The 57,063-nt window shown below is 70.4% G+C and carries 49 protein-coding genes and 4 tRNA genes (2 of these 53 cut by a window edge); 14 read left to right on the top strand and 39 right to left on the bottom strand.

The genetic code is table 11. The features are described from left to right. The 3 genes in view from ACWCP6_RS03750 to ACWCP6_RS03740 are tightly spaced (at most 29 nt apart) and all read right to left on the bottom strand, a layout consistent with a single transcriptional unit that may run on beyond the window. On the bottom strand, window positions 1-527 hold the beginning of the coding sequence (locus ACWCP6_RS03750; RefSeq protein WP_450930698.1) for a tpaE. The gene continues 1,099 nt to the left of window position 1, outside the view; the window shows 527 of its 1,626 coding nt (coding positions 1-527); its start codon is at window positions 525-527; the stop codon falls past the left edge of the window. 29 nt (window positions 528-556) lie between these two features. Then, the gene (locus ACWCP6_RS03745) at window positions 557-1,165 is read right to left on the bottom strand and encodes a TOMM precursor leader peptide-binding protein (protein ID WP_450930697.1); all 609 of its coding nucleotides are present in this window, start codon (window positions 1,163-1,165) and stop codon (window positions 557-559) included. Between the two features lie 19 nt (window positions 1,166-1,184). Beyond that, on the bottom strand, window positions 1,185-2,474 hold the full coding sequence (locus ACWCP6_RS03740) for a YcaO-like family protein (protein ID WP_450930696.1): 1,290 nt from the start codon (window positions 2,472-2,474) through the stop codon (window positions 1,185-1,187). 643 nt (window positions 2,475-3,117) lie between these two features. On the opposite strand from ACWCP6_RS03740, the gene ACWCP6_RS03735 reads away from it, so the two are divergent. Then, complete coding sequence (locus tag ACWCP6_RS03735) at window positions 3,118-5,094, top strand: PIG-L family deacetylase (protein ID WP_450931094.1); 1,977 nt, start codon at window positions 3,118-3,120, stop codon at window positions 5,092-5,094. A 223-nt stretch (window positions 5,095-5,317) separates the two neighbouring features. Here ACWCP6_RS03735 and tuf read toward each other — a convergent pair whose 3' ends face one another. From tuf to rpsL, 4 genes are all read right to left on the bottom strand, one after another. Beyond that, window positions 5,318-6,511 carry an elongation factor Tu gene (gene tuf / locus ACWCP6_RS03730; protein ID WP_450930695.1) on the bottom strand — a complete coding sequence of 398 codons (1,194 nt, stop codon included), beginning with the start codon at window positions 6,509-6,511 and terminating at the stop codon, window positions 5,318-5,320. Window positions 6,512-6,667: 156 nt separating this feature from the next. Next, window positions 6,668-8,788, bottom strand: a complete 2,121-nt coding sequence (fusA, locus tag ACWCP6_RS03725) for an elongation factor G (protein WP_450930694.1) — start codon at window positions 8,786-8,788, stop codon at window positions 6,668-6,670. A gap of 38 nt (window positions 8,789-8,826) precedes the next feature. Beyond that, complete coding sequence (gene rpsG, locus ACWCP6_RS03720) at window positions 8,827-9,297, bottom strand: 30S ribosomal protein S7 (protein WP_007384059.1); 471 nt, start codon at window positions 9,295-9,297, stop codon at window positions 8,827-8,829. Window positions 9,298-9,299: 2 nt separating this feature from the next. Further along, on the bottom strand, window positions 9,300-9,671 hold the full coding sequence (rpsL, locus tag ACWCP6_RS03715; protein WP_003948652.1) for a 30S ribosomal protein S12: 372 nt from the start codon (window positions 9,669-9,671) through the stop codon (window positions 9,300-9,302). Window positions 9,672-10,065: 394 nt separating this feature from the next. On the opposite strand from rpsL, the gene ACWCP6_RS03710 reads away from it, so the two are divergent. The 5 genes from ACWCP6_RS03710 (at window position 10,066) to ACWCP6_RS03690 (ending at window position 17,094) form a co-directional block, all read left to right on the top strand. Continuing rightward, window positions 10,066-10,866, top strand: a complete 801-nt coding sequence (locus ACWCP6_RS03710; protein WP_450930693.1) for a Crp/Fnr family transcriptional regulator — start codon at window positions 10,066-10,068, stop codon at window positions 10,864-10,866. Window positions 10,867-10,983: 117 nt separating this feature from the next. Then, the gene (locus ACWCP6_RS03705; protein ID WP_450930692.1) at window positions 10,984-11,841 is read left to right on the top strand and encodes a hypothetical protein; all 858 of its coding nucleotides are present in this window, start codon (window positions 10,984-10,986) and stop codon (window positions 11,839-11,841) included. Next, window positions 11,838-14,057, top strand: a complete 2,220-nt coding sequence (locus ACWCP6_RS03700) for a hypothetical protein (RefSeq protein ID WP_450930691.1) — start codon at window positions 11,838-11,840, stop codon at window positions 14,055-14,057. The genes ACWCP6_RS03705 and ACWCP6_RS03700 overlap by 4 nt, the downstream gene beginning before the upstream one ends. A 55-nt stretch (window positions 14,058-14,112) precedes the next feature. Beyond that, window positions 14,113-15,450, top strand: coding sequence for a hypothetical protein (locus ACWCP6_RS03695; RefSeq protein WP_450930690.1), 1,338 nt, complete (start codon window positions 14,113-14,115; stop codon window positions 15,448-15,450). Between the two features lie 27 nt (window positions 15,451-15,477). Beyond that, on the top strand, window positions 15,478-17,094 hold the full coding sequence (locus ACWCP6_RS03690) for a M48 family metalloprotease (RefSeq protein ID WP_450930689.1): 1,617 nt from the start codon (window positions 15,478-15,480) through the stop codon (window positions 17,092-17,094). Window positions 17,095-17,164: 70 nt separating this feature from the next. On the opposite strand, the gene ACWCP6_RS03685 is transcribed toward ACWCP6_RS03690, so the two are convergent. The 11 genes from ACWCP6_RS03685 to ACWCP6_RS03635 form a co-directional block, all read right to left on the bottom strand. Further along, complete coding sequence (locus ACWCP6_RS03685; RefSeq protein ID WP_450930688.1) at window positions 17,165-21,064, bottom strand: DNA-directed RNA polymerase subunit beta'; 3,900 nt, start codon at window positions 21,062-21,064, stop codon at window positions 17,165-17,167. A 132-nt stretch (window positions 21,065-21,196) separates the two neighbouring features. Further along, entirely contained in the window at window positions 21,197-24,682 is a 3,486-nt protein-coding gene (gene rpoB / locus ACWCP6_RS03680) for a DNA-directed RNA polymerase subunit beta (protein WP_450930687.1), read from the bottom strand. A gap of 670 nt (window positions 24,683-25,352) precedes the next feature. Continuing rightward, entirely contained in the window at window positions 25,353-25,736 is a 384-nt protein-coding gene (gene rplL, locus ACWCP6_RS03675) for a 50S ribosomal protein L7/L12 (protein WP_450930686.1), read from the bottom strand. Window positions 25,737-25,860: 124 nt separating this feature from the next. Further along, window positions 25,861-26,391, bottom strand: coding sequence for a 50S ribosomal protein L10 (gene rplJ / locus ACWCP6_RS03670; protein ID WP_450930685.1), 531 nt, complete (start codon window positions 26,389-26,391; stop codon window positions 25,861-25,863). Between the two features lie 406 nt (window positions 26,392-26,797). Continuing rightward, entirely contained in the window at window positions 26,798-27,655 is an 858-nt protein-coding gene (locus ACWCP6_RS03665) for a DUF1396 domain-containing protein (protein WP_450930684.1), read from the bottom strand. 90 nt (window positions 27,656-27,745) lie between these two features. Beyond that, window positions 27,746-28,651 (bottom strand): hypothetical protein, encoded by a 906-nt coding sequence (locus ACWCP6_RS03660; protein ID WP_450930683.1) that lies wholly within the window; start codon window positions 28,649-28,651, stop codon window positions 27,746-27,748. Window positions 28,652-28,859: 208 nt separating this feature from the next. After that, window positions 28,860-29,585, bottom strand: a complete 726-nt coding sequence (rplA, locus tag ACWCP6_RS03655; protein ID WP_450930682.1) for a 50S ribosomal protein L1 — start codon at window positions 29,583-29,585, stop codon at window positions 28,860-28,862. Between the two features lie 100 nt (window positions 29,586-29,685). Next, the gene (rplK, locus tag ACWCP6_RS03650) at window positions 29,686-30,123 is read right to left on the bottom strand and encodes a 50S ribosomal protein L11 (protein ID WP_450930681.1); all 438 of its coding nucleotides are present in this window, start codon (window positions 30,121-30,123) and stop codon (window positions 29,686-29,688) included. A gap of 166 nt (window positions 30,124-30,289) precedes the next feature. Continuing rightward, on the bottom strand, window positions 30,290-31,144 hold the full coding sequence (nusG, locus tag ACWCP6_RS03645) for a transcription termination/antitermination protein NusG (RefSeq protein ID WP_450930680.1): 855 nt from the start codon (window positions 31,142-31,144) through the stop codon (window positions 30,290-30,292). A 77-nt stretch (window positions 31,145-31,221) separates the two neighbouring features. Then, on the bottom strand, window positions 31,222-31,509 hold the full coding sequence (secE, locus tag ACWCP6_RS03640; protein ID WP_450930679.1) for a preprotein translocase subunit SecE: 288 nt from the start codon (window positions 31,507-31,509) through the stop codon (window positions 31,222-31,224). Between the two features lie 108 nt (window positions 31,510-31,617). Further along, a tRNA-Trp gene (locus ACWCP6_RS03635) sits at window positions 31,618-31,690 on the bottom strand. Between the two features lie 234 nt (window positions 31,691-31,924). On the opposite strand from ACWCP6_RS03635, the gene ACWCP6_RS03630 reads away from it, so the two are divergent. Both ACWCP6_RS03630 and ACWCP6_RS03625 read left to right on the top strand, forming a co-directional pair. Then, window positions 31,925-33,151 carry a pyridoxal phosphate-dependent aminotransferase gene (locus ACWCP6_RS03630; RefSeq protein WP_450930678.1) on the top strand — a complete coding sequence of 409 codons (1,227 nt, stop codon included), beginning with the start codon at window positions 31,925-31,927 and terminating at the stop codon, window positions 33,149-33,151. A 161-nt stretch (window positions 33,152-33,312) separates the two neighbouring features. Next, window positions 33,313-34,332, top strand: a complete 1,020-nt coding sequence (locus ACWCP6_RS03625; protein ID WP_450930677.1) for an adenosine deaminase — start codon at window positions 33,313-33,315, stop codon at window positions 34,330-34,332. A gap of 51 nt (window positions 34,333-34,383) precedes the next feature. On the opposite strand, the gene ACWCP6_RS03620 is transcribed toward ACWCP6_RS03625, so the two are convergent. Both ACWCP6_RS03620 and ACWCP6_RS03615 read right to left on the bottom strand, forming a co-directional pair. After that, a complete protein-coding gene (locus ACWCP6_RS03620; RefSeq protein WP_450930676.1) occupies window positions 34,384-35,142 on the bottom strand; it encodes a DsbA family protein in 759 nt (252 codons plus the stop codon). A gap of 30 nt (window positions 35,143-35,172) precedes the next feature. Then, window positions 35,173-35,772 (bottom strand): TetR/AcrR family transcriptional regulator, encoded by a 600-nt coding sequence (locus tag ACWCP6_RS03615; protein ID WP_450930675.1) that lies wholly within the window; start codon window positions 35,770-35,772, stop codon window positions 35,173-35,175. A gap of 201 nt (window positions 35,773-35,973) precedes the next feature. Between ACWCP6_RS03615 and ACWCP6_RS03610 the strand changes: the two genes are divergently transcribed. After that, window positions 35,974-36,606 (top strand): NAD(P)-dependent oxidoreductase, encoded by a 633-nt coding sequence (locus ACWCP6_RS03610; protein ID WP_450930674.1) that lies wholly within the window; start codon window positions 35,974-35,976, stop codon window positions 36,604-36,606. A gap of 96 nt (window positions 36,607-36,702) precedes the next feature. Here the strand turns inward: ACWCP6_RS03610 and ACWCP6_RS03605 are convergent, their stop codons facing one another. The 8 genes from ACWCP6_RS03605 to ACWCP6_RS03570 form a co-directional block, all read right to left on the bottom strand. Further along, window positions 36,703-37,797 (bottom strand): UDP-N-acetylmuramate dehydrogenase, encoded by a 1,095-nt coding sequence (locus ACWCP6_RS03605; protein WP_450931093.1) that lies wholly within the window; start codon window positions 37,795-37,797, stop codon window positions 36,703-36,705. Between the two features lie 275 nt (window positions 37,798-38,072). Beyond that, complete coding sequence (locus ACWCP6_RS03600; protein WP_450930673.1) at window positions 38,073-39,530, bottom strand: DHA2 family efflux MFS transporter permease subunit; 1,458 nt, start codon at window positions 39,528-39,530, stop codon at window positions 38,073-38,075. A gap of 123 nt (window positions 39,531-39,653) precedes the next feature. Then, window positions 39,654-40,223 (bottom strand): TetR/AcrR family transcriptional regulator, encoded by a 570-nt coding sequence (locus ACWCP6_RS03595; protein ID WP_450930672.1) that lies wholly within the window; start codon window positions 40,221-40,223, stop codon window positions 39,654-39,656. Window positions 40,224-40,530: 307 nt separating this feature from the next. Further along, a complete protein-coding gene (locus ACWCP6_RS03590) occupies window positions 40,531-40,959 on the bottom strand; it encodes a MaoC family dehydratase (protein ID WP_450930671.1) in 429 nt (142 codons plus the stop codon). Between the two features lie 2 nt (window positions 40,960-40,961). Continuing rightward, window positions 40,962-41,417, bottom strand: a complete 456-nt coding sequence (locus tag ACWCP6_RS03585) for an FAS1-like dehydratase domain-containing protein (RefSeq protein ID WP_450930670.1) — start codon at window positions 41,415-41,417, stop codon at window positions 40,962-40,964. A gap of 113 nt (window positions 41,418-41,530) precedes the next feature. Then, window positions 41,531-41,695 carry a 50S ribosomal protein L33 gene (rpmG, locus tag ACWCP6_RS03580; RefSeq protein ID WP_003948671.1) on the bottom strand — a complete coding sequence of 55 codons (165 nt, stop codon included), beginning with the start codon at window positions 41,693-41,695 and terminating at the stop codon, window positions 41,531-41,533. An 89-nt stretch (window positions 41,696-41,784) separates the two neighbouring features. Further along, a tRNA-Met gene (locus ACWCP6_RS03575) sits at window positions 41,785-41,857 on the bottom strand. Between the two features lie 49 nt (window positions 41,858-41,906). Further along, window positions 41,907-41,979, bottom strand: a tRNA-Thr gene (locus ACWCP6_RS03570). Window positions 41,980-42,487: 508 nt separating this feature from the next. Here ACWCP6_RS03570 and ACWCP6_RS03565 point away from each other — a divergent pair. Together ACWCP6_RS03565 and ACWCP6_RS03560 are read left to right on the top strand one after the other, a co-directional pair. Then, entirely contained in the window at window positions 42,488-43,783 is a 1,296-nt protein-coding gene (locus ACWCP6_RS03565; RefSeq protein WP_450930669.1) for an amidohydrolase family protein, read from the top strand. Window positions 43,784-44,129: 346 nt separating this feature from the next. Continuing rightward, window positions 44,130-44,786: an SDR family oxidoreductase gene (locus ACWCP6_RS03560; RefSeq protein ID WP_450930668.1), complete on the top strand. Its 657-nt coding sequence runs from the start codon at window positions 44,130-44,132 to the stop codon at window positions 44,784-44,786. A 179-nt stretch (window positions 44,787-44,965) separates the two neighbouring features. Here ACWCP6_RS03560 and ACWCP6_RS03555 read toward each other — a convergent pair whose 3' ends face one another. After that, a complete protein-coding gene (locus ACWCP6_RS03555) occupies window positions 44,966-45,178 on the bottom strand; it encodes a hypothetical protein (protein ID WP_450930667.1) in 213 nt (70 codons plus the stop codon). A gap of 189 nt (window positions 45,179-45,367) precedes the next feature. Between ACWCP6_RS03555 and ACWCP6_RS03550 the strand changes: the two genes are divergently transcribed. After that, window positions 45,368-46,339 carry a DUF817 domain-containing protein gene (locus ACWCP6_RS03550; protein WP_450930666.1) on the top strand — a complete coding sequence of 324 codons (972 nt, stop codon included), beginning with the start codon at window positions 45,368-45,370 and terminating at the stop codon, window positions 46,337-46,339. A 90-nt stretch (window positions 46,340-46,429) separates the two neighbouring features. On the opposite strand, the gene ACWCP6_RS03545 is transcribed toward ACWCP6_RS03550, so the two are convergent. The 3 genes from ACWCP6_RS03545 to ACWCP6_RS03535 form a co-directional block, all read right to left on the bottom strand. Further along, a complete protein-coding gene (locus ACWCP6_RS03545; RefSeq protein ID WP_450930665.1) occupies window positions 46,430-47,341 on the bottom strand; it encodes an NADP-dependent oxidoreductase in 912 nt (303 codons plus the stop codon). 639 nt (window positions 47,342-47,980) lie between these two features. Continuing rightward, window positions 47,981-48,268, bottom strand: coding sequence for a hypothetical protein (locus ACWCP6_RS03540; protein WP_450930664.1), 288 nt, complete (start codon window positions 48,266-48,268; stop codon window positions 47,981-47,983). 465 nt (window positions 48,269-48,733) lie between these two features. Beyond that, window positions 48,734-48,815: transfer RNA gene (locus ACWCP6_RS03535), tRNA-Tyr, on the bottom strand. A 189-nt stretch (window positions 48,816-49,004) separates the two neighbouring features. Between ACWCP6_RS03535 and ACWCP6_RS03530 the strand changes: the two genes are divergently transcribed. Further along, window positions 49,005-49,493: a YajQ family cyclic di-GMP-binding protein gene (locus tag ACWCP6_RS03530; protein WP_030174428.1), complete on the top strand. Its 489-nt coding sequence runs from the start codon at window positions 49,005-49,007 to the stop codon at window positions 49,491-49,493. 116 nt (window positions 49,494-49,609) lie between these two features. Here ACWCP6_RS03530 and ACWCP6_RS03525 read toward each other — a convergent pair whose 3' ends face one another. Continuing rightward, on the bottom strand, window positions 49,610-49,876 hold the full coding sequence (locus tag ACWCP6_RS03525) for a GlsB/YeaQ/YmgE family stress response membrane protein (RefSeq protein WP_450930663.1): 267 nt from the start codon (window positions 49,874-49,876) through the stop codon (window positions 49,610-49,612). Window positions 49,877-50,167: 291 nt separating this feature from the next. On the opposite strand from ACWCP6_RS03525, the gene ACWCP6_RS03520 reads away from it, so the two are divergent. Further along, window positions 50,168-51,412 (top strand): APC family permease, encoded by a 1,245-nt coding sequence (locus ACWCP6_RS03520; protein WP_450930662.1) that lies wholly within the window; start codon window positions 50,168-50,170, stop codon window positions 51,410-51,412. Between the two features lie 258 nt (window positions 51,413-51,670). Here the strand turns inward: ACWCP6_RS03520 and ACWCP6_RS03515 are convergent, their stop codons facing one another. The 6 genes from ACWCP6_RS03515 to ACWCP6_RS03490 form a co-directional block, all read right to left on the bottom strand. Next, window positions 51,671-52,237, bottom strand: coding sequence for an SMI1/KNR4 family protein (locus ACWCP6_RS03515; RefSeq protein WP_450930661.1), 567 nt, complete (start codon window positions 52,235-52,237; stop codon window positions 51,671-51,673). Between the two features lie 85 nt (window positions 52,238-52,322). Then, entirely contained in the window at window positions 52,323-52,715 is a 393-nt protein-coding gene (locus tag ACWCP6_RS03510; protein ID WP_450930660.1) for a YccF domain-containing protein, read from the bottom strand. After that, window positions 52,712-53,575 carry a zinc metalloprotease HtpX gene (gene htpX / locus ACWCP6_RS03505; RefSeq protein WP_450930659.1) on the bottom strand — a complete coding sequence of 288 codons (864 nt, stop codon included), beginning with the start codon at window positions 53,573-53,575 and terminating at the stop codon, window positions 52,712-52,714. Before htpX ends, ACWCP6_RS03510 begins: the two co-directional genes overlap by 4 nt. A 241-nt stretch (window positions 53,576-53,816) precedes the next feature. Next, window positions 53,817-55,418, bottom strand: a complete 1,602-nt coding sequence (locus ACWCP6_RS03500; RefSeq protein WP_450930658.1) for an NADH-quinone oxidoreductase subunit N — start codon at window positions 55,416-55,418, stop codon at window positions 53,817-53,819. Continuing rightward, window positions 55,415-56,998, bottom strand: coding sequence for a complex I subunit 4 family protein (locus tag ACWCP6_RS03495; protein WP_450930657.1), 1,584 nt, complete (start codon window positions 56,996-56,998; stop codon window positions 55,415-55,417). Before ACWCP6_RS03495 ends, ACWCP6_RS03500 begins: the two co-directional genes overlap by 4 nt. 6 nt (window positions 56,999-57,004) lie before the next feature. Then, window positions 57,005-57,063, bottom strand: partial view of an NADH-quinone oxidoreductase subunit 5 family protein gene (locus ACWCP6_RS03490; protein WP_450930656.1) — the 3' portion only. It continues 1,921 nt past the right edge of the window; the window shows 59 of its 1,980 coding nt (coding positions 1,922-1,980); the start codon falls outside the window, past its right edge; its stop codon occupies window positions 57,005-57,007.

Genomic DNA, 57,063 nt, shown 5'->3' with positions numbered 1-57,063 from the left:
CCGTCGTCGGCGTCGACGACGACGACCTCGCACACGTCGCCGAAGGCGCGCTGCGCAGCCTCCGCCAGGGCTCGGTCCCCGGTCAGCCGGACGGCGGCGTCGGCGAGCCTCGCGGCGCTCTGCGTCCAGGACCGGTTGGCTCCGGTGGAGTTGCCCAGACGGGACAGGAAGCAGGCGAACTCCGGCCGGACCGACGGCTCGTCGCCGGCGGGCACGCCCTCCTCCAGGGCCCCCGACGCCCAGAGCAGGGCCACGGACTTGTAGACGACGGACTCGTCGAGCCCCACCTCGGCGGCGAGATCCGCATGCGTCGCGGTGCCGTCGCACGCGGCGACCAGTCGGCCCAGGCTCTCGCGCGCGAACCTCCCCGTGAACACCTGCGGCCGGTCCGAGCCGTCGAGCATGACCGAGTCGCCGACCTGACGCAGCCGGACGCCCCGGCGCACGGCCGGGCGGACGGGAACGGCGATCTGCAGGTCGCTGCGTGCGGCCCGGCCTAACGTCTCCGCCTTCACTTCGGAAACCACCAGTACACCTCCCTACGGTTGGTTGACGCCTACGGAAGCCCTGTCACCGCGCCGGCGCCGCTCGGCGGGCGGTCGCGGAAGCGGTCGCCGCAGCGCGGGCAACGGTCCACGGCCACGGTCGAAGCCGTCGAAAACGTCCCGGCCACCATGTCGAACGTCCGGACCGTGCCCCCGAGTTCCTGAGGACCGGAGCGGAGCTCGTCCAGGGCCAGCGCGAGCAGCCCGTGGGCGATCGCGAGGTGCTGCGGGCCGAAGCCCTCCTCCAGCCCCCGGGTCGCCCGGCCGACGTCGTACGGCTGAGCCGGGTCCCTGTGCTGCTCGATGCGGGCCAGGTAGCACGAGTAGCAGGCCGTCGCGCCCGGGATGACGGCCGGCCCGCAGACGATCCTCGTCGGGAGCAGTTCGACCCCCACCGACGGGATGTTCCGTTCGAAGCCGATCCTGTCGAGCGTGTCGCGCCATGCCTCGTCCCGCCCCGCGTGCAGCGCCACCAGCATGGCGGCGTCGGGCAGTTCGGCTTCGTCGGCCGCCGCGGTCGTCGTCACCCGGCTCGACTCCGGGATTCCGTAGGCCTCGGCGTACTGCTCACCGAACGCGTCACGGACCAGATACAGACACTCCACCGGTGTTTCCCCCATGCGATCCACCCCCTCCACGCTATGCGAACGGCTGCGGATCCGGATTGACGGACTCTTCGTCATGGCTCTCGAACCCCATGGCCTGCGGCGCGGCGTAGAGCCGTGCCGTCGCGAGATAGCGCTCGCTGTGTATGAAGGACAGGGGCACCGCTTCCGGGACCAGCACCTTGACCGCGTGCATGCCCACCTGCCGCGCCTCGTCCGTGGTGACGTCCACCGCCAGGACCTCGGCCCCTCGGGCGGCGAGGCCGGAGACCGCGTGCTCCAGGGGATCCGCACCCGCCGGCAGGCGGGGCAACTCCTCGAGACGGCGTGTCTCCCGCTCCCCCTCCAGCAGGTGCCCGAAGGCCCCGCGCCGCTCGATCGAGGCGTTCCAAGCGGCCCCGCCGACCACGCTGACGGCCCCGTCGTCGGGTCGCCGCACCGGGTGCCGGGTCACGTGGTCGCGCAGCGCGATGCGCAGGGAGGCGAGTTCGCGGTAGATCTTGCCGACCGCCCGGTGCGGATCCAGGTCGCAGGTCGCGCACACGATCTGCGCGAGCGGGTCACCGTGGCCCGCGAGCTGGACGGCGTAGACCACGGGGATCCCGAAGTCCGTCGTGGCGTCGAAGAGCCGGACCTCGAGGTGACGCGACGTCCCGGTCTCCAGACAGGCACGCGCGAGCGGTTCGAGGAGGTCCGGATCGACCTGCAGCTGCGGGAGACGCAGTCTCTGCAGCCACGCCATCGACAGCGCATCCCGCTCGACGACCTCCAGCAGACCGCCGAGGACGGCACTGCGGATGTCGGAGTGGACGGCGGCCCCCGTGGTGACGCCCCGGGTGAAGAGTTCGGACCGCGACTCGGCCCGCATGTGCAGGTACACCGCGATGGCCGGCACCAGGACGGTGCGGCGCCGGGTGAGGGACCAGGCCCGGACCCAGCGGATGGGGACGTCGGGGTCGTACGGCTCCAGACCGCAGTCGCCGCGGCTCAGCTCACGTGCGGAGCACTGCGGCCAGCGGGTGGGCGAAACGAACTCGTCGGTGAGGGAGCTCTCGGCGGCGGTGACGATGTCGTCGTCATTCCACGAGCACGTCGAGTACCGCTCCAGGGCCTCGGCGATCGAAATCAGTCTCGCCCGCTGTCCGGTGAGGGCGCTGCCGACACCGTCGACATTTCCCATGTCGGCGTCGTGATTCCAGCCCCGCAGATTGTCCAGCACTTTCGCGGGATTGCCGAGGCTGGACACATGGACGGCGAAGTCCGGGTCGCCGTCGCCCGTGGGCAGAGGCGCTGTACGGGATACGAGACCGTACGGGGATACCAAGGAGCCAATCCGGCGTAAGTCGGGCGGATTGGACTCGAGTTGCCCCCCCGAAACCATACGATTCTCCCCTCCTCGAATCGGGATCATGGTACCTCACGCCGCACGGGACGAGAGTCTCCGATATTCACCGATGGCGCCGCCCTCATAAGGAGGCGGTGGTTCCCCCTCCGCCGAGCAGAAGGACGGGCGGCGCTTCCCGAGCGCCTATTAACGGGGTATTTCGGGGGCTGCTGTCCGCTCCAATCCGGAACTCGGGGTGCGGGAATCCTCCCTTCCGCGAGAGACCGTGGCGCCCATCACACGTCCGGATGAACAGAACATGTCCGTGCATGGAACCGGTGCCCACAGGCGGCCATCTCATCGGATGAACGACCTGGACAGCAGCGCCGCCCCCCGACCGCTGCAGACGGCGGACGGAGGAGTGCGCGTGCGCGGCATGCGTTCTTGGAGAGCCCGGATATCCGGGCCGATATCGGGTTTCCGGGCGATACCCGGACGGGCGACGGACGACCCGGCGACGAGCGGCCCGACGACCGGGCGACGCGCGGCGGGCGACCGGGCGACCGGCGAAGGCGCGGCGGCCACCGCCCGCCGGGAGACGAGCGCCGGGGCCGAGACGGGCAACGGCGACGCCGGACCCGGGATGCGCCGGCCCCGCCGTCGCGCCGTCGTGCTCGGCGGCGCCGCCGTCGCCGCGGCAGGGGCCGTCGCCGGGTGCTCCCGTACGGCACCGCCTCCCGGCCGCCCCGCCGCCCCCTCGCCCGCCTCGGGCAAGCCCGCCGCACAGGCCGAGCGGGCGCTGCTGCTCCAGGTGCTCGCCCACCCCGACGACGACCTGTACTTCATGAACCCGGACACCCAGCACACCGTGAGTGCGGGGGTCCCGCTGGTCTGCGTGTACGTGACCGCCGGCGAGGCGGACGGGGTCAACAAGATTCCCGGGCGGCCGCATCCGCCCGGGAACAAGGCCGCGTACGCGTCCTCCCGCCACCAGGGGCTGCGGCAGTCCTACGCCGCACAGCTCGGCCTGCCGATCTTCACCCAGTGGGACGTGTCCGTGCTGTCGCTGGGCGCGGGCTACAAGGCCGAGATCAACACCCTCGACCACCAGGGGCGGCGCGTCGAGCTGATCTACCTCGACCTCGCGATGCACACCCCGGCCGGGCACATGGGGGTTCCCGCGCTGTGGCGGCAGCCCAATCTGCTGCTGCGCACCGTCGTCCCGGAGGGGTCGCCGCTGGACACGGTCCAGGCGTACGACTACGACGCGCTCGTCGGTGTACTCGTGCGGCTCTTCGACCGGTACCGGCCCACGCTCGTGCACACCCTCGACCCCGACCCGGACATCCAGCACAGCGACCGGATCACCCAGATACGGGACAGCGAGCAGCCGGGGTACAGCGACCACGCCGACCACACCGCCGTGGCCTGCTTCACCTGGGCGGCGTTGATCCAGTGGGCGGGGGCGGACAGGAGCGGACCGCCCGCATTCGCGACCGCGGCCTACCGCGGCTACTACAACAACCACTGGCCGAAGAACCTCCCGGCGCGCGTCCTGGACGAGAAGGCCGCACACCTCGTGCCGTACGGCGGCGCCCCCGACTGGCAGTGCGGGAACCACGGCGGATGCGGCGACTACAACGTCGGCGGCGACCGGCCGCTCACCAACCGCAAGGGGTGGGTGCGCTCCACGCACTACCGGTACCCGGGGTCCCGGCTGGTGCTGGGGCAGGAGAAGGGCGGCCGGCTCACCGCGTACGGCGTCCTGGGGCTGCGGGCCGTGGCGTACCGGGAGACCGTGAACGGCTCGTTCGGCGAGCCCAGGGACCTGGGCGGCGGCCCGCTGGCTCCCGCCCTCGGTTCGGCCGTGCTGGACGACGGCCGGCAGCTGCTGTTCGGCCTGCGGCTGGCCGCGCTGGCCGGGCGGGGCGCCCAGAACGTACGCGAGATCGTGCTGCTGGAGCAGCAGGAAACCGATGGCGACTTCGCCGCGTGGCGGGGGCTCGGCAACCCCGAGTCCGACCCGGACCGCGGGCGCCGGATCGGGATACCCGTGGCCGTGACCGCGCGCGACGGACAGGTGCATCTGTTCGTGCGCAACGCCGACCAGGGCGTGAGCACCCGGGTGCGCGGCACCGACGGGAACTGGTCGCCGTGGACGTCCCTGGGCGGCGGCCCGGTGCAGGACGGACTGACCGCGGTCGTCGGCGCCGACGGCCAGGTGCATGTCTACGGTCCCGGACGGGACACCGTCCACCACTGGACCGCGAGCGGCCCGGTCCCGGCCACGGGGCTGCCCGCCCCGGCCGACGCCGTCGCCGCGGTCGGCGACCGTCTCCACTACCGGCCCCCGGCCTCGACCGAGCTCATCACGATCCGCGGGCCCGCGCTCGCCTTCCCCGGCTACGGCCCCGTGGTCGCCGCGGGCCCCTATCTCCTCGGCCGGGACGTGCACGGCGAGCTCCAGCTCTTGCACCGCGGACACATCATGCGCCCCTCCGCCACCCAGGTCAGCCTCGACGGGCCGGCCCTGAGCGTCACCGCACGCGGGCCGCTCGCGGGCGGCCTCTCCCCTGACGCCCGGCCCTGGGTGTGGCGGCCGGGGCAGTCGCAGGCCTGACACACACACGCACGAGCCCTGGGACGCGGTGCGGCCCGGGGCTCACGCATGTGCGGCCCCGGCCGCGCGGTGCCTGGCGCGCGGTGCCTGCCGCGCGGTGCCTGCGCAGGACGGGCGCGCGTACGCACGGCACACACGCGCGCACAGCAAAAGGGCCCGTACGACCGAAGTCGTACGGGCCCCTTTCGCAGCTCGTGGAGCTACCAGGTCATGCGGTCAACAATTACTTGTTGATCTTGGTGACCTGGCCGGCGCCGACGGTCCGGCCACCCTCACGGATGGCGAACTTCAGGCCCTCCTCCATGGCGACGGGCTGGATGAGCTCAACCTTCATCTCAGTGTTGTCGCCCGGCATGACCATCTCGGTGCCCTCGGGGAGGGTCACGACGCCGGTCACGTCCGTGGTACGGAAGTAGAACTGCGGGCGGTAGTTGTTGAAGAACGGGGTGTGACGGCCACCCTCGTCCTTCGACAGGATGTACGCCTGCGCCTCGAACTCGGTGTGCGGGGTGACCGAGCCCGGCTTGATGATGACCTGGCCGCGCTCGACGTCCTCGCGCTTGATGCCGCGGAGCAGCAGACCGACGTTCTCACCGGCCTGGCCCTCGTCGAGCAGCTTGCGGAACATCTCGATGCCGGTGACCGTGGTGGTGGTCTTCTCCTGCTTGATGCCCACGATGTCGACGGTCTCGTTGACCTTGAGGACACCACGCTCGATACGGCCGGTGACGACCGTACCGCGACCGGTGATCGTGAAGACGTCCTCGATCGGCATCAGGAACGGCTTGTCGACGTCACGCTCGGGCTGCGGGATGTTCTCGTCGACGGCCTTCATCAGGTCGAGGACGGTCTGGCCCCACTCCTTGTCGCCCTCAAGGGCCTTGAGCGCCGAGACCTTGACGACCGGCAGGTCGTCGCCCGGGAACTCGTACTCGGAGAGCAGCTCACGAACCTCGAGCTCGACGAGCTCCAGGATCTCCTCGTCGTCCACCATGTCGGCCTTGTTCAGGGCGACGACGATGTACGGAACGCCGACCTGGCGGGCCAGGAGCACGTGCTCCTTGGTCTGCGGCATCGGGCCGTCGGTGGCGGCGACCACGAGGATGGCGCCGTCCATCTGCGCGGCACCCGTGATCATGTTCTTGATGTAGTCCGCGTGACCGGGGCAGTCGACGTGGGCGTAGTGACGCGACTCGGTCTGGTACTCGACGTGCGCGATGGAGATGGTGATACCGCGCTGGCGCTCCTCGGGAGCCTTGTCGATCTGGTCGAAGGCCGAGGCCTCGTTCAGGTCCGGGTACGCGTCGTGCAGCACCTTGGTAATGGCGGCCGTGAGGGTCGTCTTACCGTGGTCGATGTGACCGATGGTGCCGATGTTGACGTGGGGCTTAGTCCGCTCGAACTTCGCCTTCGCCACGGGGTCCTCCTGTGGAGTGGTTCTGAACGCCTTGCTTCATCGGCGCCAGGTGATCTTTGCTGGAAAGTCCGGGCCCGGGGGCATTCCTCCGCTGTTGCGGCGGAATGCCCCGGCAGGCTCCGGAGTCAAGCCTAGAGCGTGAACTCGAGGGGTGAGTTACTCGCCCTTGGCCTTGGCGATGATCTCCTCGGCGACGTTCTTCGGAACCTCGGCGTAGGAGTCGAACTGCATCGAGTAGCTCGCGCGACCCGACGTCTTGCTGCGGAGGTCGCCGACATAGCCGAACATCTCCGACAGCGGGACCAGGCCCGTGACGAGCTTGGCACCGTGGCGGTCTTCCATCGACTCGATGAGACCACGACGGGAGTTGATGTCACCGATGACGTCACCCATGTAGTCCTCGGGCGTCGTCACCTCGACCTTCATCATCGGCTCGAGCAGGGCCGGGGAGGCCTTGCGAGCGGCCTCCTTGAAGGCCATCGAACCGGCGACCTTGAAGGCCATTTCGGAGGAGTCGACCTCGTGGTAGGCACCGTCGAGGAGGATGACCCGGACACCCGTGAGCGGGTAGCCGGCGAGCACGCCGAACTCCATGGCCTCCTGGCAGCCCGCGTCCACGGAAGGAATGTATTCCTTCGGGATACGGCCACCGGTGACCTTGTTGACGAACTCGTAGCCGTCGCCCTCGAGCGGCTCCAGCGCGATCTGCACCTTCGCGAACTGACCGGAACCACCGGTCTGCTTCTTGTGGGTGTAGTCGAACCGGTCCACGGTCTTGCGCAGGGTCTCGCGGTACGCGACCTGCGGCTTGCCGACGTTGGCCTCGACCTTGAACTCACGCTTCATACGGTCGACCAGCACGTCGAGGTGCAGCTCGCCCATACCCGCGATGATGGTCTGGCCGGTCTCCTCGTCGGTGTGCACCTTGAAGGAGGGGTCTTCCTCGGCGAGACGCTGGATGGCGACACCCAGCTTCTCCTGGTCGCCCTTCGACTTGGGCTCGATGGCGACCTGGATGACCGGCGCCGGGAAGTCCATCGACTCGAGGATGACGGGCTTCGCCGGGTCGCAGAGGGTCTCACCGGTGGTGGTCTGCTTCAGACCCATGACGGCGACGATGTCGCCGGCGCCCACCGACTCGATCTCCTCACGCTTGTTGGCGTGCATCCGGTAGATCTTGCCGATGCGCTCCTTCTTGCCCTTGACCGAGTTCTGCACCTGAGAACCCGACTCCAGGCGACCGGAGTACACGCGGACGAAGGTGAGCTTACCGAGGTGCGGGTCGCTCATGATCTTGAACGCCAGCGCCGACAGCGGCTCCTCGTCGGACGGCTTGCGCTTGACGGCCTCGTCCGGGTCGTTGACCGCGTGGCCCTCGATCGCCTCGATGTCGAGCGGCGAGGGGAGGTAGCGGACAACGGCGTCGAGCAGCGGCTGGACACCCTTGTTCTTGAACGCGGTACCGCAGAACACGGGAGTGATGGTGGTGCCGCCACCCTTGCCGGAGTTGATGGTGATGCGGCGGATCGCCGTGTACAGCTGCTCCACGGTGGGCTCCTGGCCCTCCAGGTACAGCTCCATCAGCTCTTCGTCGTTCTCGGCGACCGTCTCGAGGAGCTTGCCGCGCCATTCGTCGGCAGCTTCCTTGTGGGTGTCCGGGATGTCGACGGTGTCGTACATCTCGCCCTTGGTGGCCTCGGCGGACCACACGAAGGCCTTCATCGTCACCAGGTCGACGACGCCCTTGAAGTCGGCCTCGGCACCGATCGGCAGCTGCATCACGATCGGGGTCGCACCCAGGCGGTCCGTGATCATGTCGACGCAGCGGTGGAACTCGGCACCCGTACGGTCGAGCTTGTTGACGAAGCAGATGCGCGGCACGCGGTAGCGGTCCGCCTGACGCCACACGGTCTCGGACTGGGGCTCGACGCCGGCAACGCCGTCGAACACCGTCACGGCACCGTCGAGCACGCGCAGGGAGCGCTCCACCTCGACGGTGAAGTCGACGTGACCCGGGGTGTCGATGATGTTGATCGTGTGGTCGACGTTCTCCAGCGGCCAGTGACACGTGGTGGCAGCAGAGGTGATCGTGATGCCACGCTCCTGCTCCTGCTCCATCCAGTCCATGGTGGCAGCGCCGTCGTGGACCTCACCGATCTTGTACGAAACACCGGTGTAGAACAGGATCCGCTCGGTGGTCGTCGTCTTGCCCGCGTCGATGTGGGCCATGATGCCGATATTGCGCACCTTGGCCAGGTCAAGTGAAGTGGTAGCCATAAGGCTCAGTCTTCTCTCGGTTCTCGATGGGGTAGCGACTACCAGCGGTAGTGCGCGAAGGCCTTGTTGGACTCGGCCATCTTGTGGGTGTCCTCGCGCTTCTTCACGGCAGCGCCGAGGCCGTTGGAGGCGTCGAGCAGCTCGTTCAGCAGACGCTCGGTCATGGTCTTCTCGCGACGGGCGCGGGAGTAACCGACCAGCCAGCGCAGCGCCAGCGTGTTGGCGCGGCCCGGCTTGACCTCGACCGGCACCTGGTAGGTCGCGCCACCGACACGGCGGGACTTGACCTCGAGGGTCGGCTTGATGTTCTCGAGAGCGCGCTTCAGCGTGATGACCGGGTCGTTGCTGGTCTTCTCGCGCAGGCCCTCCATGGCGCCGTACACGATGCGCTCGGCGGTGGAGCGCTTGCCGTTCAGCAGCACCTTGTTGATCAGGGAGGTCACCAGAGGAGAACCGTAGACCGGGTCGATGATGACCGGGCGCTTAGGGGCGGGGCCCTTACGAGGCATTCTTACTTCTCCTTCTTGGCGCCGTAACGGCTGCGGGCCTGCTTGCGGTTCTTGACACCCTGGGTGTCGAGGGAGCCGCGGATGATCTTGTAGCGAACACCCGGCAGGTCCTTCACACGGCCGCCGCGCACGAGCACAATGGAGTGCTCCTGCAGGTTGTGTCCCTCACCCGGAATGTAGGCCGTGACCTCGATCCCGGAGGTCAGACGCACACGCGCGACCTTCCGCAGGGCCGAGTTCGGCTTCTTCGGGGTGGTCGTGAACACACGCGTGCAGACGCCACGGCGCTGGGGCGAACCCTCGAGTGCGGGCGTCTTGTTCTTCTCGACCTTGTCCTGCCGGCCCTTACGGACCAGCTGCTGGATCGTAGGCACTACTTCTCCGGTTTCTGTGTGCCGATCAAGTACAGCTAACCTGGAACATCGCCGACCCACGCGGTCGGGTGTGTCGAATACTGCAGACTCCCGCTGCGAGGCGGGAAGGGCGCAGATTGCGGTGTGGCCGGTGACGGCGTCTCCTGCGGTTTGAAGGCACGCACGAGAGCCAGGGCACACCCCAGGCACAAGGTCTGAGCGTACCTACCGCACGGACTTCGGTCAAAACAAATGCCGTGGACCCCCGACACGCCGGAGTTGTCCCCCGCTGTTCCATACGCACGTCCGCCCGCCCCGGGCGAATCCCACCGTTCGCACCGCGCGGGTCCCGCACATTCAGTAGCTTGATCGGTCCGCCCATGAGGTTGGAACGAAATCGGGGGAGTGCATGGCGGTGGCACCCTTACCGGGCCTGCCCGGCGACGTACCGGGGCTGCCGGGTGACGGCGGGCTGGACGACCAGGTGCCGTTCCTCGCCCGGCTGGAGAGCGAGGACCGCTCCGCGCTGCTGGAGCTCGGGCACGAGCTCGGCTTCGCGGCCAGGGTCGTCCTGCTGCACCAGCAGGAGCCCTCGTCGCACGTCCTCTTCATCGTGAGCGGCTGGACCAAGGTGACCGCGTCGGCCGCCAACGGCTACGAGGCGCTGCTCGCCCTGCGCGGCCCCGGCGACATCATCGGCGAGTCCGCCGCCCTCACCCGCCGCCCCCGCTCGGCGACCGTGACCGCACTGGAGCCGGTGCGCGCGGTGGCCGTCGAGCACGAGCGCTTCACGGCCTTCCTGGCCCGCTCCCCCGCCGTCTCCTTCGCCCTCCTCGGCCTCACCTCGGACCGTACGCGCGCCGCGGACCGCCGCCGTCTGGAGTTCGCCTCGATGAGCGTCCGCGAGCGGTTCGCCGCGCTGCTCCTCGACCTCGCCCGTACGCACGGCAGGCGCACCGACGAGGGCATCGAGCTGGCGGTACCGCTGAGCAAACAGGAGCTCGCCGGCTCCGTGGGCGCGTCGCGGGAGATGGTGCAGCGGCTGCTGAAGGAGCTGCGGGACAAGAAGGCGGTCGTCACCGGCCGCCGGGAGCTGCTCATCACCAGGCCCGACCTCCTGCGCCGGATCGCCCGCAGCCCCGGCGGACGGCCGGACACCGGCCCCGGCGGCGGACCGGCCGGCGGCCGGGGCACCGGGACGCCCGCTTCCCCCTGAGCGCTCCCGCCGCTCTGTGCACACGGTCACAGTTCGAGTGCGGCATCCTCCCTCACCGCCCCCGCCCCGGTGGCAGCACGCTGCTGGTGCGCAGGACACCCCCATCGAGAGGCGACCATGACGGACCCCGTGAGCCGGACGATCCTGCTGCTCGACATCGAGCGGTTCAGCGACCGTGACGACGTCGAGCAGCACTATCTGCGGCGGATGCTGTACGGCATCACCGACCGTGCGCTGGAGAGCGCCGGCATCGACGAGACGCTGCGGCTGCGCGAGGACCGCGGTGACGCCGTGATGGAGCTGATCGACGCGAACGCCTCGGTGACCGCGCTGCTGCGGGCCCTGCTCACCGAGGTGCCGGCGCAGCTGCGGGCGGTGAACCGGATGGCGTCCAAGTCGGCACAGATCCGGCTCCGGGGCGTCCTCGCCACCGGATACGTCGCCGTCGACGAGCAGGGCGGCTGGGTGGGCTCCGACCTCAACCACGCGTGCCGGCTGCTCGACGCCGAGGCGCTGCGCGACGCCCTGCGCAGCCGTACGGACGACTTCGCACTGTGCGTGTCCGAGTCGGTGCACCACGGCATCGTGCGCCACGGGCACGTGGGCATCCCGGCGGACGAGTTCCATGCGGTCACCGTCGGGAGCAAGAACGGCCCGCTCACGGCCTGGCTGCACGGCGCCCGGCCGCACGCCGGCCCCGCGGGCCGCGAGGACCACCTGGATACGGGGGAAGGGGGGAGCCCGGCGCCGGGCGGCGGCTCGGGGGACCGTCCGGCGCCGGGCGGCGGGGCCACCGGCCGGGGGGCCGCCGCGAAGCGTGCCGCCCGCGAGGGGGGCGGGGTCGTCTTCAACTTCAACGGCGGCGCGCCGTCCTTCGGCGGCAGCCTCGTCGGCGGCGACCAGCACGGCGTCAGCGGCGGGCAGGTCACCGGGGACGTGCACCTCGGCGGCGAGGAGCGGGGTGAGCGGCCATGAGCACGGAGGCCGGGGAGGACCGGGCACCGGGCCCCGGCGGCGCCGCGCCCGCGGACGCCGAGGACCGGCAGGAGCCGTCGTCCGACGAGAAGAAGGGCAAGGACGACCGGGACGACCAGGACAAGGAACAGCCGGACCGGCCCCAGGACGCCTGGTCGGCCCGGCGGGACCTGCGGGAGAACAGCCCCAGGACCATGAACGTCGGCGCCGACGCCCGCTTCGGCGGGAGCCTCGTCGGAGGCGACCAGCACGGCATCAGCGGCGGCCGGGTGGCCGGCGACGTCATCATGGGCAGCAAGACGGTCTACCACTTCGGGTTCTCCGCAACCTCGCACCATGCGTCCGGCGAGATCCCGCAGGCGACCCTGGAGCGGCTCGCCGCGTACTTCGTCACGGACGAGCAGGTCTTCGACGGTCTCGTACGCAGGCTGCGCACCGACCGCGTCCTCGTCCTCTCCGGACCGCACTTCTCCGGCCGTCGCACCGCCGCCCTGATGCTGCTGCACCGCATCGGCGCGACGCCGGTCCGCGCCCTGGACCGCACCACCACACCCGCGGCGCTGGCCCAGCAGCTCGGCGGCGGCGACGAGGAGGCACCGCCGGCCCGCGGCCATCTGCTCTGCGACCTGGCCACCCGCCGTGACCAGCCGCTCCGCGAGACCCATCTGCTCGCCCTGCGTGACCGTCTCGCGAAGGACGACGCCCACCTGGTGATCACGGTGGGACCGACAGCGGCGCTGGAGGACGTCGTCCCCGCCGAGTGGGCGCCGCCGTCCCCCGCCGACGTCCTCGCGGCACACCTGCGGATGCGCACCGGCGACGAGACCGCGCAGCGGCTCCTGGCGCTCCCGGCGGTGGCCGGGACCCTGGCCCGGGGCCATCAGCTCCGCGAGATCGCCGCCTTCGCCGGGCTCCTGGAGCGGTACGCGGCCGGGCAGGCCGGCGAGACGGAGCTCGCCGACTTCTCGCTGGCCGCCCTGGAGGCCCAGGTGCAGGAGTGGTTCGAAGCGGACGAGGCCACGGTGCACCTGCGGGACAAGGCGTTCCTGGTCGCGCTCGCCGCGTTCGACGGCGGCCCGTACGCACTCACCGCCGAACTGAGCGACACCTTCTACTCCTCCCTCCTCAGGACCGAGAACGCGTCGCTGCCGCCCGCGGTCCCCGTCTTCGGCACGCACATCGGAAAGCGCCTCCAACTGGCTCGCGCCGGGCAGTACTGGGAGGACACGCACACCGAGTGGGGCCCGGTCACCCAGATGAAGGCCGCCTTCCGGGACGACCGGGCCGCGCTGGTACTGCTGCGCGAGGTGTGGACCGGCCACCCCTCGGCCCGCCCGGCGCTCGTGGGCTGGCTGCGCCAACTCGCCGAGGACGGGCGCCCGCTGGTGCGCACCCGCGCCGCCTCGACGGTCGCCGTCCTCGCCTACACCGATCTGCCGTCCGCGATGGCACTGGTCATCGAACCGTGGGCGACCGCGAACCGGTACCGCCAACGCCTGGTCGCCGTCAACGCGCTCGCCCTCGCCCACTTCCTCGGCACCCCCAACATCCCCCGCATCCTGGACGGCTGGTGCGCGGGCCGGGACCAGGGACTGTCCTGGGTCGCCATCCGGGCGTACGCGCTGATCGGGCCCGAACGCCCGGAGCAGACCCTCAAGGCCCTGCGGGGCGCCGCCCGTGAGCAGTACGGCACCACCGACGACCCGCGCGATCCGGATCCACTGATGCTGGAGACCCTCGCCGAGTCGGTGGAGCTGCTGCTGCTCTCCCCCGCCCAGGACCAGGTCCTCGCGGAACTGGTGCGCACCCGGGACGACGACCGGGCCGCGCGCGACCTGGCGCTCGGCGGGTTCATCAGCGCCTGCGTACGCACCGAGGACGACGAGCGGTACGGCATGCCGCTGGTCCTCGGCTGGTACGCGCGGTCGGCCGCCGACGGCGGACAGCCTGCGTGGCACATCGCCGAACTCTGGCGCGGCGCGCTGGGCGACCGCACGCACACGCTGGCCGCCCTGGAGGTCCTGCGTCAGTGGGTGCTCGTCGCGGACCGGTCCGAGACCACCGAGTGGGCGCTCGCCGCGCTGCTCCCCGCCCTGGTCACGACGCCCGCCGAGCACCAGCGGGTGGGCCATCTGCTGCGCACCATGCCCGGTGAGGACGGCGCGCCGCCGCCGTCGGCCGCCGGCCGCCTCCTGACCGTCCTGCCGCCCCCCTGAGCCCCCGTCACCACCCCGCCCGCCGGCCGTTCCAGCCCCGTCGAAGGACAGACCCATGCCCGACTTCCGCCGCCCGCCCGAGTGGCAGCAACCGGTCGACCGGCACAGCCGGTTGACGGACCCCGTGCTCACCGTGCGGCAGCTGTCGCGCTTCGAGTTCTCCCGCAAGGCCCTCACCCGGATCGACCATGCCCTCGTCTTCTCCACTCCCAAGGGCACCTACGAGCCGTATCTGCCGCCGCACCGGCCCTCGCGCGGCGAGGTCGCCGCCCGCGGCTACACCGCGGTGTACGAGGTGGACATGGGCGTCCACCATGTGCCGGCGGAGCTCGGCCTGCCCAGCGACAACGACGCCTTCGAGTTCGGCGCCGACGTCGACCTGACGTGGCAGGTGGCGGACCCCGCGCTGTTCGTCGAGAGCGGCCACCGCGACGTACCGGCGCTGCTGCTGGGCGAACTGCAGCTCGCCGCACGGCCGGTGACCCGTCGCTTCGAGATCGGCCGCAGCGCGGACGCCGAGCGGGAGCTGCTGGCGGCCGCGGCCGCGTTCGGACCGCTCGGCGCGAGCTGCGGGCTCCAGGTGACCTGGACGCTGCGGCTGCGCCGGGACCAGGAGAACATCGACCACCAGCGGCGCCTCCAGGCCATCGACCACTCCACCGTCGAACAGGTCCACGCGGCGCAGCGCGGCATGGAGATCGACGTCGAGCTCGACCGCCGCAACAGACAGCAGGACACGCTGCAGACGGAGCGGGCTCTGGAGTACGGGCGACAGCAGCAACAGCTGGCGCTCCAGCAGCACCAGTGGCAGCACGAGCAGGCCATGCTCCAGAGCCGCCAGCAGCTCGAACTCCAGAAGATCGAGGCGCAGAAGATCGAGTTCTACCAGTACTACCTCCAGCAGGGCGGCGTGCAGGCGTGGGCGCTGCACCTGGCCCAGCACCCGGAGGACTCGCAGCTGGTCATGAACAGCATGCGCGACGACCAACTGAGGCTGATCCAGGCACAGATGGAGCTGGTCAAGGAGCTGCTGAGCGGGGACAACGCCGAGAACTACGAGCTGGAGGGGCCCAAGCAGCTGGCGCTGCGCACGGTGAGCGACATCCTCAACCAGCGTCTCCCCGGTGTCCCGCAGAATCCGCCGGCCCCGCTCGACGCCGCGCAGCCGCCCGCCTCTCCCGGCGCGCCCGCCCCGCTCCCGGGCTGGCAGCCCCCGACGGGCTACGGCTCGCTCCCCACCCCGCCCCCAACCGCACCGCCCCAGTCCGCGCCGCCGGCCGCGCCACCACCGGCCCCGCCGCCCATGCCACCCATGCCGCCCATGCCGCCCGCGCCGGCGTCGTCCGACGCGCCCGTCGACGCGGAACCGCCCGAGCACGGGCCCATCGACTGACGTCCCCACGTCCCTAGGAAGACCGCTATGACACACCCGTCAGGGCCAGCACGCCCGGAACCCGACAAGACCCGGCAGTCCCCCGCGCCGTCCGAGCCGCCGCAGTACCCCACGGCTTCGGTTCCCCCGCAGCACCCGACGGCGTCCGGACCCCCGCAGTACCCGGCGGCGTCCGCACCACCGCAGTACCCGGCGGCGTCCGCACCACCGCAGTACCCGGCGTCCGCACCGCCGCCGTACCCCGCCGGGGCCTTACCCCCGCAGAACCTCCCGGGGACGGCGCCCACGCAGAATCTGCCGGGGGCCGTCCCCGAGCAGGGCTTCTCGGGCACCGGATCGCCGCAGTACCCGCAGTCCTCCGCGCCCGCGGCACCGCCGCAGTACCCCGGAGCGCCCCCTCAGTACCCGGCGCCCGAGCCCCCGCAGTACCCGACGGGATCCACACCCCCGCAGGACGCCAGGGCTGCCGCGCCCCCGCAGTACCCGGGCTCCCCCGCGCCCGCGGCGCAGCCCCCGTCCCCGTCCCGGCCCGCGGCGCCGCAGTACCCCACGGCATCCGCGCCTCCGCAGTACCCCACGGGATCCGTACCCCCGCAGTACCCCACCGCGCCGCCGCCCGCCCCCGTGGAGCCGCAGCCGGGGGCCGGCCCGCGGACCGCGGAGGCACCGGCCGCCGTGGACGATCCGTCCCACCCGCACCACATCGAGACCGACACGGGGCGCGCGTACGTCTCCGCCCGGCAGCGGCACACCGACGCGACCGCGATCGGGAACCTGCTGATCCTCCTGCCGCACTTCCTGTGCAGTCTCTTCGTCGTGGCGCTGGTGTCGTTGCTGTTCGGCGGGATGGGTTTCGTCGTGGTGCTGGCCTGGCTGGCCAGCGGGGCGCTGGTGTTCCACCGGCCGACCGAGAGCGCGATCGCCCGGCATCTGCTCAAGCTCCGCTATCCGACGCCCGAGGAGCGGGCACGGCTGGAGCCGGTGTGGCGGACGGTGTCCTCGCGCGCGGGCGTCGAGGGGCGCACCTACGAGCTGTGGATCGAGGACAGCGACAGCCTCAACGCGGTCGCCGCCGCAGGCCACATCGTCGGCGTCACCCGCTTCGCGCTGGGCGAGCTGCCCAACGGCGAGCTCGCCGCCGTCCTCGCGCACGAGCTCGGCCACCATGTGGGCGGCCACGCCTGGTCGTCGCTGCTCGGCTACTGGTACGCGCTGCCCGGGCGGCTCGCCTGGCGACTGCTGCGGGCCCTCTCACGCGGCGTGTTCGCCGTGTCCCGCGCCTTCTCCTGCTTCGGCTTCGGCCTGGTGCTGCTGGTCTTCGGGACGCTCGCGATGCTCACCATCAGCTCGCTGTACGGGCTGCCGCTGCTGATCCTGGGCGTCCCGTACGCCCTCGCGGCCGTGGGCCGACGGTCCGAGCTCCGTGCCGACCGGCACGCCGCCGAGCTGGGCTTCGCGCCCATGCTGGCCGCCGTGCTCCACAAGCTGCACCAGGCCGACGAGCGGCACAGCGCCGAGGAGACGGCCCGCAACGGCGGCGTGCCCCTCCGGGAGAGCCCGCTGAGCAAGCTCCTCGCCTCGCACCCGGACCACTACACGCGGCTGCACCATCTCCAGCCGTACCTCCAGCAGCGGCAGCGCTGAGTACGCCCACGGGCCCGGAAACGCCGAAGGGCGGCCACCCCTGACCGGGGTGACCGCCCTTCGCGACCACTTACTGGTTGTACGGACCGTAGTCGTAGTCCTCCAGCGGAACGGCCTGGCCGGAGCCGGTGCCGAACGGCGAGTAGTCGATGTCGTCGTAGCCGACGGCCGAGTACATCGCGGCCTTGGCCTCCTCGGTCGGCTCGACCCGGATGTTGCGGTAGCGGGACAGACCCGTACCGGCCGGGATGAGCTTACCGATGATGACGTTCTCCTTGAGGCCGATCAGGGAGTCGGACTTGGCGTTGATCGCCGCGTCCGTGAGGACCCTGGTCGTCTCCTGGAAGGACGCCGCCGACAGCCACGACTCGGTCGCCAGCGAGGCCTTGGTGATACCCATCAGCTGCGGACGGCCGGAGGCGGGGTGGCCGCCCTCCTGGACCACACGACGGTTCTCGTGCTCGAACTTCGAGCGCTCGACCAGCTCACCGGGCAGCAGCTCGGCGTCGCCGGACTCGATGATCGTCACACGGCGCAGCATCTGCCGGATGATGATCTCGATGTGCTTGTCGTGGATCGACACACCCTGCGAGTTGTAGACCTTCTGGACCTCGCCGACCAGGTGGACCTGAACGGCCCGCTGGCCCAGGATGCGCAGCACGTCGTGCGGGTTGGTGGCACCCACGGTGAGCTTCTGGCCCACCTCGACGTGCTCGCCCTCGGACACCAGGAGTCGGGCGCGCTTCGAGATCGGGAACGCCGTCTCGTCGCTGCCGTCGTCCGGGGTGACGACGAGCTTCTTGGTCTTCTCGGTCTCCTCGATCCGCACGCGGCCGGAGGCCTCGGAGATCGGGGCGACACCCTTCGGGGTACGGGCCTCGAAGAGCTCGACGACACGCGGCAGACCCTGGGTGATGTCGTCACCGGCCACACCACCGGTGTGGAAGGTACGCATCGTCAGCTGGGTACCGGGCTCACCGATGGACTGGGCGGCGATGATGCCGACCGCCTCACCGATGTCGACCAGCTTGCCGGTGGCGAGCGAACGGCCGTAGCACATCGCGCAGGTGCCGACGGCGGACTCGCAGGTCAGGACCGAACGGGTCTTGACCTCCTGGACGCCGTGCTTGACCAGCTCGTCGATGAGCACGTCGCCCAGGTCGGTACCGGCCGGGGCCAGCACCTTGCCGTCGACGACGATGTCCTCGGCGAGGCAGCGCGCGTACACGGACGTCTCGACGTCGTCCGCCTTGCGCAGGACGCCGTCCGCGCCGCGCTCCGCGATCTGGAGCTTGAGGCCACGGTCGGTGCCGCAGTCCTCCTCGCGGATGATGACGTCCTGGGAGACGTCGACCAGACGACGGGTCAGGTAACCCGAGTCGGCGGTACGCAGAGCGGTGTCCGCCAGACCCTTACGGGCACCGTGCGTGGAGATGAAGTACTCCAGCACGGACAGACCCTCGCGGAAGGACGCCTTGATCGGACGCGGGATCGTCTCGTTCTTGGCGTTCGACACCAGACCACGCATACCGGCGATCTGCCGCATCTGCATCATGTTTCCTCGGGCACCCGAGTCAACCATCATGAAGATGGGGTTCGTCTTGGGGAAGTTCTCGTTCATCGCCTCGGCGACCTCGTTGGTCGCCTTGGTCCAGATCGCGATGAGCTCCTGAGTGCGCTCTTCCTTGGTGATCAGACCGCGCTCGTACTGCTTCTGGACCTTCTCGTCCTGCGCCTCGTAGCCGCGGACGATCTCCTTCTTCGCCTCGGGAACGACGACGTCGGAGATGGCCACGGTGACACCGGAACGGGTCGCCCAGTAGAAGCCGGCCGCCTTCAGGTTGTCGAGCGTCGCCGCCACGATGACCTTGGGGTAGCGCTCGGCCAGGTCGTTGACGATCTCGGAGAGCTGCTTCTTGCCCACCGAGTAGTCGACGAACGGGTAGTCCTCGGGCAGCAGCTCGTTGAAGAGCGCGCGGCCCAGGGTCGTCCGCAGGCGGAAGGTGTCACCCTGCTGCCACTCCGGCTCGCCCTCCTCCTGCGCCGGCGGGGTCCAGCCGCGCGGCGGGATGGTGCCCACCGGGAAGCGGATGTCGACCGCGGACTGCAGCGCGAGCTCGCCGGCGTCGAACGCCATGATCGCCTCGGCCGTGGAGCCGAAGGACCGGCCCTCGCCCTTGGTGTCACGCAGCTCGCCGTCGGTGGTGAGGAAGAACAGACCAAGGACCATGTCCTGGGTCGGCATCGTCACCGGACGGCCGTCGGCCGGCTTGAGGATGTTGTTCGAGGACAGCATCAGGATGCGGGCCTCGGCCTGCGCCTCCGCGGACAGCGGCAGGTGCACGGCCATCTGGTCACCGTCGAAGTCCGCGTTGAACGCGGTGCAGACGAGCGGGTGGATCTGGATGGCCTTGCCCTCGACCAGCTGCGGCTCGAAGGCCTGGATGCCGAGGCGGTGCAGCGTGGGCGCACGGTTCAGCAGCACCGGGTGCTCGGCGATGACCTCTTCGAGGACGTCGTACACGACGGTGCGGCCGCGCTCCACCATGCGCTTGGCGCTCTTGATGTTCTGCGCGTGGTTCAGGTCGACCAGGCGCTTCATCACGAACGGCTTGAAGAGCTCCAGCGCCATGGCCTTCGGCAGACCGCACTGGTGCAGCTTCAGCTGCGGGCCGACGACGATGACGGAACGCGCCGAGTAGTCGACTCGCTTACCGAGCAGGTTCTGACGGAAGCGACCCTGCTTGCCCTTGAGCATGTCGGACAGCGACTTCAGCGGACGGTTGCCGGGGCCCGTGACCGGGCGACCACGACGGCCGTTGTCGAAGAGCGCGTCGACGGCCTCCTGGAGCATGCGCTTCTCGTTGTTCACGATGATCTCGGGCGCGCCGAGGTCGAGAAGCCGCTTCAGGCGGTTGTTGCGGTTGATGACACGGCGGTACAGGTCGTTCAGGTCGGAGGTCGCGAAGCGGCCACCGTCCAGCTGCACCATCGGGCGGAGGTCCGGCGGGATCACCGGGACGCAGTCGAGCACCATGCCCTTGGGGCTGTTGCTCGTCTGCAGGAAGGCGGAGACGACCTTGAGGCGCTTGAGCGCACGGGTCTTCTTCTGGCCCTTGCCGGTACGGATGATCTCGCGGAGACGCTCGGCCTCCTCCTCGAGGTCGAAGGACTCCAGGCGCTTCTGCAGCGCCGCGGCACCCATCGAGCCGTCGAAGTACGTGCCGAAGCGGTCGCGCAGCTCGCGGTAGAGCAGCTCGTCGCCCTCGAGGTCCTGGACCTTGAGGTTCTTGAAGCGGTTCCACACCTCGTCGAGACGGTCGATCTCGCGCTGGGCACGGTCGCGCAGCTGCTTCATCTCGCGCTCGGCGCCCTCGCGCACCTTGCGGCGCACGTCGGCCTTGGCACCCTCGGCCTCGAGCTCGGCCAGGTCGCCCTCGAGCTTCTTGGCGCGGTTCTCCAGGTCGGAGTCGCGACGGTTCTCGATCTGCTGACGCTCGACCTGGACGTGCGCCTCCAGGGAGGGCAGGTCGCGGGTACGGCGCTCCTCGTCGACGTACGTGATCATGTACGCGGCGAAGTAGATGACCTTCTCGAGGTCCTTCGGGGCGAGGTCGAGCAGGTAGCCCAGACGCGACGGAACGCCCTTGAAGTACCAGATGTGGGTGACGGGGGCGGCGAGTTCGATGTGGCCCATCCGCTCACGGCGCACCTTGGCGCGCGTGACCTCGACGCCACAGCGCTCACAGATGATGCCCTTGAAGCGGACGCGCTTGTACTTGCCGCAGTAGCACTCCCAGTCCCGGGTGGGGCCGAAGATCTTCTCGCAGAAGAGTCCGTCCTTTTCCGGCTTCAGGGTGCGGTAGTTGATGGTCTCCGGCTTCTTGACCTCACCGTGGGACCACTGACGGATGTCGTCAGCAGTGGCGAGGCCGATCCGCAGCTCGTCGAAGAAGTTGACGTCGAGCACTTGTCGTCAATCCCTCTTTCGGGGTCGTGTCTTCGGGGTCTGACTAGGGGGTCCGGATGAGGGTCCTTCCCCAGGCCGTTGAAGGCTCTGGGGGAGGCCCGGGGGCTCGTGCGAGCCCCCGGGCCGGACCCGTCAGACCTCTTCGACGCTGCTCGGCTCGCGCCGGGACAGGTCGATGCCGAGCTCCTCCGCAGCGCGGAAGACGTCCTCGTCGGTGTCGCGCATCTCGATGGACATGCCGTCCGAGGACAGCACCTCCACGTTGAGGCACAGGGACTGCATCTCCTTGATGAGCACCTTGAAGGACTCGGGGATGCCGGGCTCAGGGATGTTCTCGCCCTTGACGATCGCCTCGTAGACCTTCACGCGGCCGGTGACGTCGTCGGACTTGATGGTCAGCAGCTCCTGGAGGGCGTATGCGGCGCCGTAAGCCTCCAGCGCCCACACCTCCATCTCACCGAAGCGCTGGCCACCGAACTGAGCCTTACCACCCAGCGGCTGCTGGGTGATCATCGAGTACGGACCGGTCGAGCGGGCGTGCAGCTTGTCGTCGACCAGGTGGTGCAGCTTGAGGATGTACATGTACCCGACCGAGATCGGGTCCGGGAACGGCTCGCCGGAGCGGCCGTCGAACAGACGCGCCTTACCGGTCGGGAGCACCATGCGCTCGCCGTCGCGGTTCGGGATGGTGTGCTGGAGCAGACCCGCGAGCTCGTCCTCACGCGCACCGTCGAAGACGGGGGTGGCGACGTTGGTGCCCGGGGCGACCTGGTCGGCCTCGATGGCCTGCAGGCGCTGTGCCCACTCCTCGCTGAGCCCGGAGACGTCCCAGCCGCGGCTGGCGAGCCAGCCGAGGTGGATCTCCAGGACCTGTCCCGGGTTCATTCGGGACGGCACACCCAGCGGGTTGAGGATGATGTCGACCGGGGTGCCGTCCTCCAGGAACGGCATGTCCTCGATCGGCAGGATCTTGGAGATGACACCCTTGTTGCCGTGACGGCCGGCGAGCTTGTCACCATCGGTGATCTTGCGCTTCTGCGCCACGTACACGCGAACCAGCTGGTTCACGCCCGGCGGCAGCTCGTCGCCCTCCTCGCGGTCGAAGACGCGCACGCCGATGACCTTGCCGGTCTCGCCGTGCGGCACCTTCAGCGAGGTGTCACGGACCTCACGGGCCTTCTCACCGAAGATCGCGCGCAGCAGGCGCTCCTCCGGGGTCAGCTCGGTCTCACCCTTCGGGGTCACCTTGCCGACGAGGATGTCGCCGGCGATGACCTCGGCACCGATACGGATGATGCCGCGCTCGTCGAGGTCGGCGAGGACCTCCTCGGAGACGTTCGGGATGTCCCGGGTGATCTCCTCGGGGCCGAGCTTGGTGTCACGGGCGTCGACCTCGTGCTCCTCGATGTGGATCGAGGAGAGGACGTCGTCCTGCACGAGGCGCTGCGACAGGATGATCGCGTCCTCGTAGTTGTGACCCTCCCACGGCATGAACGCCACGAGCAGGTTCTTGCCGAGCGCCATCTCGCCGTTCTCGGTCGCCGGACCGTCGGCCAGCACCTGGCCGGCGATGACCCGGGCGCCCTCGTCCACGACGACCTTCTGGTTGACCGAGGTGCCCTGGTTGGAGCGGGCGAACTTGGCCAGGCGGTACGTGATGTACGTGCCGTCGTCGTTGGCGGTGGTGATGTAGTCGGCGGAGACCTCCTGGACCACACCGTCCTTCTCGGCCTTGACGACGTCGCCGGCGTCGGTGGCACAGCGGTACTCCATGCCGGTGCCGACGAGCGGGGCCTCCGCCTTGATCAGCGGAACGGCCTGGCGCATCATGTTCGCGCCCATGAGGGCACGGTTGGCGTCGTCGTGCTCGAGGAACGGGATCATGGCGGTCGCGACCGACACCATCTGGCGCGGCGAGACGTCCATGTAGTCCACGTCGTCGGGCGCGACGTAGTCGACCTCGCCGCCACGGCGGCGGACCAGCACGCGGGCCTCGGCGAACCGGAGCTCGTCGTTCAGCGGCGCGTTGGCCTGGGCGATGACGAAGCGGTCCTCCTCGTCGGCGGTCAGGTAGTCCACCTCGTCGGTGACCTGGCCGTCGACGACCTTGCGGTACGGCGTCTCTACGAAGCCGAACGCGTTGACGCGGCCGTACGAGGCGAGCGAACCGATCAGACCGATGTTCGGGCCTTCGGGGGTCTCGATCGGGCACATGCGTCCGTAGTGGGACGGGTGCACGTCTCGGACCTCGAAGCCGGCCCGCTCACGGGACAGACCACCGGGACCCAGCGCGGACAGACGACGCTTGTGCGTCAGGCCCGACAGCGGGTTGTTCTGGTCCATGAACTGGGACAGCTGGCTGGTGCCGAAGAACTCCTTGATGGAGGCGACGACCGGCCGGATGTTGATCAGGGTCTGCGGCGTGATCGCCTCGACGTCCTGGGTGGTCATGCGCTCGCGCACGACGCGCTCCATACGAGCCAGACCCGTGCGGACCTGGTTCTGGATGAGCTCGCCGACGTTGCGCAGACGACGGTTGCCGAAGTGGTCGATGTCGTCCGTCTCGACGACGATCGACGTGCCGTTGTCACCAACGGTCTCGGTCTCACCGGCGTGCAGCTTCACCAGGTACTTGATCGTCGAGATGATGTCCTCGACGGTCAGGATCCCGGCGTCCAGCGGGGCGTCGGCACCCAGCTTCTTGTTGACCTTGTAGCGGCCGACCTTGGCGAGGTCGTAGCGCTTGGGGTTGAAGTAGAGGTTCTCGAGCAGCGTCTGCGCGGCCTCACGCGTCGGGGGCTCGCCCGGGCGCAGCTTGCGGTAGATGTCGAGCAGCGCGTCGTCCTGCCCCTGGGTGTGGTCCTTCTCCAGGGTGGCGCGCATGGACTCGTACTCGCCGAACTCCTCGAGGATCTGGTCGGTGGTCCAACCGAGGGCCTTGAGGAGGACGGTCACGGACTGCTTGCGCTTGCGGTCGATACGCACACCGACCATGTCGCGCTTGTCGATCTCCATCTCCAGCCAGGCACCCCGGGACGGGATGATCTTGGCGGAGAAGATGTCCTTGTCGGACGTCTTGTCGATGGAGGAGTCGAAGTAGACACCGGGGGAACGGACCAGCTGCGACACCACGACACGCTCGGTGCCGTTGATGACGAAGGTGCCCTTGTTCGTCATGAGCGGGAAGTCGCCCATGAAGACCGTCTGGGACTTGATCTCGCCGGTCTCGTTGTTGGTGAACTCGGCGGTGACGAAGAGCGGCGCGGCGTACGTGAAGTCGCGCTCCTTGCACTCGTCGATGGAGTTCTTCGGAGGCTCGAAGCGGTGGTCGCGGAAGGTCAGCGACATCGACCCGGAGAAGTCCTCGATCGGGGAGATCTCCTCGAAGATCTCTTCCAGACCGGACTTCGTGGGGACGTCCTGTCCGTTTGCCAGAGCCGCCTCGACACGAGCCTTCCATGCGTCGTTGCCGAGCAGCCAGTCAAAGCTCTCGGTCTGCAGAGCAAGGAGGTTCGGAACCTCGAGGGGCTCCTTGATCTTTGCAAAGGAGATGCGCAGCGGGGCGGTGCTTGCGCCGTTGTTCGTATTCGCGGTCGAGGCAGTGCGCGAGGCGGCCAAGAGGGGGTCCTTCCGAGGGCTCGGACTCACTACGCGCGTACCGGTCCCAGTTGGGCACGAGGACAGACTTCCCTGGATCAGCCGAATAAGGCCAGGTCAGGGCCGCTTCAGTCCACTGTGCACAAACAAGGGCGTGCCCCTGGTGACGGGCAGGAGGCAGCTAACAGGCAGCGCAAAGGGTCAGTGTAGCCACTTGGCCCACTGATGTCCAGACCGGGTTTTTTGAGACCCTCGCCGTTCTCATCACCCTCGACAAGCCATGCCCTCAGCGCACATCGATCCTGCCCTCTTCGCCGTCGATCCATGCCTCGGATACGGATCGTTGTGACGACGCGTCCTGAGAATTGCGCGCTGCGTGCGGTTCGTCAAGGCCCCCTCTGCCCAAAGCGGGTGCTGCGAACATCACTGCTGCAGGCCGTCACCTCTCGGCCCGGGGCACAACGAAGATCACCATACTCTCCGCGACCGACAGCGCAAGGCAGCCGTTCGGGAGGCCCCGGGAACGCCGAAGGGCGACCACCCGGATGGATGATCGCCCTTCAGTGCGTCTGCGTTACAGCACTGCTGACTCCTGTGCCTCACAGCACAGCGGAATCAGCCGCTGCCCGCGCTCGCGAGGACTGCGCCACGGTGCGCCGTGCGCTCGTGGCTGCTGATCCGTGGAGAGGTGTTACTTGACCTCGACCGCGGCACCGGCGCCCTTGAGGGCCTCGGCGGCCTTGTCAGCGGCCTCCTTGTTGACCTTCTCCAGGACCGGCTTCGGGGTGCCGTCCACCAGGTCCTTGGCCTCCTTCAGGCCGAGGGAGGTCAGCTCACGCACGACCTTGATGACCTGGATCTTCTTGTCGCCGGCACCGGTGAGGATGACGTCGAACTCGTCCTTCTCCTCCTCGGCCTCGGCGGCGGCGGCCGGACCGGCCGGGCCCGCAACGGCGACCGCGGCGGCGGCGGTGACGTCGAACTTCTCCTCGAAGGCCTTCACGAACTCGGAGAGCTCGATGAGGGTCATCTCCTCGAACTGCGCGAGCAGGTCTTCCTGGCTGAGCTTCGCCATGATGGGCGATCCTTCCACTAATTCGGCTGGTGCCGGATGTACATGTCGGCGGGCGTACGTTGGGCCCGCGTCGACCGTTGCCTCAGGCGCTCGGCCTCAGGCTGCGGTCAATGTGCGAGCCGAATTACTCGGCACCGCCCTGCTCGTCCTGCTTGGCGCGAAGAGCGTCCACGGTGCGGACGAGCTTCGAGGGAAGCGCCTGGAAGAGCTGAGCAGCCTGGGACTGCTTGCCCTTGAAGGCACCCGCCAGCTTGGAGAGCAGAACCTCGCGGGACTCGAGGTCCGCAAGCTTCTTGATCTCGTCGGCGGACAGCACCTTGCCGTCAAGGACACCGCCCTTGATGACGAGGTTGGGGTTTTCCTTGGCGAAGTCACGAAGACCCTTCGCCGACTCCACCGGGTCGCCGGTGATGAAGGCAACCGCCGTCGGACCGTTGAAGTGGTCGTCCAGCGCGGTGATCCCGGCCTGATTGGCCGCAATCTTGGTCAGCGTGTTCTTCACCACGGCGTACTGGGCGTTCTCACCGAGCGAGCGGCGCAGCTGCCTGATCTGCGCGACGGTGAGACCCCGGTACTCGGTCAGCACGGCGGCGTTCGAGCTCTGGAACTTGTCCGTGAGCTCGGCCACCGCGGCAGCCTTGTCGGGCCTTGCCATGAGCGTCGGCCTCCTTCCGGGTGATGAGGACCGCTCGGAAGGGGCTGAACAAAACAAAGCGCCCCGGCGCAGGCGCACGGGGCGTAGCTCGACCGGAGGAGAGATCCACCGGGAGCACTTCCACTGTCACCTGCGCGGGTCGCCCGCTCTTCAGCGGATCCTTCGGCCACCGCACCCTCTTGCGAGCGCACGACGACGACCAGCGGTCTTTGGCTTCTGGGGAAGAGTACGCGACCGCATGGCCGGCGGGCAAATCGGCCCGTACGCGCTCGGCCGAGGCCGTCCCGGGCCCGGGCTCCTGCGCCCGGGCTCCCCCTTACGGGTCCTGCGCCCGCGCCGGGCCCGGCGCCCGCCTCCTCCCGGCAATGCGCCGGTCCCGGCAGGGCGTCGGCACGCGCCGCGGCCCTCAGCCCGCCTGGGCGTCCTGCAGCTTCTTCGCCAGGTCCATGGTCCGCCCGGCCGGGGGCGCCTTGATCGTCACCGGCTTGTTCCAGTCGAGGAAGGTCATGGTCAGGTCGAGCCGGCCCCTGTCGGCGTCTCCACGTACACGGAACTGCTTGACGTGGTCGCCCGGGTCGATCCACATGTCCATCGTGAGCCTGTCCACGCCCAGCTTCTCGTACTGCTGGAGGCTCTTCTCGCGCGCCTCACGGGTGGCCCGGTCCTTGCCCTTGAGTGACGCCCGAAGGGCGTCGACGGTGACCGTCCCCGCGTAGTGCGTGGTGCGGACGCCCTGGACGGTCTCGGCGCCGACCTTCCTCACGTCCTTGGAGCCCGTGAGGAAAGTGGACTCCTGGGCGGGGTTCCGCTGGACGCCGTCCCGCATCTTCGTGGTGTCGAGGCGGAAGCCGCCGTGGGTGCGGGCCTTTCCGGACAGGTCGAACTTGAGCCAGCGCTTGCCGTCCGTCGACTTGGCGGCTTCGTCGCCCCCGCCCACGTACAGCGAGCCGCCGACCAGCCGTATCTCGGTCTCGGCGTGATCGGGTCCGTCCAGCGCCGCCGCCTTCATGCTCATGGCCGGCGGCTTCATGCTGATCGACGCCTCGGCCCTCAGCCGCCCCTGCTCCGGCACCCGGCCGGTCATCCGGTAGCGCAGGGAGGTGATCTCCTCGGTCTTCTTCGCCGCCTTGGCGACGGCCGCAGCCGGCGCCATGTCCTGCGACGGGTCCGCGGCGCCCGCGGAACACCCGACCGCACCCCCGGTGAGCAGCAGGGCGGCGAGCCCCGCGCCCCTCGCCCCAGGCACACGTACAGAAAGCCCCATCGATTCCCCCCGAGGAACACCCGGCCCGTTCACAGAAGGGCCACAGCGTATCCCCGGGGGGATCACATGATCTCGGGAGTTTTCCGGGGCTCAGGAGGTCACGCCGGTCCCGCCGGCCGTGGGCCGCTTCTTGACGAGGTCCTTGAAGTCGACGGTGTCCCCCGCCGACGGCTCCTCGGCGGAGACCTTGGCGCCGTAGTCGCTGTAGTAGGCCGTGGACTCCATCGTGCCGGTGGAGAGCTCGCCGCGCTCGTGCCTCTTGACCAGCAGGTCCTCGGCGTCCACCCAGATGTCGACCTGCTCGGTGGTGACGCCGGCCTGCTGGAGCTGCTTCTTGAGGTCGGCCAGCTGGGACGCGCCCAGGCTGGAGTTCCGCTCGGCGAGCTTCGCGACGTCGACCGTGCCCGAGTAGTGCGTGGTGTCCACGCCGCGGACCTTCTCGCGGCCGACCTTCTTGACGTCACCGGAGGCGAGCAGCAGCTTCACCGACTGGTTGGGCGTGCTGTTCTGCATCTGGTCCTTGAGGTACGCGCCCGAGCCGCCCGTGAGGCTTGCCAGGGCGTCGTACTCGTACTTGATCCAGTGCTTGCCGCCGGACTGGGTGGCGAACCTGTCGCCCATCTTCGCGTAGTACGCCTCGGGCAGATAGCGGGCCTCCATCGAGGAGCTGCCCATCTGCCGCATCATGTCGGCCATCCGGCCACCGGTGTAGGTGATCGTCATATCGCCGGTGAGACCGTGGCCCCAACCGAGGGTGCCATCGGCCTTCATGGACATCATCGTGCCCAGGCTCGTCGTGGCCTCGACCTTGGCGGAGTCCGCCCGGTCCGTCCTGGAGGCGATGGAGCGCAGGGCCGCCACCGGGCTCATCCGCTCGCCGGCCCCGTCCCCCGCGGCCTTGCCGCCACCGCCGGAACCCCCGCAGGCCGTGATCCCCGTCAGCGCGGCCGCCACCGCGATCGCCAGCCCCGCACGCCGGACACTCGTGCCGTTCATGTCGTTCCACCCCCATGATCTCCGATGGCTCTGCACGCTAGCGCAGACCACTGACGGCCGTGCACGAATCCATGGCCGGGGTGGTGTGTGCACGGCCACGCTTCGGTCTCCGGCCGTGTCCGTGTACGAGGACGAGCCCCGCACCTCGAGAGGTTGCGGGGCTCGTCGGAAACGCGTCGCGACGCGGCTGCCGAAGTGACCGGGAGGGTCAGACGGCGGCCGGGTCCTCCTCGACGAGGAGGTTGCGGGTGCGGTTCGGGTCGAGCTGGATGCCGGGGCCCATCGTGGTGGCGATGGCGGCCTTCTTGATGTAGCGACCCTTGGCGGCGGACGGCTTCAGACGGAGGATCTCCTCCAGCGCGGCGCCGTAGTTCTCCACCAGCTTGGTGTCGTCGAAGGACACCTTGCCGATGATGAAGTGCAGGTTCGAGTGCTTGTCGACGCGGAACTCGATCTTGCCGCCCTTGATCTCCGTGACAGCCTTCGCCACGTCGGGGGTGACCGTGCCGGTCTTCGGGTTCGGCATCAGACCACGGGGGCCGAGGACGCGGCCGAGGCGGCCGACCTTGCCCATGAGGTCCGGGGTGGCGACGACGGCGTCGAAGTCCAGGCGGCCCTTCGAAACCTCGTCGATCAGCTCGTCGGAGCCGACGATGTCGGCGCCCGCGGCACGCGCGGCCTCGGCACGGTCGCCGGTCGCGAAGACCAGGACCCGGGCGGTCTTACCGGTGCCGTGCGGAAGGTTCACGGTGCCACGGACCATCTGGTCGGCCTTGCGCGGGTCGACACCCAGACGGAAGGCGACCTCGACGGTGCCGTCGAACTTGGTCGTGGAGGTCTCCTTGGCGAGACGGACGGCCTCGAGCGGGGCGTAGAGCTTCTCCCGGTCGATCTTGGCGTCCGCAGCGCGGAGAGACTTGCTGCGCTTGCTCACTTCAGCTCCTGTGTGTTTCGGAGTCGTGGTACGGGCCGAGCAGGCCCTTCCACGTCATGTCGGTCACGCGGCTGATCCGCGTAGGCCTACGGGGGCTCGGTCAGCCCTCGACCGTGATGCCCATGGAACGGGCGGTGCCGGCGATGATCTTCTCGGCGGCGTCCAGGTCGTTGGCGTTGAGGTCGGGCATCTTGGTGGTGGCGATCTCGCGGACCTGGTCACGCGTCAGCTTCGCGACCTTGGTCTTGTGCGGCTCGCCGGAGCCCTTCTGCACGCCCGCAGCCTTCAGGATCATCTTGGAGGCCGGCGGGGTCTTCGTGATGAAGGTGAAGGAACGGTCCTCGTAGACCGTGATCTCCACCGGGATGACCCAACCGCGCTGCGACTCGGTCGCGGCGTTGTAGGCCTTGCAGAACTCCATGATGTTGACGCCGTGCTGACCGAGCGCGGGGCCGACCGGCGGAGCCGGGTTGGCGGCACCGGCCTGGATCTGGAGCTTGATAAGCCCCGTGACCTTCTTCTTCTTCTTGGGAGGCATTGCTCTCTCCGGGTCCTAGTGAGAGTTTCCAGCCGTCCGTCCGGATCATCCGGATGGAGGCATACCGCACAACGATAACGGGTATCACCGCGCGGCCAAAAACCGAGCAGGTCAGACCGGCTCGAGGAGCCCGTCTGACCTGGTCGGAAGCGTGTCTTCCAGAAAGTCAGTTCTTCTGGATCTGGTCGAAGCTCAGCTCGACCGGGGTCTCGCGGCCGAAGATCTCGACGAGGCCCTTGACCTTCTTCGAGTCGGCGTTGATCTCGTTGATGGTCGCCTGGAGCGTCGCGAACGGACCGTCCGTGACGGTGACCGAGTCGCCGACCTCGAAGTCGAGCACCTGGACCTCGACCTTGCGGGCGGGCGCAGGCTTGCCCTCGGCCTCGGCGGCCTCGCGGGCGGCCTTCTCCTCGGCCTCCGGGGCGAGCATCTTGACGATCTCGTCCAGGGTCAGCGGGTACGGGTCGTAGGCGTTGCCCACGAATCCGGTGACGCCGGGCGTGTTGCGGACGACACCCCAGGACTCGTTCGTCAGGTCCATGCGCACCAGCACATAGCCGGGGAGCTTGTTCTGGCGGATGGTCTTGCGCTCGCCGTTCTTGATCTGCGCGACCTCTTCCTGGGGCACCTCGGCCTGGAAGATGAAGTCCTCGACGTTCAGCGAGACGGCGCGCTGCTCGAGGTTGGTCTTCACGCGGTTCTCGTAACCGGCGTAGGTGTGGATGACGTACCACTCGCCGGGGAGGGTTCGCAGCTCTTCGCGCAGGGCCTGGACCGGGTCGACCGGCGCGGCCTCCTCCTCGGACTCCTCACCCGCGGTCTCCGCCTCAGCGGCGGCAGCCTCGTCGTCGCCGGACTCCTCGACGTGCGCGGCGGCCTCGTCGGCCGGCTCGCCCGCGGCGGAGTCGACAGCCTCGTCCTGGTCCTCGATGTCCGCGGCCTCGATCGTGTCGGGCGCGTCGTCATCGGACTCGAAGCTGCCGCTCGACTCGACGGCGCCGTTCAGGTTCGGGTCAGACACTGTGGCTGCTTCTTCCTGGATACATAGGGGTGGAACATGGCGAAAGGGGCGCCGGGTGGGCGCCCTTCGCTTGCGGCTCAGCCGAAGACGTACTTGGCGGCGTGGTCGAGCCCATAGTCAATCACGGTCACCAGAGCGATCATGATGACGACGAAGACAATCACCACTGTGGTGTACGTGGTGAGCTGATTGCGAGTCGGCCAGACGACCTTGCGGAGCTCCGCAACGACCTGGCGATAGAAGACGGCGAGACGACCGAGCGGGCCCTTCTTGCCACGCTTGCCGCCCTTGCGGTTCTTCTTCTTGGACTCCAGCGCTTCGTCCTGGGCATCAGGCATGTCGATGGAGCCCACGGCGTCCGTCACTCGTCCTCACCTGATTCCCGGGTCGTGGCCGTGCCGCGCCCGGTCGAGCCGCACGGCGGTGCAATGCTGTACGTACATGCGCACACATCCTGGCGAAGGTGTGTGGAGCAGGGCCGGAGGGACTTGAACCCCCAACCGCTGGTTTTGGAGACCAGTGCTCTACCAATTGAGCTACGACCCTTTGTTTCCCCCAACGTACCGCATCCGACCGGGTGCACGGAGTGTGCCCGTTCGTCGCGGCGCTGAAGGCCAACGAGGTGAGAGTGTACGTGTTCTGCGGGGCCACGTCGAACAGAAAGCAACCGGAGCGACATCGTCCGGTGATCCGACCGGGCGGTGGCAGCCCGCAATCCCGGGTGTTCGGAGTGTGAAACCCGTGTGCCGCGGGGGTTTCGTGTCTGGGACGATGGGCCGCATGAGCGCTGCAACTCCTCCCACCGAGCGCCGGGTCTCCGCCCGAGTCGGCGCGATCTCCGAGTCCGCGACCCTTGCCGTCGATGCCAAGGCCAAGGCCCTCAAGGCCGCTGGCCGCCCGGTGATCGGCTTCGGCGCGGGTGAGCCCGACTTCCCGACGCCCGACTACATCGTCGAGGCGGCCATCGAGGCCTGCAAGAACCCGAAGTACCACCGCTACACGCCGGCCGGAGGTCTGCCCGAGCTGAAGGCGGCGATCGCCGCGAAGACGCTGCGCGACTCCGGCTACGAGGTCGACCCCGCGCAGATCCTGGTGACCAACGGCGGCAAGCAGGCGATCTACGAGGCGTTCGCCGCGATCCTGGACCCGGGCGACGAGGTCATCGTCCCGGCGCCGTACTGGACGACGTACCCGGAGTCGATCCGTCTCGCGGGCGGCGTGCCCGTCGAGGTCGTCGCGGACGAGACCACCGGCTACCGGGTCTCCGTCGAGCAGCTGGAGGCGGCGCGCACGGAGCGTACGAAGGTCGTGCTCTTCGTCTCCCCGTCGAACCCGACCGGCGCGGTGTACAGCGCGGAGGACGCCGAGGCGATCGGCCGCTGGGCCGTCGAGCACGGCCTGTGGGTGCTGACCGACGAGATCTACGAGCACCTGGTCTACGGCGACGCGCGGTTCACCTCGCTGCCGGCGATCCTGCCCGAGCTGCGCGACAAGTGCATCGTCGTCAACGGCGTGGCGAAGACGTACGCCATGACGGGCTGGCGCGTGGGCTGGATCATCGGCCCGAAGGACGTCGTGAAGGCCGCGACGAACCTCCAGTCGCACGCCACCTCCAACGTCTCCAACGTCGCCCAGGCCGCCGCGATCGCGGCCGTGTCCGGCGATCTGACGGCCGTGGAGAAGATGCGCGAGGCCTTCGACCGCCGCCGCCGCACGATCGTGCGGATGCTCAACGAGATCGACGGCGTCGTCTGCCCGGAGCCCGAGGGCGCCTTCTACGCCTACCCGTCGGTCAAGGGCCTGATGGGCAAGGAGATCCGCGGCAAGCGCCCGCAGAACTCGGTCGAGCTCGCCGCGCTGATCCTGGAGGAGGTCGAGGTCGCGGTCGTCCCGGGCGAGGCCTTCGGCACCCCGGGCTATCTGCGCCTGTCCTACGCGCTCGGCGACGAGGACCTGGTCGAGGGCGTGTCGCGCATCCAGAAGCTGCTGGCCGAAGCTCGCGACTGAGCGTCGCGCGCCACGGGCGCGCGGCGCTCCCGACGGGTCCCCGCGCGCGGGCGGGCCGTCTTCCTCGTCCCGGGGGAGGCGGCCCGTTTCTGTGTTCGGGCAAGGACTCGAAAGCGGAAAGCCGCTTCCGGGAGGCCGCACGGGTACGGCAAGATCCTGGGATGGAGCACCTGCGCGACGTACGAGATCTGCCGAAGGCCCATCTGCACCTGCACTTCACCGGGTCGATGCGGACCACGACCCTGCTGGAGCTCGCCGACAAGTACGGCGTCCACCTGCCGGACGCGCTGACCTCCGGTGAGCCGCCGAAGCTGCGTGCCACGGACGAGCGGGGCTGGTTCCGCTTCCAGCGGCTGTACGACATGGCCCGGTCCTGTCTGCGCGAGCCCGAGGACATCCAGCGGCTCGTGCGGGAGGCCGCGGAGGAGGATCTCGCGGACGGCTCGGGCTGGCTGGAGATCCAGGTGGACCCGACGTCGTACGCACCCCGCCTGGGCGGTCTGATCCCGGCGCTGGAGATCATCCTGGACGCCGTGGACACGGCCTCGCGGGACACCGGCCTCGGCATCCGCGTCCTGGTCGCCGCCAACCGTATGAAGCACCCGCTGGACGCCCGCACGCTGGCCCGGCTCGCGGTGCGGTACGCGGACCGGGGCGTCATCGGCTTCGGGCTCTCCAACGACGAGCGGCGCGGCATGGCGCGCGACTTCGACCGCGCCTTCGCGATCGCCCGTGAGGGTGGTCTGCTGGCGGCGCCGCACGGCGGGGAGCTGACCGGCCCGTCGTCCGTGCGGGACTGCCTGGACGACCTGCACGCGGGCCGGATCGGCCACGGGGTGCGGGCCGCCGAGGACCCCCGGCTGCTGCGGCAGCTCGCGGAGCGCGGCGTGACCTGCGAGGTGTGCCCGGCCTCCAACGTGGCCCTCGGCGTCTACGAGAAGCACGAGGACGTACCGCTGCGGACGCTCTACGAGGCGGGCGTTCCGCTGGCGCTCGGCGCGGACGACCCGCTGCTGTTCGGTGCCCGGCTGGCGGCGCAGTACGAGATCGCGCGCAGGCACCACTCCTTCACGGACGCGGAGCTCGCGGACCTGGCCCGGCAGTCGATCCGGGGGTCCATGGCGCCCGAGGAGGTCCGGCGGAAACTGCTGGCGGGCGTGGACGACTGGCTGGCGGGCTGACGGGCCGATGGGCCGGGGGCTTCCGGATCGAAGCCGCCGGGGGTGGTCCGCCTAGCTCTTGGCGCCGCCCTTGGCCAGCGAGGCGATCGTGAGCGGCAGCAGCGACTTGTCGAAGAGGGCGCTGCTGCCCTGCCCTCGGACCAGGGTGCCGTCGACGGCCATGGCCGGCGTGCCGGGCGCCCCGGAGCCGTCGAACGCCTTCTGGGACGCGGTCACGAAGGAGCCGTACTTCATTCCGGTGACTGCCGCGTCGAACTCGGGTCCGCGCAGTCCGGGCACCTTGGAGGCCATCCGCAGCAGGAACGCGGTGGTGAAGCCGTCGACGGACTCCTCGGGCTGGTGGGCGTAGAGCACCTCGTGGTACTCGGCGAACCGGCCCCGGTCGAGGGCGGCGCGCAGCGCGTTGACGGCCCTGCGGGATCCGCCGCCGCCCAGCCGCCGGTCCAGGAACGACGCCAGCGTGTACTCGGTCCTGACCTCGCGCCGCTGGGTCATCGCGCGCAGTTCGGGGCCGCTTCCCTCGGTCTCGAAGTCCTTGCAGACGGGGCACCGCGGGTCTTCGTAGAGGTGCACCACGGTGGGTGCGTGCGGGTCGCCCACGACGACTGTGGTGCCGTCGGCCGCCAGCTTCTCGGGGAGGTCGCGGACGTGCGCGTACGGCGTGGCGTGCGGCTCCGCGGAGGCGGCTCCGTGGGCGCCGCCCGCGTCGTCCCGGCACGACGTCGCGCCGAGGGCCACGACCGTCGCACCCACCAGCGCGATGACCGTCCTGCGCACCCGTCGTCCCCGTCGCACCCGCTCGACCTGCATGTTCGTCCCCTCCCGTGACTCGGGGAAACCCTATGCGATGCCGCCGAGCAGGGTGCGCGCGAGGGAGTCGGCGAAGACGTCGAGGGACTGCGGCGGCCGTCCGGTCTGCGTCATGTCGTACGCGAACGCGCGCTGGGCGCAGGCCCCGAGGAGGAGCGAAGCAGCGGCGTAGGTGTCGGCGTCGGCGCGGATCCGGCCCGCCTGCTGTTCGGCCCGCAGATAGGCGTCCAGGTCCTCGATGGGCCTGTGCGGGCCCGCGCCCATCTCGCGCAGCGCCTCGTCGTGGCGGCGTTTGAGCTGGGTCTCGGCGTACAGGGACGCGGCGATCGGGAAGCTCTGTTCGTAGAACAGGGCGGCCTGACGGGCTATCTCGGTGAGGTTCTCCAGCAGACCCCGGCCGCCCCCCGGTTCGCGGGTGAGGCCGACGATCAGCGGGCTCAGCTGCGGGAGCTTCTCCTTGAGGACCGTCACGAACAGCTCTTCCTTGCTCGCGAAGTACTTGTAGAGGGCCGCTTCGGAGCAGCCGGCCGCGCGGGCGATCTCCTTGGTGGTGGCCCGGGCGAGGCCCATGGTGAGCATGAGTTCATGGGCGGCGTCCAGGACGCGGAGCCGGGTGGGCTTGTCGGGCATACGGCCTCCTTCCGGCGGGACGCCGGGTGGGTCGCGGTCCGGGCGGACGGCCGGGACGGTGAGCGGGACGCGGTGCGGGTTCCCCGGGGCCGGGCCGGTGAGCGGTCCGGCGGACACCGGGGCTTGACGAGTGAGTGAGTGCTTACCCACTCTAGGGGTGAGTGAATACTCACCCACTTCATCCACCCAGGAGGGTGCGCCATGAATCTCACGGTGTTCGGCGCGACCGGCGGTATCGGCCAGGAGATCGTCCGGCAGGCTCTGACGGCCGGCCACCGGGTGACGGCGGTGGTGCGCGATCCCGCGCGGCTGACCGTCACCGGGCAGGGACTGGAGGTGTTCCGCGCCGACCTGACGGACCACGAGGCGCTGCGCCCGGCGGTCGCCGGGCGGGACGCGGTGCTCTCGGGGCTGGGGGCCCGGCGCCGCAAGGACGCCGGGATCGCCGCGCGGCTCACGGGCACGGTGCTGAAGGCGCTCGAAGCGGAGGGCACCCGACGTCTGCTGGTCGTCAGCGCGGCCCCGCTCTCCACGACCCACGACGACGAGCCGCTCGTCGACCGCGCCATGCTGGCGCTGATCTCGGCGCTGCTGAAGGACGTCTACACCGACCTCAGGGCCATGGAGGCCGAGCTGGCCCGCAGCGCGACGGACTGGACCTCCGTGCGCCCGCCGAAGCTGGTCGACAAGCCCGTGACGGGCTCCTACCGCAGGGTCGTCGGCGGCAATCCGCGCTCCGGCCGGACCATCGCCCGCGCGGACGTGGCCCACGCCATGCTCGCCATGATCGACGATCCTGCGACGGTGAAGCAGGCGGTGGGGGTGGCGTACTGACCCCCGCCGAGCGCGCGGGGGCAGCCGGGATGCCGCGTACCGGGCCGGGTGTGACCCCGCGCCGCTACGGCGCCACGGCGCACACGGCGCGGGGCCTCAGAGCTCGACGCCGACCATCACGGGTTCGTTGACCAGGGTCACCCCGAAGGCGTCGTGCACGCCGGCCACGACCTCGCGGGCCAGCGCCAGCAGGTCCTCCGTGGTCGCGGATCCGCGGTTGGTCAGGGCCAGGGTGTGCTTGCCGGAGATCCGCGCGGGCCCGTCCCCGTAGCCCTTGCCGAAGCCGGCCCTGTCGATCAGCCAGGCGGCCGAGGTCTTCGTGAAACCGTCGCCCGCCGGGTACGCGGGCGGGTTCGGCTCCCCGCCGAGCCGCTCCCCCACGCGTCCGACGAAGGCGGCGAACTCATCGTCCGAGAGGATCGGGTTGGTGAAGAAGGACCCGGCCGACCAGGTGTCGTGGTCCTCCGGGTCGAGCACCATGCCCTTGCCCGACCGGAGCTTGAGAACGGTCTCCCGGGCCGCCTGGAGGGGAACCCGGTCCCCCACCTCGACACCGAGGGCCCGCGCCGTCTCCGCGTACTTGACCGGCGCGGACATCCCGTCCGCGTCCTCCAGCTCGAACCGGACGCGCAGGACCACGAACCGGTCGGGTTCGGCCTTGAAACGACTGTGCCGGTACGAGAAGGCGCACTCGGCGTTCGGAATCGTGACGGTCTCCCGCGCCTTCCGGTCGTACGCGATCACCTCGGTGATCGTCGAGGAGACCTCCTGACCGTACGCGCCCACGTTCTGGATCGGCGTCGCACCCGCGGAGCCGGGGATTCCGGAGAGGCATTCGACGCCGGCGAGACCCGCCTCGACCGTGCGTGCCACCGCATCCGTCCAGACCTCGCCCGCGGCCAGCTCCAGCCGCGTCCCGTCCAGCTCGAAGCCGCGGGTGGCGATGCGCAGGGCGGTGCCGGCGAAGCCCTTGTCGCCGATGACCAGATTGCTGCCCCCGCCGATGACCAGCAGCGGCGTCCTGCTCTCGTCGGCCTCCCGGACCGCGGCGATCACCTCGGCATCGGTGGTCGCGGTGATCAGACGGGCGGCGGGGCCGCCGAGCCGAAAGGTGGTCAGCGGCGCGAGCGGGGCATCGTGAAGTTCCAGCACGAGCACAAGGGTACGAGAGCGGCCCCGCCGCGAAGGCAGGGCCGCTCCCGTGGACCGGCCGGCGGTCCGGACGCCGGGGCTCCCGTCGGCCGCCCGCCCCGGGGCGGGGGCACCACGTCGCACCACGTTGGGCCGCCGCTCGGCCCAGGCGCCGCAGCGCTTCGTCCCGGCGACGGGCAGCGCGTCGGCCGGCGCGGACCATGTGAGGAACGTCGCGTCCCGCATGCCCGGGCGCAGCCCGCGGGCGCATCCGCAGTGCGGCGCCGAGCGGGCGAACGCCCGGAAGCCCGTGGCGACTCCCACGCGGCCCGGGCTCAGTCCCCCGTGGCGACGGCTTCCAGCACCGGGGCGGAGGATGCCCCGTCGTCCTGCGCAGCACCCTGCTCCTGCGGAGCGCTCGGGCGCAGCCTCGGGATGCACAGGGCCGCGACGGCGGCCAGTGCCACCGCGGACGCCCCCACCCACAGCGCGGGCCGGATGCCGTCCACGAACGACTGCGCTGACTCGTAGCCGCCCTGGGCGGAGAAGATCGAGGACATCACCGCGATGCCGAGCGCACCGCCCACCTCGCGCAGGGCATTGTTCGCACCGGACGCGATCCCCTGCTCCTTCTCGTGCACGCTGGACATGACCAGGTGGGAGGCGGGGGCGAAGTAGAGGGACATGCCGATTCCGCTGATGACGAGGGCGGGCAGCTGCACCGTGTACGAGACGTCGGCGGCGGCCGTCACCGCGTAATAGGCCAGCCCCACCGCCTGGAGGAAGAGGCCCGCCGCGACGACGACACGCCCGCCGATGCGGTCAGCGAGAAGGCCCGCGACGGGCGCGACGAGCATCGGCATGCCGGTCCAGGGCAGCATCCGCAGCCCCGCCTCGGTCGGCGAGTAGCCGAGGACCCCCTGCATGTACTGGCTGAGCAGGAAGATCGACCCGAACATCCCGAGGAACATCAGCAGGCCCGCCGCGTTGATCCCGGCGAAGGACCGGCTCCGGAACAGCCGCATCGGGAGCATCGGGTTCGCAGCGCGGATGCCGTGCACCACGAAGGCCACGAGCAGTGCCCCGCCCGCGCACAGCCCGGTCAGCACGAGCGTGCTGGTCCAGCCGTCGGCGGGGGCGCGCACCAGGCCGTACACGACTCCGAAGAGGCCGCCGCTGGCCAGCAGGGTCCCGGGGATGTCGAGCGGCGCGCCCGTGCCGTACGACTCGGCGAGGCGCAGGCGGGCGAACGGCAGGACGGCGAGTCCCAGCGGAACGTTCAGCCAGAAGATCCAGTGCCAGGAGACATGCTCGGTGAGGCTGCCGCCGATGAGCGGTCCGGAAGCGACCGCGAGACCGTTGACGGCACCCCAGATGCCGTAGGCCGCCCCGCGCCTGGCGGGCGGCACCGCCGCCGTCAGCAGGGTCATGGCGAGCGGCATCATGATGGCCGCGCCGACGCCCTGGACCGCGCGGGCGGCGATCAGCGAGTCGATGCCCGGCGCCATGGCCGCGGCGGCCGAGGCCCCGGTGAAGATCACCAGACCGGTGATGAAGAGCCGGCGGCGGCCGAAGCGGTCGCCGAGGGCCGCGCCGAACATCAGCAGCACGGCGAACGCCAGCGTGTAGGCGCTCACCGTCCATTCGAGGTCGTCCAGCCCTCCCCCGAGATCCTTGCGGATCGAGGGCAGCGCGGTGGTGACGACGAGGTTGTCCAGGGCCGCCATGAACCCTGCGACGCTGGTCACGACGAGTGCCCAGACGGCTCCCCCGCGACGGTCTGTTGGTGACATCGTTCCCCCTGATACGGGTAGTTAGTTATTGCTGACTAACTTTCATGGGCGAGAAAACACGCTTCCCCCCGCCCGGCACTCCGCCGGCACCGCACCGCCGGCCGCCCGGGCCCTGCCCCGGCGTCATGTCTGCAGGCGGCCGTCGATCCGCGCCTCGGGATAGATCCCTTCCCAGACGCGGTGCTCGGGAGGGAACCCCATGGAGACCAGGACGTTGATCAGCATCCCGCAGGCCATGAAGTTCGTGGTCTCCTCCGCATCCGCCCCCAGGGGCAGATGGACGGTCTCCCACAGCTCGGTCCAGGCGGCACGGACCGCCTCACCGAACTCGCGGTCGCCCGCCTCCTCCGCGGCCGCGACCGCGACGTACACCTGCATCTGCATCAGGAGCCGCTCGGGCTCCCGCGCGATGACGTCGGTGTACGCGTTCGCCATGGCACGGAGGGCCTCCTCGCCCCGCAGGCCGTCCGAGGCCTCCCGGAAGAGCTGCACCGTGTCGCTGATGCAGCGCGTCGCCGCCGCCGAGAAAATCGCCTTCTTGCCGGGGAAGAGCCGGAAGAGGTACGGCTGCGAGACGCCGACCCGCTTCGCGATCGCCTCGGTGGACGTGCCGTAGTAGCCGCGCCGGGCGAACTCGCTCACCGCGGCACGGATGACGCTCTCACGCCGTTCCTCTGCGCTCATCCTGACCATGCGAGGAAGTTAGTGGTCAATCACTATCTACGTCAAGGAGGGTGGGCGCCCTCTGATGACGGGCCTGCGGGGGCGCCTCCGGTCACGGGCCTGGGGAGCGCGGGAGAGGCAACCGCAGCCCCTCGGACCCGGGGCAGAAGTAAGGGGCACCCTCAAAGGTGGGGTGCCCCTTACTTCTATGCGTCTTACTTCTATGCGTCGGACCGTGCTCCCACGCGTGCAGGCCTGTCGGGGTGCGCCGAGACGGGCGGGCCGGCCGGTCACGGTGCGCCGAGGCGGGCGGGCGGCCCCGCCCCCGCAGGGGGCGTCAGCCCAGGCGTACGACCGCGCGGGACATGCCGAGGACCTTCTGCCCGGCGCTGGTCGCCGTCAGGTCGACCCGGACCTGGTTGTCGTCGAGCTTGGCCGCGACCTTGGCGCTGACCTCGATCGTCGCGCCCTGGTCGTCGTTCGGGACGACGACCGGCTTGGTGAAGCGGACGCCGTACTCGACGACCGCGCCCGGGTCGCCGACCCAGTCGGTGACCACGCGGATCGCCTCGGCCATGGTGAACATGCCGTGCGCGATGACGTCCGGCAGCCCGACCTCCTTGGCGAACTTCTCGTTCCAGTGGATCGGGTTGAAGTCACCGGAGGCGCCCGCGTACTGCACGAGCGTGGCGCGGGTCACGGGGAAGGTCTGGGCCGGCAGCTCGGTGCCGACCTCGACGTCCGCGTACATGATGCTGGCCGTCATCCTCACGCCTCCTCTTCCACGGCGCGGGCGACGAGCTTGGTCCAGGCGGTCACGACGTGCTCGCCGGCCTCGTCGTGGACTTCGCCCCGGATGTCCAGGATGTCGTTGCCCGCCAGGGACTTGATGGCCTCGATCGTGGAGGTGACCGTGAGCCGGTCGCCCGCACGCACCGGCCGCTTGTACGCGAACTTCTGGTCGCCGTGCACGACCCGGCTGTAGTCCAGCCCCAGCTGCGGGTCGGCGACGACCTGGCCCGCGGCCTTGAACGTGATCGCGAAGACGAAGGTGGGCGGGGCGATCACATCGGAGTGCCCGAGGGCCTTGGCGGCCTCCGGGTCCGTGTACGCGGGGTTGCCGTCGCCGACGGCCTCCGCGAATTCGCGGATCTTCTCCCGGCCGACCTCATAGGGGTCGGTGGGCGGGTAGGACCGCCCCACGAAGGACTGGTCGAGCGCCATGGGCTCGGCACCTCCTGATGTCGGAACGACACGCGCTTCATTGACGACGCGCGGCTTCGAAAACGACGCGAGGCCGCCCCCGGAGCGGGGACGGCCTCGTGTACGAGCCTGATTTATCGCGTCTCGCGGTGCGCGGTGTGCGCGTTGCAACGCGGGCAGTGCTTCTTCATCTCAAGACGATCCGGGTTGTTGCGCCGGTTCTTCTTGGTGATGTAGTTCCGCTCCTTGCACTCCACGCAGGCCAGCGTGATCTTCGGGCGGACGTCGGTGGCAGCCACGTGAGTGCTCCTTGACGAACGGATGGGATGTTTTAACGCAAGAAAGGGTAGCCGATCGAAGGACCGACCCCGCAATCGGCTACCGAGAGTAGCGGTGACCGGACTTGAACCGGTGACACAGCGATTATGAGCCGCTTGCTCTACCGACTGAGCTACACCGCTGCGATGTGCTGCGGACCCTCGTCCGAAGACGAGGAACCTCACACATCAGAGCCCCAAAACGGAATCGAACCGTTGACCTTCTCCTTACCATGGAGACGCTCTGCCGACTGAGCTATTGGGGCGAGCGATGAAGACATTACACGCTCGCCCGCCGTTCGCCCAAATCCGTTTCCCTCCCCCGCCCACGGCCGTTCCTTCCGCCGTTCACGCGGGCGTCACCCCTGGGTTCCGGCCCGCTCCACGAGGTGCCGCCCACCCCGGCGGTCCACCGGTTCCCCGTGCCCCGACCGTCCACGGCCGTCCACGCACCGGTGGTCGTGTCGCGGTCTCCCGGCGCCGTGACGACCGCGGGAAACGCACCGCACGGTCCCTCTCGGCGGGCCGGTGCGGGCCCGCCGAGAGGGACCGCCCTGCGTCGGGTGGAGATGCCGGCGCGGGCCCGCCGGCCGGACGTCGCAGGGGGCTCCGCCGCAGGCCCGGCACACCACACCGGTACGACTATTTCGCTCCTCCGCAAAGCGGACGAGCCGTCACCCTAGGCTCGACTCACGCTGCGTGATCATGCTCGCCCGCCCGCCCTCGCGGGCGGGCACCCGATCGCGCGCAGCCGCCCCGAGTCCCAGGAGCGCGATGCCCGACATCCAGCCGCAGCAGCCCCATTCCTCCGGCTCCCCACGCCAACCGGGAAGCAGCGGCTCCGGCTCCGGTCCGTCCCCCGACGCCACGTCCCTGCTGCTGTGCGGCGCCCTGCTGACCGACGGCCGCACCGTGGACGTGCGGCTCGCCGGCGGGTGCATCGAGGCGGTCGGCACTGCGGGCAGCCTCACCGCACACGCGGCCCGCGTGGACCTCACCGGCCATCTCCTGCTGCCCGCCCCCGCCGAGCCGCACGCCCACGGCGACACGGCGCTCTCGGCGGACTCGGACGGCCCGGTTCCGTACGACGGCCAGGACGTCCAGCGCAGGACCACCGAGGCCGCCCTCCTCCAGCTGGGGCACGGCGCGACCGCACTCCGCTCACATGTGCGGATCGGCGACGTACAGGGGCTCGTTGCCCTGGAGGCGGTGCTCCAGGCGCGGCGTTCGCTGCGCGGACTCGCCGATCTCACGGTGGTGGCGATGCCGCGCCTGCTGACCGGAGTCGCCGGCGCGGACGGCCTCGCGATGCTGCGCGACGCCGTCCGGATGGGCGCATCCGCCGTGGGCGGCTGCCCCGACCTCGACCCGGACCCCACGGGGTACGTGGAGGCGGTGCTGGAGGTGGCGACCGAGGCCGGCTGCCCCGTCGACCTGCATACGGACGGTGACGATCCGGCGCGGCTGGCCCGGCTCGCCGCGATGGCCGGAGGACTGCGCCCCGGAGTGACGATCGGCCCGTGCGGCGGCCTGGGCAGACTGCCGGTGGAGGTCGCCCGCCGCGTGACCGACCAACTCGCCGCGGCGGGCATCACGGTGGTCTGTCTGCCGCAGGGCCGCTGCGGCGCGGTGGAGCGGCGCGGCACGGCGCCCGTACGGCTGCTGCGCGCGGCCGGCGTACGGGTGGCCGCGGGCAGCGGCGCGCTGCGCGACATGGCGAACCCGGTGGGCCGCGGGGATCCCCTGGAGGCCGCGTTTCTGCTCGCCTCGCAGCACGGGCTGCGCCCGGAGGACGCGTACGACAGCGTGAGCGCGTCGGCGCGTGCGGCGCTCGGCCTGCCCGAGGTCCGGGTCGAGGCGGGATTCCCCGCGGATCTGCTCGCGATCCGCGGCACCCGCCTCGCGGGCGTGCTGTCGCTCGCGTACAGCCGCATCGTCGTGCACCGGGGGCGGGTGGTGGCGCGGACGAGCGCGGTACGGGAGTACTGCGATTCTGCGGTGGCCGCGGCGCTGGACCTGCCGCGACAGGGGCGCCCGAAGGGCAAGGGCGGCGGCGCGGGGATGACGTGAGGGCGCGGGGGGCGCCGCGGGATGACGTGACGGCGCGGGCCGCGGCCGCGTGGGCGTACGGGGGATGCAGCCGACTGCGCGGGCCGGGCGGCGGGCGAGCGGGCGCACCCGGCGTCCCGCCGAGCACGGCTCGGCGGCAGAGGTCTCCTTCCGTCGGATTTCCACAACCGGACGTGCGGGGCCGCGTGTTGGACGCGGCGGGGGTGGATAAGCGCGGGTCGTGATGGGAACGAACGGCGTCGGGCGTCCGTTCCCGCCCGGCCCGCGCAGTCGCCGACGACATCGCCCGCGGCACGTCAGCGCGGTCGCGCGGCGAACCCGTCGCGTACGGCGTACGGTCGGAAGCATGCGGATTGTCATCGCTGGGGGTCATGGTCAGATCGCGCTGCGGCTGGAGCGGCTGCTCGCCGCACGCGAGGACGAGGTCGCCGGGTTCATCCGGCGTGCCGAGCAGGCGGAGGACCTGCGGGCGGCCGGGGCCGAGCCGATCGTGTGCGACCTGGAGTCGGCGTCGGTGGAGGAGGTCGCCGAACGGCTGGAGGGCGCGGACGCCGTGGTCTTCGCCGCGGGCGCGGGGCCGGGAAGCGGCACCTCGCGCAAGGAGACGGTGGACCTGGGCGCGGCCGTGCTCGTCGCGGACGCCGCCGTGCGCTCCGGCGTGCGCCGGTACGTCGTGGTGTCGTCGAGAGGCGCCGACGCGAACCACGAGGGCGACGAGGTGTTCGACGTCTATCTGCGGGCCAAGGGCCGGGCGGACGACCGTGTGCGCAGCAAGGCCGAACTGGACTGGACGATCCTGCGCCCCGGGTCGCTGACGAACGACCCCGGCACGGGCCACGTACGCCTGGAGGCCTCGGCCGGGCCCGGGTCGGTCACACGCGATGACGTGGCGGCCGTGCTCGCGGAAATCATCGACACCCCCGCGACGGCCGGTCTCACCCTGGAACTGATCAGTGGCTCCACGCCGATTTCGGTGGCCGTGAAGGCAGTGGCGGGGAACTAGCGCGAGCCCGGGAAGCCAGGCGGACGCGTAGCCCTGCGGGAGCGGCATGGCACGCGTACCCCTGCGGGAGCGCACGGCACACGTAGCCCTGCGGGAGCGGCACGGCACGCGTACCCCTGCGGGCGGCACGACACGTACCCCTGCGGGGGCGGGACTCGCGCCCTGTGGGTCCGCGGGGCTCAGAACAGCGGGAGCTGCCCCGGGAAATCCGGGACCGTGTAGCCGTCCAGTGTCGGCTGCGCGGCTCCGGGCCCCGCCCACCGGCGCGATCCGGGGCAGGACACGAGCGTGCCCTCGGCCCGCGCGCCGGGCGGGTCGTGGCGCGCGAACCGTCCCGCGACAACGGCGATTTCGCGACGGCACTCCGGGCAGTTCCTGCGGCGCGATGACATGCCCCAAGTCTGCCGTGCGCACGGCTCGCGCCGGGCCCCGTGCGCACCGGAACGGCCGCGCGGCGGGCGGTTGCCGCATCACCACGACGCTGCGGCCCGGGCGGGCTCGGCACCCGGGCACGTGGAACCCGCCCACCCTGCAGGGACGGGCCGGAAACCCCAAGGCGGCCGTACGGCGTCCTCCCGGGCATGCAAAAGGTGTGGGACGGAGCACGTCAGCTGGTCAGGTTCGCGGTGCTTCAGGTGCGGTGTTGCGCGTTCGCGGTGGCCCTCCTGGGCGGTATCGCGGCGTCGCGGATGCTGCCGCATCTGCCGATCGCGCGGTACGACCTGGTGCTTCTCTACGGCGTGCTGCTCACCGTCGTGGCGCGTCGGGTGGGCTGGGAGAGTCGGCGGGACACGCTGGTGATCGCCGCGTGCCATGTGGTGGGGCTGCTGTTCGAGCTGGTCAAAGTACGTCTGGGGTCGTGGAGTTACCCGGAGGACGCGGTGACGAAGATCGCCGGGGTGCCGCTGTACGGCGGTTTCCTCTACGCGGCGGTCGCGAGCTATGTGTGCCGCGCGTGGCAGCTGTTCGCGCTGCGCTTCACCGGCTACCGTGCCGCCGCCACCGCCCTGGTTGCGGCGGCCGTCTACGTCAACTTCTTCACCCACCACTGGCTGCCCGACCTCCGCTGGCCGCTCGCCGCGGCAATGGTGGCGGTGACCGCGGGGGCGTGGGTCGGCTTCACCGTCGGCGAGCACCGCTACCGCATGCCGTTGGCCGTCTCCTTCGTGCTGATCGGCTTCTTCCTGTGGGTCGCGGAGAACGCCGCCACGTACGCCGGCGCCTGGAGCTATCCGTATCAGCTCCATGGCTGGCAGCCGGTGGAACTCGGCAAGTTCGGCGCATGGGCGCTGCTGATCAGCGTCACGTTCGTCGTGACCGAACGCGTGAAGTCGAGGGAGCCGGGGAACGGCGACCCGAAGCCGGGGCCACGGCAACCGCGCACCGACGGCGCGAAGTCGAGCACGCGGCAGCCGCGTACCGGTGGCGTGAAGGCCGTGAAGTCGGCCACCGAGGACGCGAAGACCGTGCTGCCGCCCGCCGCCGACGCAGGGGTCAGGCCGCCCGCCGCCCGCACGCAGTCGAGGGAGCCGCAGCCGCGCACAGCGGGGTGACACGGCGCTCTTCGCCCGGGTCACGACCCTGCTCATCGCCGCCCCCTCGACGGTAGGGGCGAACCGCACCGTGAGGCGCGGCACTTGGGCTCAGGGCAGCAGGATGATCTTGCCGTGGTTGCGGTGCGCCTCGATGTCGGCATGGGCCTGGGCGGCCCGGTCGAGCGGATAGGTCCGCCAGATGGGGAGGGTCAGGTCGCCGGAGGCGGCCAGTTCCGCGAGCTCGGGCAGGGCCTCGGGAGTGCGGTCGGCGGGGTCGGCGCCGGTGAAGCGGACCCCGAGGCGGGCGGCGCTGCCGTCGGCGATGGTGATGACGTGTTCCGGGTCGCCGGCCAGTTCGACGGAGGCGGGCAGGACCCCGGCCCCGGAGGTGTCGAAGACCCGGTCCACTCCGTCCGGCGCGACGGCGCGGACCCGCTCGACCAGGTTGTCGCCGTAGCGCAGGGCGGTGGCTCCGAGGCCGGTCACCCGGTCCAGGTCGGTCTCTCCGGCCGTGCCGATGACGGTGGCGCCCCGGGCCACGGCGAGTTGTACGGCGATGGTCCCGACGCTGCCTCCGGCGCCGTGCACCAGCAGGACCTGTCCGGCATGGACGTCCAGGTGCTTCAACGCACGGAAGGCCGTCTCGCCGACGGTGGGCAGCGCCGCGGCAAGCTCCCACGACAGCCCCTTCGGCTTCTTCACCGGCGCGGGCATCACGGCGTACTCCGCGTACGAGCCGCCCGTGGCCGCCCCGAAGACCCCGTCGCCCGGCGCGACGCCGGTCACCGCGTCACCGACGGCGTCGACCACCCCGGCCGCGTCCAGCCCGGGCGTGACGGGGAACGTGACTGGGAAGGCGCCGGCCATGTCCCCGCGGCGGATCTTGATGTCCAGCGGATTGATGCCGGCGGCACGGACCCGGACGCGGACCTGGTCCGGCGCGGGCTCGGGGATGCCGACCTCGGAGACGGTCAGGACCTCCGGACCACCGAACTCGGAGTAGGTGATGGCAGTGGGCATGGGAACTCCTGGGCGTACGGAGCAACAGGCCAACGCGTGAATCACACATGCCGTATGACTACAGGGAACCATGCCATGCGCAGGGCTGTCGAGCGAACGATGCCCGCCCCATCACCGGGACCACCCCATCACCGGAGCCACCACATCACCGGGGCCGCCCCATCACCGGACCCGCTCCGCCACCGGGGCCGCTTCGTCACCAGGCCCGCCCCGCCTCGCCATCAGGGCCGCCTCACCGCGCCCGGCGCCACTGACCCTCGCATGCGGGCGCGCGTCCTCACGCGCGAGCACACAAGCTCCGTGCAAGCGGGCACTCTCCCACGTAAGCGCGCACGCTCCCATGTAAGCGCGCGTCGGCCGTCGGCCGTTCCCGAGGCGGTCGTTGGGCGCCCGGCGCCCCGTGGCCATGGCTCACCCGCCTCGCACCTGGCGGCGGTCGACCGCTCCACAACCACCGACTGCCACGGGAGGGGCACCGGAGGGGTCCACCCAGGGAGGGGCCGGCGACGGAAGCGGGCGGGCGCGATCCGAACGGCAGGAGCTCAGCGGACGGCCGTCCCGCGGAGGGCGGCCGGCCGGCCGATGGCGGCACAGCTCATGCGCGTCTCTCATCACCACCGCGACCCACGGTCGGTGGGGTCATGCGCGTTCCGGCTCGTTGGTTTCCTCGGCGGCCGCGGTCCGGGCTCGACGGCGGCCCAGCAGGGAGCTTCCCGCGATCACCACTCCGACGGCGGCGACCTTGGCGGCCTGGTAGTAGCCGGTCGCCAGATTCTCCGGGGTGCCGGGCAGCCGGAAGAAGACCCACGCCGCTACGAGCCCCCCGACAACGATCAGTACGACAGCGCCCACCGTTCCCAGCCCCGCCCACCAGGGACCCAGCTCGTAACCCCGCTCGTCGGTCTGCTCAACGTCCTTGTCGCTCACGGCTGTTCTCCTGTGAGAGTAGTGGGCGTTCGCAAGGGGAGACGCGGGCCTGACGGGGAGGGTTCACCGAGCCGAACGTTCCCTTCCCGGGGTCGGCGTCCCGCCGGCCGGCGAAGTGCTCACACTCGCCCGCCATCCTCGAGCGAGGATGGACGACGCCCGCCGGGGTCGTGACGACAGGACAGGCATCAGCAGATCGACGGCCCCTTCGTCATCGAGGACGGCCACCGCACGGTTGCCACCAGTGGGACCGTTACGTCAGCGCAGCCCTCATTTTCCGGGAGTGGGACGGAGCGCCGCCCCCAGGGGACGCCTGGGGGACACGGGCCGATCAGACCTGGGATTCACCCGATCCCAGGTAAGACAAGTCGCGCATTTCACCCATCCGGCGAAGCTGTCTGTTCGAATACGAAGAAACCCCCTCCGATCCACGTTCTCGCAGATCGGAGGGGGTTTCTCTCAGCGTGGCGGCGCCAGGATTCGAACCTGGGAAGGCTGAGCCGGCAGATTTACAGTCTGCTCCCTTTGGCCGCTCGGGCACACCGCCGGGTTTGCCGCCGTGGAGCCGCTTTTCGCGGGAGCTCCCTGGCAACGACGTAAACGATACCTGATGCACAGGGGTGCTCCGCCACCCGATTGATCGCCACTCCGTGCGGGGGTGGTGGCTAGGCTTGACGGTGCGGCCCCGGGACCGACGGCCGCCCCCTACGCACCCCGATACAAGGAGCCACAGGACATGGCCGACTCCAGTTTCGACATCGTCTCGAAGGTCGAGCGGCAGGAGGTCGACAACGCCCTCAACCAGGCCGCCAAGGAGATCTCGCAGCGCTATGACTTCAAGGGCGTCGGCGCATCGATCTCCTGGTCCGGCGAGAAGATCCTGATGGAGGCCAACTCGGAGGACCGGGTGAAGGCCGTCCTCGACGTGTTCCAGTCCAAGCTGATCAAGCGCGGCATCTCGCTGAAGGCGCTCGACGCGGGCGAGCCGCAGCTCTCCGGCAAGGAGTACAAGATCTTCGCGTCCATCGAGGAGGGCATCTCCCAGGAGAACGCCAAGAAGGTGGCGAAGATCATTCGCGACGAGGGCCCGAAGGGCGTGAAGGCCCAGGTGCAGGGCGACGAGCTGCGCGTCAGCTCGAAGAGCCGCGACGACCTCCAGGCCGTGATCGCGCTCCTCAAGGGCAAGGACTTCGACTTCGCGCTGCAGTTCGTGAACTACCGGTGATCCTTGCGCCGTCGGGGCTGCGGTCGTAGTTCCTCGTGCGTGGCGGAGGGGCGGCACCCACGCGGGGTCGCCCCTCCGCCATGTGCCGCCCGGCGCCGGCTGCCGTTCGGGCGAGGTCAGCGCCGCGAGTTGCCGAACAGGAGGCGGTAGGCGATCAGCAGCACGAGCGAGCCCCCGATCGCGGCGGCCCAGGTGGCACCGTCGTAGAAGTGGTTGGCAATGGGCCGGTCCAGGTACCGGCTGGAGATCCAGCCGCCGACGAACGCACCCGCTATGCCGATGAGAGTCGTGCCGATGAAGCCGCCCGGGTCACGACCGGGCAGCAGGAACTTGGCGATGGCACCCGCCAGCAGCCCCAGAACGATCCAGCTGATGATGCCCATCCCGTGAACCTGCCTTTCGTGCGCTGTTGTGCAGGAAGACGCCATCCCCACGGCCCACGGTTGCGGGGATCAGTAGGGTGCGGCCCAGGACACCTCGGACCGCCCCGCGCCGGGGCCGCGCGACACGGGAAACCGCCGGGGCGCGCACGGTGCGGAGGGTCAGGGCCCGTACGGCGTGGAGACCGCGGGGACGCGCACGATGCCGAGCTGCCGGAGTCGGGCAGGGCTCGGAGAGTACGCAGTCGCACGGCGCGGACGTGCAGGACCGGCATGACAGGAGAGTCACGGCACATGACGGAGCAGCTGCGCCGGAGTCTCGGCGTCTTCGACGCCGTGGTGATCGGTCTCGGGTCGATGATCGGGGCGGGGATCTTCGCCGCGCTCGGGCCGGCGGCCCGGGCCGCGGGGTCCGGACTGATGGTCGGTCTCGGCGTCGCGGCCCTGGTCGCCTACTGCAACGCCATGTCCTCGGGCCGCCTGGCCGCCCTGTACCCCGCATCGGGCGGCACCTATGTGTACGGGCGGGAGCGGCTCGGACCCTTCTGGGGCTACCTGGCGGGCTGGGCGTTCGTCGTGGGCAAAACGGCTTCCTGTGCGGCCATGGCACTCACCGTGGGGGCGTACGTCTGGCCCGGCCAGGCCCACGCGGTGGCGGTCGCCGCCGTGGTGGCGCTGACCGCGGTGAACTACGGCGGGGTGCAGAAGTCGGCATGGGTGACCCGGGCCGTCGTGGTGCTCGTCCTGGCGGTGCTCGCCGCGGTGGTGACCGCGTGCCTGTCGTCGGACGCGTCGGACGCCGGGCTGCTTCACGTGGGCGCGTCCGGCGGTGCACGTGGTGTGCTCCAGTCGGCCGGGCTGCTGTTCTTCGCCTTCGCCGGATACGCACGGATCGCCACACTGGGCGAGGAGGTGCGCGATCCGGCGCGGACCGTTCCGCGTGCGATCCCGCTGGCGCTCGGCATCGCGCTGGCCGTCTACGTCTGTGTGGCGGTGGCCGTCCTTTCGGTGCTCGGGACCGGGGGACTCGCAGACGCCTCCGCCCCGCTGGCCGACGCCGTGCGGGCGGCGGGCGTGCCGGGGCTGACGCCCGTGGTGCGCACAGGAGCCGCCGTGGCGGCCCTCGGGTCGCTGCTGGCGCTCATCCTGGGCGTGTCCCGTACGACGCTGGCCATGGCCCGGGACCGGCACCTTCCCGGCGCCCTCGCCGCCGTCCATCCCCGTTTCCGGGTGCCGCACCATGCGGAGCTCGCCGTGGGCGTGGTGGTCGCGGCGCTGGCCGCGACCGTGGATGTGCGGGGTGCGATCGGCTTCTCCTCCTTCGGGGTGCTGGCGTACTACGCCGTTGCCAATGCTTCGGCGTGGACGCTCCGTTCCGCGTGGACCGCGCGGGTCGTCCCCGTGGTGGGGTGCGCCGGGTGCGCGGCACTGGCCTTCTCGCTCCCGGTGTCGTCGGTCGTGGCCGGCGCGGTGGTCCTGGCAGCGGGCGCGACGGCCTACGGGGTACGGCGGCGGTCGGCCGCGGGCGCCGAGGGCTGAGTCCGCCTGTGCCCGGCGCCCGGTCCACCGACGGGCGCACATCGAAGCCCGCCCGGGCTCGGGCTGAGCCGGGGCACCCCCGAAGCCCAGCCGAGCCCGGTCGCACGGCCGAAGCCGGACTTTCGATCCGCGGCCCGGAAGCGCGGCCTGCCCAGCACGCACGGGGCGCGGGAGTGTTATATGAAGCCCACGCGGGCCTCGTACCGCTCACTCCGGGGCGCCCCGGCTCCCGCAGGGGCCACTCGCGCCCCGGGCGCGCTAGGCCGCCCGGGCAGCCCGTATGCGGCCCGTGAAGGCCGCCCACAGCGGCAGTTCCATTCCGTCGTTGGCCTCCTCGTACCAGCCCGTCCCGTCGAGCCACGCGCGCAGCCAGGCGTCGAGGCTGGGCGCGTCCATGTACCAGGCGTGCTCGACGTCGTCGGCGTTCGGCTCGAAGAGCAGCACCGGGGCTTCCTCGGCATGGCAGTCCACGCATGCGTACATGCCGCAGCCCCAGTGGGATATCGGCAGCACGCCCTCGGGCCACGGCCGGTCGGGGGCTTCTCCCGCTTCCTCTCGGCGGGCGAGGTACTGCGCGACGACGGGCTGCTCCCCCGACGGTGAGCCGTCCAGCAGCGGCAACAGACCGTATTCGGGCCCGAATCCGCCGTCCGCGACCCGGAGGTAGAGCGCGGCGAGCAGCGGCGGCAGAGGGAAGCCCAGCGCGGCTTCGGCCCGGGCGACGCTCCCGGCCTGCACCGGGGCCGGGAGGTCCGTCCATCCCCAAGGCAGGTCGACCCGCGCCCGTGCGGCGACCCCGGTCAGCAACTGCTCCATCTCGGTCATGAGTTCATGATGCAGGGCCCCACTGACAATCGACCGAGGCGCAGGGAACCCCGCCGGCTTGACGCCGCGCGGCGCGCTGCGTCGGCTACCGCCCTGCGAACGGCTCGTCCGTGCTCACGATCTCGCGCCCGAGAGGCATCAGTGAGACCGGGATCAGCTTGAAGTTGGCGATGCCCAGGGGGATGCCGATGATCGTGAGGCACTGCGCGATGCCGGTGACGATGTGGGCCAGCGCCAGCCACCATCCCGCGAGGAGCAGCCACAGTACGTTGCCGATGCAGGACGGGGCGCCCGCGTCGGAGCGTTCGACGGCCTTGTAGCCGAAGGGCCACAGGGCGTACAGGCCGATCCGGAAGGAGGCTATGCCGAACGGGATGCCGATGATCGTGATGCAAAGGATCACGCCCGCGAGCAGATAGGCCAGGAACAGCCAGAAGCCGCTCAGCACGAGCCAGATGATGTTCAGGATGGTTTTCACGGGCGGCGACCTGCCATCTGCTCGAGCCGGGAGATGCGCTCCGCCATCGGCGGATGCGTGGAGAACATCTTGGACAGTCCCTGCCCCGGACGGAAAGGGTTCGCGATCATCATGTGACTTGCCGTCTCGATCCGGGGCTCGGGGGGAAGCGGCAACTGCTTGGTTCCCGCATCGAGTTTGCGCAGCGCGCCGGCCAGGGCCAGCGGGTCGCCGGTGAGTTGGGCGCCGGACGCGTCCGCCTCGTACTCCCTGGAACGGCTGATCGCCAGTTGGATGACGGACGCGGCGAGCGGCCCCAGGATCATGACCAGCAGCAGGCCGATGAGACCGGGACCCTCGTCGTCGTCCGACCGGCCGATGGGGATCAGCCAGGCGAAGTTGACGAGAAACATGATCACCGAGGCGAGTGCACCGGCGACCGACGAGATCAGGATGTCGCGGTTGTAGACATGGCTCAGCTCATGGCCGATGACACCGCGCAGCTCACGCTCGTCCAGGATCCGCAGGATCCCTTCGGTGCAGCACACCGCGGCATTGCGCGGATTGCGCCCCGTCGCGAACGCGTTCGGTGCCTCGGTCGGCGAGATGTAGAGCCGGGGCATGGGCTGGCGCGCCTGCGTGGAGAGCTCCCGGACCATGCGGTACAGCGCCGGCGCCTCGAATTCGCTCACCGGACGGGCCCGCATGGCACGCAGGGCCAGCTTGTCGCTGTTCCAGTACGCGTACGCGTTCGTCGCGAGCGCCACGATCAGCGCGATCACAAGGCCCGTACGCCCGAAGAAACTGCCGATGACGATGATGAGTGCGGACAGTCCCCCGAGGAGTACGGCGGTCTTCAGCCCGTTGTGCCGGCGGTGCACAGTTCGCCCTCCTGGTGGTGCGGCAGGGAACCCTCTGCTCACTGGTGCTGTGGTCTTCCACGTCAAGTGGACCCTCCCGTACTGGTCAACGCCAGACGAGGAGCACTAGTTCCCTTGTGCGGGCACGCTGCGCGGTGAGCCGTCCGGGTGACGGCTCACCACGTGATGGCGGCCAGGGCGCGACCGGGCATCCGCCGCCGGGCCGAACGGTCCGCGGCCCGGCCGGAACGGGGCGGTCGCCTCAGAACAGGGCGGTCGCCGAGAACCGGAGCACGAGCTGGGGCGCTCCGGACAGGACGACGCCGAGGACGGCCGTGAGGGCGATGGCCGCCGTGAGCGGGACCGGAACCGCGCGCGGGACGGCGACGGCCTCCCCGGCGGGCGCTTCGGCGACCTCGGGTGCACGGAACAGCAGCGTCGTCCACTGGAGGTAGTAGAAGAGCGCGATCACGACGTTCACCGCCATGACGACGGCGAGCCAGCCGAGCCCCGCGTCGACGGCCGCCGAGAAGACGGTGACCTTGGCGAAGAGGCCGATGACACCGGGCGGCAGCCCCGCGAGGCAGAGCAGGAAGAACCCGAGCACCAGGGCGGTCAGGGGGCGCTCCGCGTACAGACCGCGGTAGTCGCTGATGCGGTTCAGCGGCTTCGTGCGGGCGACCAGTGCGGCCACCGCGAAGGCGCCGATGTTCACGGCCGCGTACATGAGGGCGTACGCGACGGTGGAGCCGATGGCGCGGTCGGCGTCCTTGGTGTAGGCGGCCGCGGCGATCGGCACCAGGAGGTACCCGGCCTGACCGACCGAGGACCAGGCGAGCAGGCGGACCGCACTGTACGCGCGCGTGGCCTGCTGCCGGAGGGCGGCGACATTGCCCGCCGTCATGGTGAGGGCGGCGAGCACGGCGAGCGCCGGGCCCCACACGTCGGCGTACGACGGGAAGGCCACGACGGTGACGAGGATCAGCCCGGTGAAGCCGACCGCCTTGCCGACGACGGACAGATAGGCCGCGACGGGCAGGGGCGCACCCACGTAGGTGTCGGGCACCCAGAAGTGGAAGGGCACGGCGGCCGTCTTGAAGGCGAAGCCGACGAGCGTGAGGACCACCCCCGTCTGGGCGAGGGTGTGCAGCTGCCCGTCGACGTGCTGGAGCTTCCCGGCGATCTGTGTGAGGTAGAGGGTGCCGGTCGTCGCGTAGACGAAGCTCACGCCCAGCAGGGTCACCGCCGTCGCCGTGACGGAGGACAGGAAGAACTTGAGGGCCGATTCGGAGGAGCGGCTGTCGCCGCGCCGGATGCCGACGAGGGCGAACGCGGGCAGCGAGGCTACCTCGAGGGCGACGACCAGGGTGGCGAGGTCCCGGGCCGCGGGGAGCAGTGCGGCGCCCGCGGCCGAGGACAGCAGCAGGAACCAGAACTCCCCCTCGGGGAGTTCCCGCTCTCCCTGCGCGTCCTTGATGGCGCTCATGGACAGCAGTGCCGTGAGGAGGGCCCCGCCGAGCACCAGGAACTGGATGACGAGCGCGAAACGGTCGGCCGTGTAGCTGCACGCCCCGGCCTGGGCGCCCTTGAGGCAGAAGGTGGAGCGGTCGCCGTCGAGCAGGGGCAGCAGCAGGAGCGCGGACGCGGCGAGACCGGCGACCGACACCCAGCCGAGCAGCGCCTTCCTCGCGGCGGGCACGAACAGGTCGGCCACCAGCACCACGAGACCCACGAGGGCGGCGAGGGTGGGCGGCGCGATCGCGAGCCAGTCGACGGACTGGACCAGCGACGGCACCGTCCCGGTCGCCGCGGAGTGGACGAGCGGGGCCGCGCCGGCGGCGACGGACAGGGCGAGCGAGGTCATGCCGCGCCTCCTGCGAGGAGCTTCTGGACGGCCGGGTCGGTGAGGCCGAGCAGCAGCGCGGGCCAGAGTCCGGCGAGGACGGTGAGGGCGACGAGCGGGGTCCAGGCGGCGAACTCGTAGCGCTGGACGTCGGCGAGGCGCGGGCCTGCCGGGGGTTCCTCCGGCACGGCACCCATACAGACCCGCCGTACGACGACGAGCATGTACGCGGCGGTCAGCAGAGTGCCGAGGCCGGCGAGCGTCATGAAGGTCAGGAACGCCGGCCGGCTCAGCTCGGCGGCGGGCTTGAACGCGCCGAACATGGCGAGCATCTCGCCCCAGAACCCGGCGAGACCCGGCAGCCCCAGCGAGGCGACGGCGCCGAACGCGAGCAGCCCGCCGAGGCGCGGGGCGCGCCCGTAGAGCGCGGCTCCGGTCTCCTGGGCCAGGCTGTCGAGGTCGGTCGTGCCGGTGCGGTCCTTCAGCGCGCCGACGAGGAAGAACAGCAGGCCGGTGATGAGGCCGTGCGCGATGTTGGCGAACAGCGCACCGTTGACGCCGGTCGGGGTCATCGTCGCGATGCCGAGCAGGACGAATCCCATGTGGCCGACGGACGAGTACGCGATGAGTCGCTTGAGGTCGCCCTTGGCGCCGCGCTTGGCGAGCGCCAGGCAGGCCAGCGATCCGTAGATGATCCCGACGACGGCGAACGCGGCCAGGTAGGGCGCGAAGGTCCGCATCCCGTCCGGCGTGATCGGCAGCAGAATCCGTACGAACCCGTACGTGCCCATCTTGAGCAGAACGCCGGCCAGCAGGACCGAGCCGACGGTCGGCGCGGCCGTGTGCGCATCGGGCAGCCAGCTGTGCAGCGGCCACATCGGCGTCTTGACCGCGAGCCCGATCCCGATCGTCAGAACGGCGATGAGCTGCACGGATGCGGTCAGCGACCGGCCGTTGTCAGTGGCGAGTGCCACCATGTCGAAGGTGTGGGCGTTGAGTCCGATGAGGAGCAGGCCCAGCAGCATCACGACGGAGCCGAGCAGCGTGTAGAGGATGAACTTCCAGGCCGCGGCCTGCTTGCCCTCGCCGCCCCAGCGGGCGATGAGGAAGTACATCGGGATGAGCACCGTCTCGAAGGCCAGGAAGAACAGCAGCAGGTCGAGGACGGCGAAGGTCGCGAGGGTGCCGGACTCGAGCACGAGGACCAGCGCGACGAAGGCCTTCGGGGAGGGGCCCGCAGGCATCTTGAAGTAGCTGTACAGCGCGCAGAGGAAGGTCAGCAGCGCGGTCATCACGAGGAGGGGGAGCGAGATGCCGTCGACGCCGAGGTGGATGCGCACGTCGAGCGCCGGGATCCAGCTGATGTCGGTGCTCGCCTGGATCTTCGACGGGTTGTTCTGGTCGAAGCCGAGCGCGAGGACGATCGCGGCGGCGAGGACCGCGCCGGTCACGGTCACGCCGTGGCGGAGCACCGCCTGCCCGGGCGACTTCCCCTTCAGCCCGGGAGGCGCCGGCAGCAGGGCCGCGGCGGCCCCGATGAGCGGGCCGACGACGATGAACACGAGAAGGAACTGCATCACGGATTCGCTGATATCGATCACGGCTGCTCACGCTCCGGCGGTGGCGACGAGGACGACGGCGACCACCAGGACGACGGTGCCTGCGA

This window comes from Streptomyces sp. NPDC002004, from assembly GCF_053593975.1.
The sequence above is the reverse complement of the archived record's forward strand: the minus strand, read 5'-3'. Positions and strand labels throughout refer to the sequence as shown.

What these genes read in the sequence shown, in the direction of transcription:
- ACWCP6_RS03695 (WP_450930690.1), top strand. Translation starts at nt 14,113, where the DNA reads ATGCCCGACTTCCGCCGCCCGCCCGAGTGGCAGCAACCGGTCGACCGG.
- ACWCP6_RS03690 (WP_450930689.1), top strand. Translation starts at nt 15,478, where the DNA reads ATGACACACCCGTCAGGGCCAGCACGCCCGGAACCCGACAAGACCCGG.
- ACWCP6_RS03665 (WP_450930684.1), bottom strand. Translation starts at nt 27,655, where the DNA reads ATGGGGCTTTCTGTACGTGTGCCTGGGGCGAGGGGCGCGGGGCTCGCC.
- ACWCP6_RS03700 (WP_450930691.1), top strand. Translation starts at nt 11,838, where the DNA reads ATGAGCACGGAGGCCGGGGAGGACCGGGCACCGGGCCCCGGCGGCGCC.
- ACWCP6_RS03610 (WP_450930674.1), top strand. Translation starts at nt 35,974, where the DNA reads ATGAATCTCACGGTGTTCGGCGCGACCGGCGGTATCGGCCAGGAGATC.
- ACWCP6_RS03515 (WP_450930661.1), bottom strand. Translation starts at nt 52,237, where the DNA reads ATGACCGAGATGGAGCAGTTGCTGACCGGGGTCGCCGCACGGGCGCGG.
- fusA (WP_450930694.1), bottom strand. Translation starts at nt 8,788, where the DNA reads ATGGCTACCACTTCACTTGACCTGGCCAAGGTGCGCAATATCGGCATC.
- ACWCP6_RS03630 (WP_450930678.1), top strand. Translation starts at nt 31,925, where the DNA reads ATGAGCGCTGCAACTCCTCCCACCGAGCGCCGGGTCTCCGCCCGAGTC.
- ACWCP6_RS03590 (WP_450930671.1), bottom strand. Translation starts at nt 40,959, where the DNA reads ATGACGGCCAGCATCATGTACGCGGACGTCGAGGTCGGCACCGAGCTG.
- rplL (WP_450930686.1), bottom strand. Translation starts at nt 25,736, where the DNA reads ATGGCGAAGCTCAGCCAGGAAGACCTGCTCGCGCAGTTCGAGGAGATG.
- ACWCP6_RS03625 (WP_450930677.1), top strand. Translation starts at nt 33,313, where the DNA reads ATGGAGCACCTGCGCGACGTACGAGATCTGCCGAAGGCCCATCTGCAC.
- ACWCP6_RS03620 (WP_450930676.1), bottom strand. Translation starts at nt 35,142, where the DNA reads ATGCAGGTCGAGCGGGTGCGACGGGGACGACGGGTGCGCAGGACGGTC.
- ACWCP6_RS03525 (WP_450930663.1), bottom strand. Translation starts at nt 49,876, where the DNA reads ATGGGCATCATCAGCTGGATCGTTCTGGGGCTGCTGGCGGGTGCCATC.
- ACWCP6_RS03520 (WP_450930662.1), top strand. Translation starts at nt 50,168, where the DNA reads ATGACGGAGCAGCTGCGCCGGAGTCTCGGCGTCTTCGACGCCGTGGTG.
- ACWCP6_RS03550 (WP_450930666.1), top strand. Translation starts at nt 45,368, where the DNA reads ATGCAAAAGGTGTGGGACGGAGCACGTCAGCTGGTCAGGTTCGCGGTG.
- ACWCP6_RS03565 (WP_450930669.1), top strand. Translation starts at nt 42,488, where the DNA reads ATGCCCGACATCCAGCCGCAGCAGCCCCATTCCTCCGGCTCCCCACGC.
- rpsG (WP_007384059.1), bottom strand. Translation starts at nt 9,297, where the DNA reads ATGCCTCGTAAGGGCCCCGCCCCTAAGCGCCCGGTCATCATCGACCCG.
- ACWCP6_RS03615 (WP_450930675.1), bottom strand. Translation starts at nt 35,772, where the DNA reads ATGCCCGACAAGCCCACCCGGCTCCGCGTCCTGGACGCCGCCCATGAA.
- ACWCP6_RS03705 (WP_450930692.1), top strand. Translation starts at nt 10,984, where the DNA reads ATGACGGACCCCGTGAGCCGGACGATCCTGCTGCTCGACATCGAGCGG.
- ACWCP6_RS03545 (WP_450930665.1), bottom strand. Translation starts at nt 47,341, where the DNA reads ATGCCCACTGCCATCACCTACTCCGAGTTCGGTGGTCCGGAGGTCCTG.
- ACWCP6_RS03530 (WP_030174428.1), top strand. Translation starts at nt 49,005, where the DNA reads ATGGCCGACTCCAGTTTCGACATCGTCTCGAAGGTCGAGCGGCAGGAG.
- ACWCP6_RS03595 (WP_450930672.1), bottom strand. Translation starts at nt 40,223, where the DNA reads ATGGTCAGGATGAGCGCAGAGGAACGGCGTGAGAGCGTCATCCGTGCC.
- ACWCP6_RS03745 (WP_450930697.1), bottom strand. Translation starts at nt 1,165, where the DNA reads ATGGGGGAAACACCGGTGGAGTGTCTGTATCTGGTCCGTGACGCGTTC.
- rplK (WP_450930681.1), bottom strand. Translation starts at nt 30,123, where the DNA reads ATGCCTCCCAAGAAGAAGAAGAAGGTCACGGGGCTTATCAAGCTCCAG.
- ACWCP6_RS03555 (WP_450930667.1), bottom strand. Translation starts at nt 45,178, where the DNA reads ATGTCATCGCGCCGCAGGAACTGCCCGGAGTGCCGTCGCGAAATCGCC.
- ACWCP6_RS03500 (WP_450930658.1), bottom strand. Translation starts at nt 55,418, where the DNA reads ATGACCTCGCTCGCCCTGTCCGTCGCCGCCGGCGCGGCCCCGCTCGTC.
- ACWCP6_RS03735 (WP_450931094.1), top strand. Translation starts at nt 3,118, where the DNA reads ATGCGCCGGCCCCGCCGTCGCGCCGTCGTGCTCGGCGGCGCCGCCGTC.
- rplJ (WP_450930685.1), bottom strand. Translation starts at nt 26,391, where the DNA reads ATGGCAAGGCCCGACAAGGCTGCCGCGGTGGCCGAGCTCACGGACAAG.
- ACWCP6_RS03585 (WP_450930670.1), bottom strand. Translation starts at nt 41,417, where the DNA reads ATGGCGCTCGACCAGTCCTTCGTGGGGCGGTCCTACCCGCCCACCGAC.
- ACWCP6_RS03560 (WP_450930668.1), top strand. Translation starts at nt 44,130, where the DNA reads ATGCGGATTGTCATCGCTGGGGGTCATGGTCAGATCGCGCTGCGGCTG.
- ACWCP6_RS03600 (WP_450930673.1), bottom strand. Translation starts at nt 39,530, where the DNA reads ATGTCACCAACAGACCGTCGCGGGGGAGCCGTCTGGGCACTCGTCGTG.
- ACWCP6_RS03660 (WP_450930683.1), bottom strand. Translation starts at nt 28,651, where the DNA reads ATGAACGGCACGAGTGTCCGGCGTGCGGGGCTGGCGATCGCGGTGGCG.